Annotated in this window: 49 protein-coding genes (2 of these 49 cut by a window edge); 17 read left to right on the forward strand and 32 right to left on the reverse strand. The window is 65.4% G+C overall.

Annotation, left to right across the window (positions count from 1 at the left end):
* Both rhaI and NG697_RS09785 read right to left on the reverse strand, forming a co-directional pair.
* Window positions 1-628, reverse strand: partial view of an L-rhamnose isomerase gene (gene rhaI, locus NG697_RS09780; protein WP_252614078.1) — the 5' portion only. The gene continues 539 nt to the left of window position 1, outside the view; the window shows 628 of its 1,167 coding nt (coding positions 1-628); it begins with the start codon at window positions 626-628; the stop codon falls past the left edge of the window.
* 106 nt (window positions 629-734) lie between these two features.
* Window positions 735-1,082, reverse strand: coding sequence for an L-rhamnose mutarotase (locus NG697_RS09785; RefSeq protein WP_252614079.1), 348 nt, complete (start codon window positions 1,080-1,082; stop codon window positions 735-737).
* Between the two features lie 149 nt (window positions 1,083-1,231).
* Between NG697_RS09785 and NG697_RS09790 the strand changes: the two genes are divergently transcribed.
* The 3 genes from NG697_RS09790 (at window position 1,232) to NG697_RS09800 (ending at window position 4,337) form a co-directional block, all read left to right on the forward strand.
* The gene (locus tag NG697_RS09790) at window positions 1,232-2,263 is read left to right on the forward strand and encodes a LacI family DNA-binding transcriptional regulator (RefSeq protein ID WP_252614080.1); all 1,032 of its coding nucleotides are present in this window, start codon (window positions 1,232-1,234) and stop codon (window positions 2,261-2,263) included.
* Between the two features lie 107 nt (window positions 2,264-2,370).
* A complete protein-coding gene (locus tag NG697_RS09795; RefSeq protein WP_252614081.1) occupies window positions 2,371-2,835 on the forward strand; it encodes an iron chaperone in 465 nt (154 codons plus the stop codon).
* 107 nt (window positions 2,836-2,942) lie between these two features.
* On the forward strand, window positions 2,943-4,337 hold the full coding sequence (locus NG697_RS09800) for an FAD-binding oxidoreductase (RefSeq protein ID WP_252610652.1): 1,395 nt from the start codon (window positions 2,943-2,945) through the stop codon (window positions 4,335-4,337).
* Window positions 4,338-4,397: 60 nt separating this feature from the next.
* On the opposite strand, the gene NG697_RS09805 is transcribed toward NG697_RS09800, so the two are convergent.
* The 8 genes from NG697_RS09805 to NG697_RS09840 form a co-directional block, all read right to left on the reverse strand.
* A complete protein-coding gene (locus NG697_RS09805; RefSeq protein WP_252614082.1) occupies window positions 4,398-5,069 on the reverse strand; it encodes a DUF1961 family protein in 672 nt (223 codons plus the stop codon).
* A complete protein-coding gene (locus NG697_RS09810) occupies window positions 5,070-5,825 on the reverse strand; it encodes a rhamnogalacturonan acetylesterase (protein ID WP_252614083.1) in 756 nt (251 codons plus the stop codon).
* A 50-nt stretch (window positions 5,826-5,875) separates the two neighbouring features.
* The gene (locus NG697_RS09815; protein ID WP_252610659.1) at window positions 5,876-6,748 is read right to left on the reverse strand and encodes a carbohydrate ABC transporter permease; all 873 of its coding nucleotides are present in this window, start codon (window positions 6,746-6,748) and stop codon (window positions 5,876-5,878) included.
* The gene (locus NG697_RS09820; protein WP_252610661.1) at window positions 6,748-7,764 is read right to left on the reverse strand and encodes an ABC transporter permease; all 1,017 of its coding nucleotides are present in this window, start codon (window positions 7,762-7,764) and stop codon (window positions 6,748-6,750) included. The genes NG697_RS09815 and NG697_RS09820 overlap by 1 nt, the downstream gene beginning before the upstream one ends.
* 83 nt (window positions 7,765-7,847) lie before the next feature.
* A complete protein-coding gene (locus NG697_RS09825) occupies window positions 7,848-9,377 on the reverse strand; it encodes an extracellular solute-binding protein (RefSeq protein WP_252614084.1) in 1,530 nt (509 codons plus the stop codon).
* Between the two features lie 83 nt (window positions 9,378-9,460).
* Window positions 9,461-12,082 (reverse strand): exo-rhamnogalacturonan lyase family protein, encoded by a 2,622-nt coding sequence (locus NG697_RS09830; protein ID WP_252610665.1) that lies wholly within the window; start codon window positions 12,080-12,082, stop codon window positions 9,461-9,463.
* On the reverse strand, window positions 12,079-14,178 hold the full coding sequence (locus NG697_RS09835) for a beta-galactosidase (protein ID WP_252610667.1): 2,100 nt from the start codon (window positions 14,176-14,178) through the stop codon (window positions 12,079-12,081). Before NG697_RS09835 ends, NG697_RS09830 begins: the two co-directional genes overlap by 4 nt.
* A complete protein-coding gene (locus NG697_RS09840) occupies window positions 14,171-14,872 on the reverse strand; it encodes a YesL family protein (RefSeq protein WP_252610669.1) in 702 nt (233 codons plus the stop codon). Before NG697_RS09840 ends, NG697_RS09835 begins: the two co-directional genes overlap by 8 nt.
* A 343-nt stretch (window positions 14,873-15,215) precedes the next feature.
* Between NG697_RS09840 and NG697_RS09845 the strand changes: the two genes are divergently transcribed.
* Together NG697_RS09845 and NG697_RS09850 are read left to right on the forward strand one after the other, a co-directional pair.
* On the forward strand, window positions 15,216-16,490 hold the full coding sequence (locus NG697_RS09845) for a Gfo/Idh/MocA family protein (protein WP_252614085.1): 1,275 nt from the start codon (window positions 15,216-15,218) through the stop codon (window positions 16,488-16,490).
* On the forward strand, window positions 16,490-19,957 hold the full coding sequence (locus NG697_RS09850; RefSeq protein ID WP_252610671.1) for a family 78 glycoside hydrolase catalytic domain: 3,468 nt from the start codon (window positions 16,490-16,492) through the stop codon (window positions 19,955-19,957). Before NG697_RS09845 ends, NG697_RS09850 begins: the two co-directional genes overlap by 1 nt.
* A 183-nt stretch (window positions 19,958-20,140) precedes the next feature.
* Here NG697_RS09850 and NG697_RS09855 read toward each other — a convergent pair whose 3' ends face one another.
* The 6 genes from NG697_RS09855 to NG697_RS09880 form a co-directional block, all read right to left on the reverse strand.
* Complete coding sequence (locus NG697_RS09855; protein WP_252610673.1) at window positions 20,141-21,430, reverse strand: ABC transporter substrate-binding protein; 1,290 nt, start codon at window positions 21,428-21,430, stop codon at window positions 20,141-20,143.
* 106 nt (window positions 21,431-21,536) lie between these two features.
* Window positions 21,537-22,808, reverse strand: a complete 1,272-nt coding sequence (locus NG697_RS09860; RefSeq protein WP_252610681.1) for an MFS transporter — start codon at window positions 22,806-22,808, stop codon at window positions 21,537-21,539.
* Between the two features lie 42 nt (window positions 22,809-22,850).
* Window positions 22,851-23,471, reverse strand: coding sequence for a Poxvirus protein I5 (locus NG697_RS09865; protein ID WP_256472850.1), 621 nt, complete (start codon window positions 23,469-23,471; stop codon window positions 22,851-22,853).
* A 20-nt stretch (window positions 23,472-23,491) separates the two neighbouring features.
* Entirely contained in the window at window positions 23,492-24,409 is a 918-nt protein-coding gene (locus tag NG697_RS09870; RefSeq protein ID WP_252610685.1) for a carbohydrate ABC transporter permease, read from the reverse strand.
* Entirely contained in the window at window positions 24,406-25,359 is a 954-nt protein-coding gene (locus NG697_RS09875) for a carbohydrate ABC transporter permease (RefSeq protein WP_252614086.1), read from the reverse strand. Before NG697_RS09875 ends, NG697_RS09870 begins: the two co-directional genes overlap by 4 nt.
* Before the next feature lie 32 nt (window positions 25,360-25,391).
* Complete coding sequence (locus tag NG697_RS09880) at window positions 25,392-26,675, reverse strand: ABC transporter substrate-binding protein (protein ID WP_252614087.1); 1,284 nt, start codon at window positions 26,673-26,675, stop codon at window positions 25,392-25,394.
* A gap of 180 nt (window positions 26,676-26,855) precedes the next feature.
* Between NG697_RS09880 and NG697_RS09885 the strand changes: the two genes are divergently transcribed.
* Both NG697_RS09885 and NG697_RS09890 read left to right on the forward strand, forming a co-directional pair.
* On the forward strand, window positions 26,856-28,889 hold the full coding sequence (locus tag NG697_RS09885) for a beta-galactosidase (RefSeq protein WP_252614088.1): 2,034 nt from the start codon (window positions 26,856-26,858) through the stop codon (window positions 28,887-28,889).
* Window positions 28,890-29,120: 231 nt separating this feature from the next.
* Window positions 29,121-29,669, forward strand: a complete 549-nt coding sequence (locus NG697_RS09890; RefSeq protein WP_252610693.1) for a hypothetical protein — start codon at window positions 29,121-29,123, stop codon at window positions 29,667-29,669.
* Window positions 29,670-29,795: 126 nt separating this feature from the next.
* On the opposite strand, the gene NG697_RS09895 is transcribed toward NG697_RS09890, so the two are convergent.
* The 5 genes from NG697_RS09895 to NG697_RS09915 all read right to left on the reverse strand — a co-directional run bounded on the left by NG697_RS09895 (window position 29,796) and on the right by NG697_RS09915 (window position 35,421).
* Window positions 29,796-30,979, reverse strand: a protein-coding gene (locus tag NG697_RS09895) for an IS3 family transposase (RefSeq protein WP_252614089.1) whose coding sequence is annotated in 2 segments (ribosomal slippage) — window positions 29,796-30,718 and window positions 30,718-30,979 — 1,185 coding nt in all. Because the reading frame shifts where the segments join, the coding sequence is not laid out codon by codon here.
* 66 nt (window positions 30,980-31,045) lie between these two features.
* The gene (locus NG697_RS09900) at window positions 31,046-31,465 is read right to left on the reverse strand and encodes a hypothetical protein (RefSeq protein ID WP_252614090.1); all 420 of its coding nucleotides are present in this window, start codon (window positions 31,463-31,465) and stop codon (window positions 31,046-31,048) included.
* Between the two features lie 488 nt (window positions 31,466-31,953).
* Entirely contained in the window at window positions 31,954-33,312 is a 1,359-nt protein-coding gene (locus NG697_RS09905; protein WP_374209913.1) for an ABC transporter substrate-binding protein, read from the reverse strand.
* Window positions 33,313-33,536: 224 nt separating this feature from the next.
* Entirely contained in the window at window positions 33,537-34,487 is a 951-nt protein-coding gene (locus NG697_RS09910) for a carbohydrate ABC transporter permease (protein WP_252599855.1), read from the reverse strand.
* Window positions 34,477-35,421 (reverse strand): carbohydrate ABC transporter permease, encoded by a 945-nt coding sequence (locus NG697_RS09915; RefSeq protein ID WP_252599854.1) that lies wholly within the window; start codon window positions 35,419-35,421, stop codon window positions 34,477-34,479. The genes NG697_RS09910 and NG697_RS09915 overlap by 11 nt, the downstream gene beginning before the upstream one ends.
* A 384-nt stretch (window positions 35,422-35,805) precedes the next feature.
* Between NG697_RS09915 and NG697_RS09920 the strand changes: the two genes are divergently transcribed.
* The 4 genes from NG697_RS09920 to NG697_RS09935 all read left to right on the forward strand — a co-directional run bounded on the left by NG697_RS09920 (window position 35,806) and on the right by NG697_RS09935 (window position 40,826).
* Entirely contained in the window at window positions 35,806-36,975 is a 1,170-nt protein-coding gene (locus tag NG697_RS09920) for an acetylxylan esterase (protein ID WP_252614091.1), read from the forward strand.
* A 16-nt stretch (window positions 36,976-36,991) separates the two neighbouring features.
* Entirely contained in the window at window positions 36,992-39,100 is a 2,109-nt protein-coding gene (locus tag NG697_RS09925; protein WP_252614092.1) for a DUF6807 family protein, read from the forward strand.
* Window positions 39,101-39,222: 122 nt separating this feature from the next.
* On the forward strand, window positions 39,223-40,257 hold the full coding sequence (locus tag NG697_RS09930) for a M24 family metallopeptidase (protein ID WP_252612107.1): 1,035 nt from the start codon (window positions 39,223-39,225) through the stop codon (window positions 40,255-40,257).
* Between the two features lie 242 nt (window positions 40,258-40,499).
* A complete protein-coding gene (locus tag NG697_RS09935) occupies window positions 40,500-40,826 on the forward strand; it encodes a YegP family protein (RefSeq protein ID WP_252599851.1) in 327 nt (108 codons plus the stop codon).
* A 404-nt stretch (window positions 40,827-41,230) separates the two neighbouring features.
* Here NG697_RS09935 and NG697_RS09940 read toward each other — a convergent pair whose 3' ends face one another.
* Window positions 41,231-41,875, reverse strand: coding sequence for an SDR family NAD(P)-dependent oxidoreductase (locus NG697_RS09940; protein ID WP_308293084.1), 645 nt, complete (start codon window positions 41,873-41,875; stop codon window positions 41,231-41,233).
* A 103-nt stretch (window positions 41,876-41,978) separates the two neighbouring features.
* Between NG697_RS09940 and NG697_RS09945 the strand changes: the two genes are divergently transcribed.
* From NG697_RS09945 to NG697_RS09955, 3 genes are all read left to right on the forward strand, one after another.
* On the forward strand, window positions 41,979-42,416 hold the full coding sequence (locus NG697_RS09945; protein WP_252599849.1) for a VOC family protein: 438 nt from the start codon (window positions 41,979-41,981) through the stop codon (window positions 42,414-42,416).
* A 224-nt stretch (window positions 42,417-42,640) separates the two neighbouring features.
* Window positions 42,641-43,072: a DUF309 domain-containing protein gene (locus NG697_RS09950; RefSeq protein ID WP_141141551.1), complete on the forward strand. Its 432-nt coding sequence runs from the start codon at window positions 42,641-42,643 to the stop codon at window positions 43,070-43,072.
* A gap of 392 nt (window positions 43,073-43,464) precedes the next feature.
* The gene (locus NG697_RS09955; RefSeq protein WP_252612098.1) at window positions 43,465-43,908 is read left to right on the forward strand and encodes a hypothetical protein; all 444 of its coding nucleotides are present in this window, start codon (window positions 43,465-43,467) and stop codon (window positions 43,906-43,908) included.
* A 696-nt stretch (window positions 43,909-44,604) separates the two neighbouring features.
* Here NG697_RS09955 and NG697_RS09960 read toward each other — a convergent pair.
* Window positions 44,605-44,919: a COG4315 family predicted lipoprotein gene (locus NG697_RS09960; RefSeq protein ID WP_252599847.1), complete on the reverse strand. Its 315-nt coding sequence runs from the start codon at window positions 44,917-44,919 to the stop codon at window positions 44,605-44,607.
* Window positions 44,920-45,788: 869 nt separating this feature from the next.
* Here NG697_RS09960 and NG697_RS09965 point away from each other — a divergent pair.
* Complete coding sequence (locus NG697_RS09965) at window positions 45,789-46,307, forward strand: hypothetical protein (RefSeq protein WP_252599846.1); 519 nt, start codon at window positions 45,789-45,791, stop codon at window positions 46,305-46,307.
* Between the two features lie 656 nt (window positions 46,308-46,963).
* On the opposite strand, the gene NG697_RS09970 is transcribed toward NG697_RS09965, so the two are convergent.
* The 6 genes from NG697_RS09970 to NG697_RS09995 all read right to left on the reverse strand — a co-directional run bounded on the left by NG697_RS09970 (window position 46,964) and on the right by NG697_RS09995 (window position 53,291).
* The gene (locus NG697_RS09970; RefSeq protein WP_252599845.1) at window positions 46,964-47,164 is read right to left on the reverse strand and encodes a hypothetical protein; all 201 of its coding nucleotides are present in this window, start codon (window positions 47,162-47,164) and stop codon (window positions 46,964-46,966) included.
* A 195-nt stretch (window positions 47,165-47,359) separates the two neighbouring features.
* Complete coding sequence (locus NG697_RS09975) at window positions 47,360-48,811, reverse strand: aldehyde dehydrogenase (NADP(+)) (RefSeq protein ID WP_252599844.1); 1,452 nt, start codon at window positions 48,809-48,811, stop codon at window positions 47,360-47,362.
* Window positions 48,812-48,859: 48 nt separating this feature from the next.
* The gene (locus NG697_RS09980; RefSeq protein ID WP_252599843.1) at window positions 48,860-49,969 is read right to left on the reverse strand and encodes a mandelate racemase/muconate lactonizing enzyme family protein; all 1,110 of its coding nucleotides are present in this window, start codon (window positions 49,967-49,969) and stop codon (window positions 48,860-48,862) included.
* Window positions 49,969-50,874, reverse strand: coding sequence for a 5-dehydro-4-deoxyglucarate dehydratase (locus tag NG697_RS09985; protein ID WP_252599842.1), 906 nt, complete (start codon window positions 50,872-50,874; stop codon window positions 49,969-49,971). Before NG697_RS09985 ends, NG697_RS09980 begins: the two co-directional genes overlap by 1 nt.
* On the reverse strand, window positions 50,871-51,839 hold the full coding sequence (locus NG697_RS09990) for an NAD-dependent epimerase/dehydratase family protein (RefSeq protein WP_252599841.1): 969 nt from the start codon (window positions 51,837-51,839) through the stop codon (window positions 50,871-50,873). The genes NG697_RS09985 and NG697_RS09990 overlap by 4 nt, the downstream gene beginning before the upstream one ends.
* Before the next feature lie 27 nt (window positions 51,840-51,866).
* On the reverse strand, window positions 51,867-53,291 hold the full coding sequence (locus NG697_RS09995; protein WP_252614093.1) for a Gfo/Idh/MocA family oxidoreductase: 1,425 nt from the start codon (window positions 53,289-53,291) through the stop codon (window positions 51,867-51,869).
* Window positions 53,292-53,599: 308 nt separating this feature from the next.
* On the opposite strand from NG697_RS09995, the gene NG697_RS10000 reads away from it, so the two are divergent.
* A complete protein-coding gene (locus NG697_RS10000; protein WP_252612102.1) occupies window positions 53,600-54,634 on the forward strand; it encodes a LacI family DNA-binding transcriptional regulator in 1,035 nt (344 codons plus the stop codon).
* Between the two features lie 42 nt (window positions 54,635-54,676).
* On the opposite strand, the gene NG697_RS10005 is transcribed toward NG697_RS10000, so the two are convergent.
* The gene (locus NG697_RS10005) at window positions 54,677-55,384 is read right to left on the reverse strand and encodes a FadR/GntR family transcriptional regulator (protein ID WP_252614094.1); all 708 of its coding nucleotides are present in this window, start codon (window positions 55,382-55,384) and stop codon (window positions 54,677-54,679) included.
* Window positions 55,385-55,480: 96 nt separating this feature from the next.
* On the opposite strand from NG697_RS10005, the gene NG697_RS10010 reads away from it, so the two are divergent.
* On the forward strand, window positions 55,481-56,818 hold the full coding sequence (locus tag NG697_RS10010) for an alpha-hydroxy acid oxidase (protein WP_305884351.1): 1,338 nt from the start codon (window positions 55,481-55,483) through the stop codon (window positions 56,816-56,818).
* 83 nt (window positions 56,819-56,901) lie between these two features.
* Here NG697_RS10010 and NG697_RS10015 read toward each other — a convergent pair whose 3' ends face one another.
* Both NG697_RS10015 and NG697_RS10020 read right to left on the reverse strand, forming a co-directional pair.
* Window positions 56,902-57,444, reverse strand: a complete 543-nt coding sequence (locus tag NG697_RS10015) for an ArsR/SmtB family transcription factor (RefSeq protein ID WP_252603225.1) — start codon at window positions 57,442-57,444, stop codon at window positions 56,902-56,904.
* A 79-nt stretch (window positions 57,445-57,523) separates the two neighbouring features.
* Window positions 57,524-57,671, reverse strand: the 3' end of a protein-coding gene (locus NG697_RS10020) for an acetoin utilization protein AcuC (RefSeq protein ID WP_252614096.1). 1,064 nt of this gene lie beyond the right edge of the window; only the last 148 of its 1,212 coding nucleotides appear in the window; its start codon lies beyond the right edge, outside the window; its stop codon occupies window positions 57,524-57,526.

Genomic DNA, 57,671 nt, shown 5'->3' on the forward strand with positions numbered 1-57,671 from the left:
TCGCCTTATCGCCCAGCGCCAGGGTCTGCGCGTAGGAGGTACCCCAGTCCGGAACGTCGGTGTGATAGAAAGCCGGCTCGAAGAACTTGTACTCCAGGACCAGCCGCTGGTTCCCGCCCAGGCCCGCATAGATCTCCTGCAGCGACTCGGCCAACCGGTCCTGGCGTCCGCGAAGATCGTCCTGGCCCGGGTAGTTCGTGCCGTCCGCCAGCCAGACCTTCAGGTCCTGCGAGCCCGTGGCATGCATAATCTCGATGCACTCAAGGTGATGGGCGATGGCCCCGCGCCGCACCGACCCGTTCGACGACGTCAAGGAACCGAACTTGTACTCGTCATCCTGGAACGTGTTGGAATTGATGGTGCCCAGGCCTACGCCCAGGCCGGCCGCGTACTCCTTCAGGACGGCGTAGTCATCCACCTTGTCCCACGGAATATGCAGGGCCACAGTGGGGGCCAGGCCGGTCAGCTCGTGCACCTTCGCGGCGTCCGCGATCTTCTCCTGCACCGTCCGCGGCGTGCCCGGCGTGCCGAACACCTTAAAGCGCGTGCCTGAATTTCCATAGGCCCACGAGGGGACCTCGATGGCAAGCTCCCCGAGCCTGCCCAGCGCCGTTGCTACGTCATTCATGTTGGTTTCTTCCCGGTCCTTAGTGATGTGGTCTGTTGTGCTGTGGCCTGTTGTGCTGTGGTGTTTAGTGATGTGGTTCTTGCGGCCCGCCAACGGGGCCAATGCGTCAGCTGCGGGTGGACTCCGCCACCGCGAGCTGGTGGTCAAGATTGAAGACTTCGTCAAGAACCTGAAAACCTTCGTCGGGGGCCTGGCCCGGATTGTCGAACAATGTGGCCATCTCGGCCTGCCAGCGGGCATTGACCTCGGTCAGCGCCATCCGCGCCCGGACGGCGTCGAAATCGTCGCATTCGACATAGCCCACCAGGAGCCCGTCCGCGCCCAGGAACAGCGAGTAGTTGTTCCAGCCGGCGTCTTTCAACGCACGGAGCATCTCCGGCCAAACGGCAGCATGCCGGCGCCGGTATTCGTCGATCAGCCCTGGCTGGACCGAGGAGCGGAAACACACCCTCATCTGCAACTCTCCTGAACTTTCCAAGCTTTGAATCGTTTCATTATTACGATTCAAAGTACTCTTGAAGTCAAGTAGGTGTCAAGCAATTTCCAGACCACATCCGGAACTACGGGAAAAGTGCCGCACACGGCATATAAGCACGGAGAATCATGAATCGCTCAGCCAGCATCAAGGACGTCGCAAACCACGCCAGCGTTGCAGTGGGCACGGTCTCCAATGTCCTGAACTACCCGGACAGGGTTTCTCAGCGGACCAAGGAGCGGGTCCTGCGTGCCATCGACGAGCTGGGCTTCGTCCGCAATGACGCCGCCCGCCAGTTGCGCGCCGGTCACAGCAGGACCATCGGGCTGATCGTGCTCGACGTCGGCAACCCCTTCTTCACATCGGTGGTGCGGGCCGCCGAAGACGCCGCGGCACTCCAGGGCAGCGCCGTGCTCCTCGGCGACAGCGGCCACAACGCCAGCCGGGAATCCAACTACATCGACCTGTTCCAGGAACAGCGCGTCCAGGGGCTGCTCATCTCCCCCGTCGGCGACGTCACCGACCGCCTCGACCAGCTGCGTGAGCGCGGCGTGCCCACCGTCCTGGTGGACCGGCTCGCCGATGAGAGCAAGTACAGCTCCGTCTCAGTGGACGACGACGCCGGCGGGTACCTCGCTGCCCGGCACCTGCTGGACACCGGCCGCCGTCGGCTCGCCTTTGTGGGTGGCCCCGCCTCGATCCGCCAGGTGGCGGACCGCCTGCAGGGCGCGCAGCGCGCCGTGCAGGAGGAACCGGACGCCACCCTGGAGGTCCTGGATTCGGACGGCCAGACTGTGCTGGCCGGTCGGAGCGTGGGCAACATGCTCGTGGAGCGTGGGCTCGCGGACCTGCCGGATGGCATCTTCTGCGCCAACGACCTCCTGGCCCTGGGTGTGATGCAGTCGCTGACCATGACGCACAGGCTGAGGATTCCCGAGGACATTGCGCTGATCGGCTATGACGACATCGACTTTGCCGTCTCCGCGGTGGTACCCCTCTCCTCCATCCGGCAGCCCACCGAGGCGCTGGGGCGCACGGCTATCGAGCTGTTGGCCGAGGAACTCGACTCCAACACTCCAAAGCACCGGGCCGTCATCTTCACCCCCGAACTGGTGGTCCGGCAGAGCACCGCCCCGGCGAAGGGATCCTTCGCCGGCTAGGGATCTCCGCTTCGAGCAGTTATGGATTCGAGCAGTTCTGGAGAAGCCTCCTTGACGCCCGGACACTAGCGTGGACCCCAAGAGACCGCCAAGGAAGGAAACCCGCAATGACGGACACGAACAAGACCGGCACGAGCGCCAAGTCGTACGACGGCTTCGATGCAGACGAACGCGCCGCAATGAAGGAACGGGCCCAGGAGCTCAAGACGGCTACACGGCGCGGATCACGCGGCGCCAATGTTGATGGGGAGAGCGACGTGCTTGCGAAGATCGCCGAGATGCCGGAACCGGACCGCGTCATGGCGGAGCGGATTCATGCCATCATCAAGGCCAGCGCCCCGGAACTCACACCAAAGACCTGGTACGGAATGCCCGGGTATGCCAAGGACGGCAAGGTTGTCTGCTTCTTCCAAAGCTCGCACAAGTACAAGACCCGGTATTCAACCCTCGGCTTTAACGACGTGGCCGGCCTAGACGACGGCACCATGTGGCCAACCGCCTTCGCCCTCACGGAGCTCACGGCCGAGGACGAGACAAGGATCGTCGAGCTCGTGAAGAAGGCGGTCGGCTAGCGGCTCAGCTTGCCCCGGACGGGGACGCCCGAGCTCCCGCAATTTCCTCTTGCCAGTTCGTGCCAACGGTGGGACTCTGCTGGAAGAGCGAAAGGTCCGTGAGTCCCATGGCACAAAGCACGGAAATCGACGGCGTTGCTGTCGATGAATTACAAACAACCTTTCGGGGCGACCTCGTCCGTCCGGCTGACGCTGGTTACGATGAGCACCGCAAGGTGTGGAACGGATCGATTGATCGCCGTCCCGCACTCGTAGCCCGCTGCACCGGCGTCGCAGACGTGCGATCTGCCATCCGGTTCGCCCGCTCGCACAATCTGCTGGCCGCTGTGCGCGGAGGCGGACATAGCTTTCCCGGGCTGTCAGTGTGCGACGACGGAATGCTCATCGATCTCGGGCCCATGAAGGGCATCCGCGTGGACCCCGAGGCTCGGACGGTCCGCGTCCAGGCCGGCGTGCTGCTCGGCGAACTCGATCGCGAGACGCAGGAGTTCGGCCTCGCCGTCCCGTCGGGAATCGTCACGCATACCGGGGTTGCGGGCCTCACGCTGGGCGGCGGCATCGGCTGGGTCATGCGCAAGCACGGACTCACCATCGACCAGCTGCTGTCTGTGGACGTGGTCACCGCGGACGGCGAACTGGTCAGGGCCAGCGAGGATCAGAACGCCGATCTCTTCTGGGGCGTGCGGGGCGGCGGCGGGAACTTCGGCATCGTCACCGACTTCGAGTTCCGGCTGAACCCAGTGGGCCCCTACGTTATGGCTGGTCCGGTCTTCTGGCCGATGGAAGATGCCCCCGAAGTGCTCCGCTTTTACCGGGACTGGATCGCGGACTGTCCCGACGAGCTCATGACTATCGCCGTGCAGCGGAGGGCCCCGGCACTGCCGATCGTCCCGCCAGACCTGGTGGGCAAGCGCGTCCTTGCGGTCACGGCCTGCTTCGCGGGACCGGTCGAGGAGGGCGAACGGGTCCTGCGGCCGCTCAAGGAATTCGGTTCGCCCGTGCTCGATTTTTGCCGGCCCAAGCCATTCCTGGAGCATCAAAGGACGTTTGATCCGTCGTTCCCGCACGGCTGGCATTACTACGTCCGGTCGTGCGACGTCGCGGCCCTCAGCGACGACGTCATCGACGTCATGGCTGAGTACGGCAGCCGCATTACCTCGCCAGTCACCAGCGTCGCCCTGTGGCAGATGGGCGGTGCGGTGGGAAGGATCGACGACGGTGCTACCGCCTTCAACGGCCGCCAGGCCGGGTTCACGTTCAACATCAACGGCAACAGCAAGACCGCCGACGGCTTCGATGCCGAGCGCCAGTGGGCCCGGGACTATTGGTCTGCCCTGGCGCCCCACCACACCAGCGTCTACGTGAACTTCCTCATGGAAGAGGGCGAGGAACGCGTCAGGCATGCATACGGCGCCGCCAAGTACGACCGGCTCAAGGCACTCAAGCAAAAATACGACCCAACGAACTTCTTCAGGCTCAACCAGAACATCAGGCCTGACTGATGACCTTGCTATTGGATCGGAGAACGTCATGCTCAAAACCTTGGATGTGACGAGCCCCGGTCAGATTTTCTGCACTCTGAGGTTCCGGTAGGCGGCCTTCAGCGGTGCCATCTGGCGGAAGCCGATGCGGCCGCCGCCCAGCACTTTGTCCGACGGGTCCCACCATTCAAAGAGCGGCAATCCGTTGATGGCAAAGGCCACACGAGGTCCGTCCTTCACTACTCCCATCCGGTAGAAATCCACCGCATCCTCGGTAGGCGGCAGCGGATCCGCGCCCTGGGCCACCAGTTCAAAGCCGGCGCTTTTCCGGAGGTTGCAGGTACGGAAGGCCCGCTCGGACTCGTATTTGTGCCGGAAGTAGGACACGTGCAGGGCGTCGATATCGCCGGAGTGGTACTGCGGGTAGTAGCCCGTCCGCGCTTCGAGTCCGGCCGAAAACAGGTCTTGGCCGCCGTGGCCTGCGGCTGAGAAGAACAGTATGGCCAGGCCCGGCTCCGCGATGGGCAGGAACTCCCAGCTGATCCGGATGCCGTCAGGGAACTCCTCGGGGCACCAGAGTGTCCAGTGCGCGTGGTCGGCGAACTCTTCATCGTCCAGCGAGCCGGACAGCTCAAGCGCACCGTTGTGGCTTCCCGTGCTCAGCGGCCCTTCCGCCACCCAGCCGGACAGGTCCGCCGGGCCGGCGAGGGGGTTGCTGTAGAGCAGCCCGGTGCTGGCTTGCCGCGCGCCCACCTAGCCCCGCCTCGCCGTCGTGAGCACCGCCGTCGTGAGCACCGCCGTCGGAAGTACCGCCGTCGCGCTGTCCTGGGAGCCCGCCCCGCCCGGGCCGAAGCCGAGCCGCCCAAGCTGGGCGGCAACCTCCGCCGCCACGAGGGACGCACCGCGCTGGGAGAAGTGCGTATTGTCCGCCAGCCCTGCCGGCCAGAACGCGTGCTCGCCCGATCCGAAGTGGCAGAACAGGGACTGCGATTCCGCAACCCCCAGCTCCACATACAGCGCACGCGTCCAGGCGTTTAGGTCGACGGCTGGCAGCTGCAGCTCAAGCGCGAGCTCCCGGACCACGTCAGGGTAATCCTCCAGGCTGTCCTCCAGGACGCTGTCCACGCTGGAGTGTCCAGCCGGCCCGCCCAGGAAGTGCCGGCGCTCCACCGACGTGCAGAGCACCGGCACAGCGCCCAGGTCACGGACCTCCGCCACCATGGTGCGCAGGTTGGCGGCGTAACCCGTCCTGGCCGCGAGGTGGACCTTCTTCTGGTCGTTGTGCCCGAACTGGATCAGGACAAGGTCGCCCTCCGCCGCGGTTTCGAGCAGCTGCCCCCAGAGCCCTTCCTCGCGGAAGGACTCCGTGCTGGCACCGCCCTTGGCGAAGTTGTGCACCGCGGCCCAGGAGTACACGTGGCGGGGCAGGTGCGCTCCCCAGCCACTCATTGGGTACTCGTAAGTGGGGCAGTTTGCCACCGTGGAATCTCCGGCGAGCAGGATTTTCATGCTGTTGCTTTCTGTTGGTTACCAGACACCTCAGGGTGCGGCCAGGGCCGTCAGCCCTTGACCGAGCCGATGAGCATGCCCTTGGCGAAATGTTTTTGCAGGAAGGGGTAGAAGATGAGGATGGGCAGGGTGGCCACCACGATTACGGCGAACTTGATGCTTTGTTCGGGCGGGATGTAGTTGGGGTCCACGTTGCCGGTGCCGAGGAGGTCGGAGGAGGCGGTGACCTGGCGCAGGTACATCTGCAGCGTCCATTTGGAGTTGTCGCTCAGGTAGAGCAGCGGTGACATGAAGTCGTTCCAGATGCCCACGGCGTAGAACAGCGCGAACGTTGCGAGGACCGGTTTGGAGAGCGGCAGCAGGATCCGCCAGAGGATTCCTACTTCGGTGGCGCCGTCCATCTTCGCCGATTCCTCCAGCTCGGCGGGGAGTTCCTGGAAGAAGTTCTTGATGATGATCAGGCTGAACGGGTTGATGGCCGCGGGCAGGATCAGCGCCCAGTAGGAGTTGAGCAGGCCGAGGTCCTTGACGAGCAGGAAGGTGGGGATCATGCCGCCGGAGAAGACCATGGCGAAGACCACCAGGGACATGATGAGCTGGCGGCCGCGGAGGTTCCGTTTGGCCAGCGGGTAGGCCATGGTGACGGTCAGGACCAGCTGCACCACGGTGCCCACAACGGTGACCAGCACCGTGGTGACCAGGGCACGGATGAACGCGGGCGTGGAGAAGATGTATTCGTAGGCGCCCAGACTGAACTGCTCGGGCCAGACGAAGAAGGCCCGCCGGGTGATTTCCGCTTCGGTCGCGAAGGAGCCGGCGAACACGTAGACGAACGGCAGCAGCGTGATGATGCCGATCAGGCTCAGGAAGACGTAGTTGGCGGCGTCGAAGATCCGCCCGCCGGTGGTGTTGTGAATCTTCATTAGAACAGTCCGCTCTGGTTGAATCGCTTGGCCAGGGCGTTGGTGCCGAAGATCAGCACGATGCCCACCAGGGACTTGAACAGACCCACGGCGGTGGAGTAGCTGTAGGCGCCCTGGGTGATGCCCACGAAGTACACGTAGGTGTCAAAGACCTCAGCCACCCCGCGGTTCAAGGCGTTCGTCATGAGGTAGATCTGCTCGAAACCGGTGTTGAGCATCTGCCCGATCGCCAGGATCAGCATCACGATGATGGTGGAGCGGATCCCGGGCAGGGTGATGTGCCAGACCCGGCGGAACCGGCCGGCGCCGTCGATGATCGCGGCCTCGTACTGGTCCTGGTCCACGGTGGCCAGGGCGGCGAGGAAGATGATAGTCCCCCAGCCGGTGTTCTTCCAGATATCCTGCAGCACAATGAGCGGCCGGAACCAGGCCGGGTCGGAGAGGAAGTCGATGTCGGTGCCCAGGACGTTGTTGATGAACAGGAACAGCGGCCCGAAGTCCAGGGCGAAGAGCAGGAAGCTCAGCGACGCCACGATGGTCCAGGACAGGAAGTGCGGGATGTAGACGAGGGTCTGGACGGTTCGTTTGAGGATGGAGAGGCGGACCTCGTTCAGCAGCAGCGCCAGCACAATGGTCAGCGGGAACGCGATGCCCAGGCTCAGGAACGCCAGGATCAGGGTGTTGCCCAGCAGCCGGCCGAAGTCCGGGTTGGCGAAGAAATCCTGGAATTGCTGGAACCCCACCCACGGGCTGGCGTTCACACCCAGGAACGGAACGTAATCCTTGAACGCGATTGACACCCCGTACATCGGGGCGTAGCGGAACACCGCGAAATACAGCACGCCGGGCAGCAACAGCAGGTACAGCCATTTGTAATGCGCGAGATGGATCGAAAACTTGCCGCGCGGGACCTTCGGGGGCTTGGCGGGTTTCTTAGCTTTGCCTTGGCCGGACTCCGTGCCGGCTCCGTCGCCGGCGCCGATGTTCGAGGCCAGTGCGTCTGTCAGTTGCGACATTCAGGCCTCCTTTCTGGTGGTAAGGATCCGCCGCCGGCCGGCCCGCAGGGTGTGCGGACCGGCCGGGCGGCGCCGGAGGTCTGTTACTTGCTGTCCTGCCAGAGCTTGTTGATCTCTTCCTGGACCTTGTCGCCGCCGCTGGTCTTCCACAGTTTGATGGCGTCCTTCAGTCCTTGCTCATCGATTTGGCCGGCCAGGTACTTGATCCGGGCGTCCGCCACGATGTTGTCCAGCTGCGCGCCCTTCGCCACGTAAGTGGGTGACACGAAAGCCGCGGCCGGGTTGTAAACGGCGCTCTTCAGATCCTCGGCCATGACCTCAACGCGCTTGTCGAAGACTTTCTGCTCGTAATCCGACGCCTGCTTGACCGGGTAGAAGTTGTTGCCGGTGACGTTGGTGCCCAGCTGCGCGTAGCTCTTGATGTCCGTGTTGACGACCTTGCCCTCGGGGGTTTCGGGCTTGATGGTGGCTGCCTTGCCGTCCTCGACGGCGAAGTTCACGCCTTCGATGCCGTTGTTGAAAAGCGTGGCTACTTCCTTGCCGTTCATGGTGTTCAGGAACTCCAGCACCGTTTTCAGCTCAGCCTCGGTGCGGACGCTGGTCTTGGGAATGGCCAGGAAGCCTGAGTAACCATCGGTCGGGTGTGCGTTGAGTTCGCCGTCCGGTCCCTTGAGGTTGCCGACGAAACCCACTTTGTTTTCGAAGTCGTTGGGGTTGGCCTGCTTGAAGAGGTTGATGAGGACACTGACGCGGGAGTCGACGTCGACAATGATGCCGCCCTTGCCGTTGAAGAACGGCTCGTTCCACTTAGTGCCGTCGAACGTGGCGAAGTCGGGGTTGATGAGCTTCTCGTCCAACATCTTTTTGACGAAGCGGTTGGCTTCGAGGAACTCCTCGGTCTCGAAGCTCGGGATCAGCTTGCCGTCCTTTTTGGTCCACCGGTTACCGGCGCCGTACCATTCTTCGATGATGTCGTAGGGGCTGTTGGATCCCAGCGCACCCCATTTGGGGATGGTGATGCCCCAGGTGTCATCCTGCCCGTTGCCGTCCGGGTCCTGTTCGGTGAAGGCCTTGGCCACGTTGTAGAGATCCTCCGTGGTTTCCGGAGCTTTCAGGCCCAGCTTGTCCAGCCAGTCCTGGCGGAACATCACGGCCGCACGCATCGGTCCGCGTGCCCGAAAGATGCCGTAGACCTTGCCATTAACGCTGGCGTTGTTCTGCACCTCCGGGAAGGTGGTCTTGAGGTTGGGGTACTCGTCCAACTTGTCCGTGAGGTCCCAGAAGGCGCCGGCCTCAGCGTTCTTGACGAACCCGGGGGATTTGCTCTGGACCACCAGGACGTGCGGGATCTCAGATGAGGCAAGGGTGATGTTCATCTTGTCTTCGTAGGAGGCGTTCGGCGTCCAGGTGATGTTGACGTCCTTGCCGGTGAGTTCCTCCAATTTCTGCTGCACGGCTCCGTCAGGTGTGGGCGGCTGTGCTTCCAGGAACGGAGCCATCACGTTGATCGTTGAGAGGTCCGCCGACGGGGTCTCACCGCCCCCGCATGCAGTCAGAGTCAGTGCCGTGGCGGTCACGACGGCGGCGGCCAGGCTGAGTTTTCTGGTGATCATGTTGTTCCTTTGTCCACTTCTTCGGGGTTGGGTCCGGCAGTTCAGTTCACCGGGGTCGGTTGGTGCAGTTGTGTTGGTGCTGTTCAGTTGGTGATGCGGGTCAGGTCACGGGGGTGCCTGGCCCAGCGGGGCTCCCCCGGCGGGCCGATCAGTTCCAGGCAGAGCATGGCGTTGAGGCCCCACTGGGAGGCCCAGTTGGTGGAGATGTTGGGGTGTTCGACGACGGGACGCCAGGTCTGTGCCTGCTGCAGCGATGCGGCGAACGGGGTTGTCAGCCCGCCCCCGGCGTTCTCCAGCAGGATTTTCCAGGCAGTGGCAGCGAGTTCCTCGTCGCGGTAGCACCAGGCGCCGTAGGCCATCATTCCGGTGGCCATGGACGGCCAACTGAAGTGGGTGTCGTCCAGTGCGCCGCCGGTGAGACGCTGCTTTTCGGCTTCCGGCAGGGCGTAGAACCTGCCGAAGTCGGCGAGCATCCGGCGGAAGCCGCCATGGTCCAGCGCCTCGGCCACCTCCATCCACACCTGCGGGGCGCCGAAGGCGATGATCATGTGGAAGCCGCCCTCTGTCCCGGTGAACATGTGGTGCAGGTCCAGGGCCGAGGCGTCAAGCTCCAGGGTGGGTCCGGAGAGCAGCCCGTGGGGCATGGCCTCAAGCTGGCCGATGCCCTTGGTGATCCGGTCCTTCCACTGGGTGTCGCCGGTGCGTTCCCATTCGCTGAACCAGTTGGACACCAGGGCGGACCAGTCGGGCCCTATCCGGATGTGCGTCCGTTCCGGGGTCCGCTCGTAGAACTCACGCATGGGGTCCATCCGGTCCAGCGCGTGCTCGGCGTCGCGGACCTCGGAGAGAAGCTCGCCGATACGTTCGTCCCCGGTGAGGAAGTAGTAGTAGCGGTGAAGGCCGGCCATGCTGATCCGGACCTCCTTGCAACCGCAGCCCCAGTGGACCACGTTGTGGCGGGACCCCAGCTGGGAGTACTCGCCGAAGTGGTGCCGGTCCACTTCCGCGCTGTGCCAGGTCATGGCCTCGGCGAGGCGGAAGGCGCGTGCGTCGCCGCTGCGCAGGAACGACTGCCAGAGCCACATGTTGGGCGCCAGTTCGTTGTTGGCCCAGGCGAAGCCTCCGAGATCATAACGCCACTGGTGGCGGTACTGGTCGTAGCTGTGCATAAAGTCGCCGTAGTTCCAGTAGCCGTACCAGCCGCGCTGTTCCACTTCCTGGGTGTAGAACTCCACGAGTCCGTCGAGCCGCCGTTCCACGGCCGCGCCGGCGGGCACCGTCGCCGGCAGCCCCCATGTGGTTCCGGCGGCGCGGGAGGAGTAGTACAGCTCCGGTTCGCAGACGGGTAGGGCGGGCTGCTGGCGTTCGCAGGCCAGTTCCCACAGCCAGTCGCTGGACGGTGAAGAGTCCACGAAGTCAAAGGAGATGTGGGACGTGTTGGCCACACCTTCCGGGGTGGAGCGAAGTTCGTCGAAGCCCTCGTAGGCGCTGGGCACGTGGCATTCATCCGTGTAGTGACGCAGGTCCATGGGTTCCACTGACTCGGCCCAGGACCAGGCAGTGAACGCGGCGGAATCCCCGGCCATGCCGTCCACTTCCAGGGCCGCCGGGAATTTCTGCCAGAAGCCGCGCAGGGTGACGGCCACGCCGCCAGTGGCGTCCCCGGCGTACAACAGTCCCTGGCTGCGGTGGCCCTTGCCCATCCGGACGGGCAGCAGCCTGGCTTTGGTCTGCTTCTCCAGCCGGAAGTAGTCCTCGGATTCCTGCGTCAGCCGGAAGTTGGACCAGACAGCATTCTGCCGCCCGACGGCGAACACCGCCGCGGTTTCCGCCGTCTCACTGACGGCCTGGCCGGCGAGCTGGCGGGCGTAGTCAGGGTTGTCGCCGCTGAATGGCCTGCTGTAGAGGGACTGCACGGGTTCGGTGTAGACGGCCGTGTCCCCCGCGATGCTGACGCGGCGGTTCAGCAGGACCCCGTTGAGGCTGCGGTCCAGCCGCAACCCGACGCCCTTGATGATCCGGTCCTTGGCCGCGTCCTGGAACAGCAGTGTCTGCGTAACCTGAACGGTGGCCTGCCCGGCGAAGAACGTGAGGCGGATGATGAACCGGAGCAATTCGGTGCCTCGCGCGGCGACAGACCCCTCAAGCCGGACCACCGTCCGCACGGAGCCTGGCGTCTCGATGTCCGCGGACTCGACGCTGGCCTGGGCATCCGGTGTACTGACCACCAGCCGCAGGGCATCGCCGAGCTGCCGTCCGTCCGGCGCAGTGAACGGGCCGGTGAGCTCGCCAGCCGCCTTCCGGGGGCCGGCACCCGCCGCCTGGCTACCGGTGGCGATGGTCACCGTGAAGGCGCCGGTGTCCACGCGGATGGTGCCGCCGTCGAAGGAGGCCAACGGGCGGGTCGGCAAGGCGTCGGACAGTGCCCGCCCGGATCCCAAGGCTGGTGCCGGCTCCGAGGCGAACGCACCCGCCAGCACCGGCTCCAGGGCAGCAGCCTCACTGGCGGCCGGAACCACGGCGGCATGGGCGGTCCATTTAACACTGCCGTCCGGCCAGTAGGCCAGCGGCCTGGCCTCATGGGCCAACGCTGCGTCTGCCAGCCGAATGCCGGGGACGCCCGCTGCCTCCAATTCCCCCTGCGCCCACGGCCTGCCGAACTGCACAGCCGTGTCCACGCGTGGTGCCTGCTCAAGCCATTTCACAGTGAGTGCTCCTCTTTGATGTCTTCCAGAACCAGATAGTCGTAGGCGCCCAGGGTGTGGACGCCGGCGGGAAGGGTAAGCGCGGGGTGGCTGGTGTGGCTGCCGTTGTGGGCATGGACGGCCTGCTTGCCCAGCAGTTTGCGGGCGGGCCGCAGGAGAGTAAACGCTCCCGGCTCGCCGCCCATGTTGACCAGCCAGTGCTGCAACCGGCCGTTGCGCCAGCGCTGATATCCGGCCACCGTGCCACCCGCGGTGCGGACGCGCGGCAGCACCCCGGCGCACGCGTACTCGACGACGGCAGCCAGCGGCGCGCCGCCGCCGTCGTCCGGTCCGCCGGTTCCCGCGCCGGCCCCTGGATAGGAACCGAGCAGGATCATCCGGCCGGCGCCGATCCGGCGTTCGGTGGCGAATTCAAGGCCCTCGGCGGGACCGACGGTGACCGTGCCGAGCGCCGTGGCCGCACCAGGCGCGTCATTTTCTGGGAGCCTGAAGAACGTGCTCATCCGGGAGAGGTCGACGTCGTGGCCCAGGATGCTGCCCCGGGAACCTGACCCGGTGGCCGGGAACTGGAAGACGGATTCGACGCCGGCGGCGGCCTCCAGCCCGCCGAGGGCGGAGTCGGCATGCCATGTGTGGTGCTCCGTACGGCCTCCGGTGCCGGGCCCGCAGACCCACGTGCCGCCGTCGTGCACCCACTGCAGGATCCGCTCCCGGTCCTGCTCTGGGAGGTGGTGGACGAACGGGGTGAACAGCACGCGGAAGCCGGCGAGGGAGGCCTCCACCGGAAGCAGTGACCGCTGGATTCCGGCCCGGACCAGTCCTGCGTAGATCGCCGAGATCAGTCCGCGGTAGCCAACCCTGTCGCCCGCTTCGGTCTCCAGGAATCCCTTGGCGTGGTCCGAGTAGTGGACGGCGACGGCGGGCTGGGCCGGGCTGCTGTGGTCCAGCAGCGGCTTCACCGCCGGGAGCAGCCTGCCTATTGCGTCGGCGCTGGCGTGGCCGATGGTGGGCTGGCCCCAGGCGCTGACCACCGAACCGTGCGCCTGTTCGCTGCCGCCGCGGTGCTGGCGGAAGTGCCAGAACAGGAATCCGGCGGACCCTGAGGCGTAGTTGGCGAAGGCCTCCGCTTCCGCGAACCCGTGCGGGTGCGGCACGCCGTAGTGCCGCACCGAGCCGCCGTGGCTGGGACTGGTCTCCATCAGGACCGTGCGGCGGGACTTTGCCAGCCGCGGGAAGTAGTCCAGGTTCATCAGGAACGCGGAATGGTTGTTGGCCGAGGGGTAGGTGTCGAAGCTGGAGAAGTCCAGGTGCTCGAAGAGCGCGGCGTTGTCCAGGTCGAAGCCGAAGCCGCTGTTGTGGGTCACGGGAAGACTGCTGTGGACTCGGATGATGCCCGACTGTTCGCGGGCAAACCCGTTGATGCTCTCCTGGCTGAACAGCCTGAAATCGTTGACCAGCGAGGTGTTGTGGAGGAACGGCGTGGGGCCGGGAAGGGGCACCTGCGCAAAGCTTTGATACGTTTCACTCCAGACCGCGGAATGCCACGCCTGGTTGAGCAGATCAACCTCCTGGTAGCGCGCGGCCAGCCAGCCGGTCCAGAGGTCACGGCAAGTTGCGCAGTGGCAGCCGCCCACGTGGGACTTGAACTCGTTGTCCAACTGCCACGCGAGAACCCTCCGGTCATTCCCGACGGCGGCCGCCATGGACTTGGTTATCCGTGCGGCGCGGTCGCGGAAAACGGGATTGTTGGTGCAGATGTGCTGCCGGGAGCCGTGACCCAGGGCAACGCCGTCGGCCGTGTGGTGCAGGCGTTCCGGGTGGCCGTGGGTGAGCCAGACCGGCGGGGTGGCCGTGGGTGTGCAGACTATGGCGCTGAGCCCGCTGGCGCCGAGCACCTCGAGGGCGCGGTCCAGGACGTCCAGGCAAATCTCCCCATCCTCGGGTTCCAGGGCGGACCACATGAACTCTCCCAGCCTGGCCGTGTTCATGCCGAGCCGGCGCATGTGGGCAGCGTCGGCGGCGAAGGTAGCCACGTCCAGGACCTCGGGATAGACGGCCGCGCCATACAGGAGCCGGCCGTCAAAAAGGTCACCCAACAGGTGCCCCCTGCTGGCTGGGCAGGGCGACGGCGGGGTGCGCGTCGCCGTCGGCAGCCTCCTGCAGCGCGGCCAAGGCGGCGACGGACTCGTCATTGGCGGCAAAGAACCGGTCGCACAGCCAGCCGGTCACGTACAGCCAGGCGCCGATGCTGAAGAAGGGGATAAGTCCAGGCAGGGCGCGGCTCGCGTAGACGGCTGCGGCTGTGATGAACAGCAGGATGACGGTGCCCGCCAGGTGACGGACAGCAAAACGGGAGCAGATCATCAGGTACTGGCCCAGCGGCAGTTCGTAGCGGGCGTACATCGGGAAGAGGTAGCAGACCACCCCGGCGAGGAAGATGGCGGCAACAAACGTGCCGGCTGCGACCAGCTGGGACATCAGGCCCCGGGCGCCGGACGAGTAGTTCCAGTTCATCGCCAGGGCCACTGCCACCGCCATGACGGGCAACGCCAGAGCGTTGGCACCGACGAAGTTCGCGAAGTATTCACGGGTGAACGACTTGAGCAGCGGGGCGGCTTCTCCCCGCACCCGGCGCCGGACCAGGATCTGCGCCGCGGCCGTTGCAGGACCTGCACCCAGGACACCCAGGCCCAGCAGGGTGAAAAGGATCCACAGCACGTTGAGGCAGGCAATCCAGAGCAGGGTGTCAAAGAACGAGTAGGCGCGTGCACTGAAACTTCCAGCCAGCATGGCAAAGCTCCTTCGGTTCTCCATCGTTGCAGAAACGCGTCCATAAGTGGCGGGCGTCACCTGAGTAATCGGTTTCTCGAAATCTAGACCCCTCATGGCGGGTGGGTCAAGCTAATTTTTGAATCGTTACATTACTGGACTCGGCAGCCCGCCATAGTCCACACTGGACCTTGGAAAGCGCTTGCCGGATGATGTATCAGCGAGCGCCAAGGGCGAGCCAGCCCCGTATCCGCCTGCCAGCGCCGGTATCGCGGGAACGCCGCATCGTCCGCCCCGGCTCCGTCACGACGGCCGCCGGGGCCAAGATTTTGTGCCTGCGGGCAGAAACGGAGATCCATTGGGAATGCCAGCCGGCACCGCCGCCGAGTCACAGTCCCGGTCTGCAGATCCTGTCCAGACCGGCGATCTTGAGGCCCAGGATCCTGTCCGGACCGAATGTCCTAACCCGGCCCCGGCACCCGCGCCGGAGCAAGTCCGCCCGGCCCGCGTGGCGCTGGTAGGCATCCACGGCTTCGGCACGCACCACCTGGGCAACCTTCAACGGCTTCAGGAGTCCGGCGTCGTCGAACTCGTAGCGGTAGCCGATCCCCATCCGCCGGAACCGGGGTCCGTGCCGGCCACGGCCGCCGTGTTCCCGGGGCTGACCGAACTCCTGGCGGGCACCCCGGACCTGGACGTGATCATCGTGGCCACTCCCATCCAGACCCACGCCCCGCTGGGCCTCGCCGCCATGGCCACAACAGCGGATCTCTATCTGGAGAAGCCCCCGGTCGCGTCGCTGGCCGATTTCAACACGCTGTGCGACGCCGCCCAGGCATCCGGCCGGAGCGTGCAGATCGGCTTCCAAAGCCTGGGGTCACACGCGCTGCGGGCCATCGAGGAACTCGTCGCCAACGGCACCATCGGCACCCTCGAAGGCTTCTCGGCAACCGGCCGTTGGGTCCGCAACAGGGCCTACTACAAGCGCTCCCGCTGGGCCGGGAAGCGGAGCATTGACGGCGTCGACGTGGTTGACGGGGTCGCCACCAATCCCCTGGCCCACGCCGTGGCCACCGCATTGCGCATCGCCGGCGCCCGCACCATCGAAGATGTCGCCTCGGTGGAAACCGATCTCTACCGGGCCAATGACATCGAATCCGACGACACCTCCGTCATCCGGATCCGCACCGCCAAGGGACTTCCCGTCACCTGCGCACTCACCATCTGCGCCACCGAATCCGCGGAACCCTATGTCACACTGCAGGGCTCGCGGGGCCAGGCCGTGTTCCACTACACCGAAGACCGCCTCACCGTGACCACCCCTGCCGGGCAGACCGAGGAGGTCTTCGGCCGCGACGACCTCACGGAGAACCTGCTGGCCCACCGCTGCGAAGGCAGGGAACTCATCAGTCCGCTCCTGGACAGCGGAGCCTTCATGCTGGTGCTCGAAGCCATCCGGACCGCATCGCTGCCGGCCCTGATCGACGGCGCCTACGTCCATTGGGAAGGTGACGGCGACGCCGCGCACGCCGTCGTCGTCGGGATCGAGGAAGCCCTGGAGCGTGCCACGCAAGAGCATGCGACTTTCAGCGAGCTTGGACTGCCCTGGGCCCTCGCAGCACGCGGAACTGCTTCCTGATGGGCGTCTCCCCCACCCAGGAAGCAACCCCCACACTGACCCGCCAAGGCGAGTTGCGGGCTGGCGGCCTGCTGACCGACAGCCTCTCCCCCTGCCTCACCGCCTCGCTGCGCCCGGTGTTCGGGTGGACACTGAGCCAGCCGGACGACGCCAGCCGCGCCGCGGCCCGGCAGACGGGCTACGAAATCGCCGTCGAGGATTCGGCCGGGGCGGAGGTCTGGCACTCCGGACCCATGCCCTCCTTCCGCCAAGCAGGGATTCCCTACGGCGGGCCGGACCTGGCCGAGGACTCGGACTACAGCTGGCGGGTCCGGGTGAGTGACGCCGGAGGCTACGCCAGCCCCTGGTCCGAAGCCGCGTCGTTTAGCACTGGACTTTCGGACAGCGGATGGGGTGCCGACTGGATCCACCGGGCCCCGGGCGGCCGGGCTCCGCTGGACGTCCTCGAAGGCGCCCTTCGCGTCGCTGGCTCCCCTTTCCTGCCCATTCCCTGCCCTCCCGTCCGCTGTTTCTTGCTGGAGGCACGCCTCCGGCCGGTGATGGGATGGGCCGGGCTGCTCCTCCGCAGCAGCGGCTCGGGCACTGGATTGCTGCTGGAACTGAACACGGCGGGCAATGTGGTGCTCCGCCGCGCCCCGGAATGGGACATCCCGGCCCCTGCCACTCCGGACACCGACGTGCTGGCCAGCGCCCAGCTGGAACGCAACGCCGCTGCCAGCCAGGAACGACTGCCCGGCAAGGACCTAGTCCCCGGCACCTGGCAGGATCTCACGGTTTCCGACGACGGCACCACCATCACCGTGACCCTCGACGGCGTTGAACTGCTTACCGTCAACGAGCCGCTCCCCGCGGGGTTCGAGGGCCGGCTCGCCCTGCATCAGGGTCCCCGCAGCCAGGCCGAGTACGCCTCGCTGCGGATTACTGACGGCGCCCGTAGCGGTTCAGCTGCCGGTGCTTCCGTCGACACTGTTTCTGCTGACGCCACTCCCGGGGGCGCGGTACTCCTGGACCACCGATTCAGCGCCGGCCCGGAAGAGGCCCGTGCGTTCCTGGGGCACTGGGCAGGCACCACGGCGCACCGGCAGCCCGACGAATGGACACTTTTCCGCAGCACCGTCCTGATCACGGGAATTGTTGCCCGGGCACGCCTCTTTGTGGCTGCGAGCCATCACGCGCAGGTGGCGTTGGACGGAAACGCCTGCCTCAGCACAACCTCCTTCGGCTACCCCGGCGAGGGATATTACGACGCCGCCGACGTCACCGCGCTGCTCGCGGCCCACACCCCCGGAGTGCCGAAACAGTCGGGTCAGCAAGTCCAGCCAGCGCTGCCCGGCCAGCGGGCCCAGCAGCAGCCCGTCGAGATTCCCCTGACCGCCCTACTGCACTGGTACGGCCCCGGTCAGGGCAGGGCTGCCAGCGTACCGGCCCTGCTGGTCCGCCTCAGCGTGGACTACACGGACGGGCGCCGCGAGGTCTTCGGCTCCGGTTCGAACTGGACCGCTGCCGAGGCGCCGTACCGGCAAGCGGGCTACCGGAACGATGAGGGCGACCCTGTAGAGCACCTGGACGGGCAGGCAGCGGCCGCCCTGGATGCAAGCCAGGACATGCCACCGGCCCTGACCTACGGTCCCCATCCCGTCCCGGAGTTCCCTGCCCTGCACCCCCGCCGCACCTCCTTGTCCGAGGAGTTTGTTGCCCCGGAGTCTTTCCTAACCGCAGCCGACGGAACGCTGGTGGCGGATTTCGGCCGGGTCATCCCGGCACGTCCGGAGGTGGACTTCCGTACCGGCGTGGCCGGGCGGACCCTGATGATCCGGGCGGGCTACGTCCTGAACGCGGACGGCCGCGTGGACACCGGCAAAACGGCCAGCCAGAACACCGATATGTCCTTCCCCTACACCCAGGCCCAGGGCCCGCAGCGGTTCCGCGCCACCGTGCACCTGGGCTTCCGGTACCTGGAACTCCCCGGGACGGAGGCATCGGACGTGACCCGGGTGGGCGCCGTCGTGATCCACGGCCGGCACCCGCACGAAGGGAGCTTCAGCAGCTCCAACCCCACGCTGGACGCGGTGTTCCGGTTGCTGCGCGATTCCGCTCTGCACGGGGTCCAGGAACAGTTCGTCGACACCCCCACCCGGGAAAAAGGCCAGTTCCTCGCCGACGCCGTCAACATCTCCTACGCCACCATGGCCCTGTTCGGCGAGCACGCCTACACCGCGCAGGCGCTGCGTGAGTTCGGCTGGTCGGCCGGCCGCTACTGGACCGACGGCGCGGACCTGGGCCGCTACAACGCTGTTTACCCCAACGGCGACGGGAAACGGGACATCCCCGACTTTTCGCTCATGATGCCGGAATGGGCCGAGGAATACCACCTGCGGACCGGAGACCTCGCCCTAGTGACGGAACTGCTCCCGCGCCTCCGTGCCACTGCCGACTATGCACTGCGGTACCTCGCCACGGAAGGCCCGACGGCGGGACTGGTCGCCGAACTCGGCGGCGGCTCCGGCCCGTACCTGCACGGCATCGTGGACTGGCCCGTCCCCGGCCGGTTCGGCTACGACATGGACTGCGCCGCCAAAACCACCGTCAACGCGCAGGCGTACTCGGCCCTGATCTCCACCGCACGGCTCTGCAGCCTCGCCGGCCAGGAGGACGCGGCTGTCCGGTACGCCGGCCGTGCCGGGGCACTCGCGGAAAGCATCCGCACGCGCCTGCGCGTGGGCGGCGTGATGGTGGACGGCCTGCACGCCGACGGCACACCCAGCACCCACGCGTCCCAGCACGCCACGTCATTCCCGTTGTCCCTGGGCATCACAGACTCGGACTACGCAACGGCCGACGCCGAGCGGATCGCCGGGCAAGGCATGCGGCAGGGACCCATGACCGTGCACCGGCTGGTACGGGCGCTTCTGTCCGAGGGGCGGACAGAAGCCGTGCTTGATCTGCTCACATCGCCAGACCAGCCCGGCTGGGCCCGGCTCCTCGAGTCCGGCGCCAGCTTCACCTGGGAAGCCTGGGAGCTGGTGGACGGCACGGACTACAGCCAGTCCCACGCCTGGTCCGCGTCAGTGGTGAAGGAAATCCTGGAGTTCCTGCTCGGCGTCCGGGTAAGCGTCCCCGGAGGCACCGAAGTGATTATCGAGCCGCCTGTGTGCAGCCTGGAGCACGCCAAGGGAAATGTGCCGCTGCCCAACGGCGCCGTCGACGTCGCTTGGCGGCGGACTGCCACTGGAATACAGCTGGAGTGCACGATTCCCGCGGGCGTCACCGCCACCGTCAGGCTCCCCTCCGGCGGCACTTACGGAATCCAAGGGCCGACGGCGGGACCCGCCGTCGTGCATTCCGGTTCTGGCGGTGCCGCAAACAGTGGCGAGCGCGGCGGCGCCGGGACCATCAATGGCAAGACTTCGCGTGATTTCCGCATCCACACCGGCTCCTGGACCTTCACGCCATCCAACGAGCCCTAAAGGCGACGGACGCGCCCCACTCAAACCCCCAAGTAAGTAGCGCTTACTGTCGCTATGAGGCGTCAAAACGACAGTTAGCGCTACCTAGTTGGGGTGGGGGCAGCAAAGGAAACGACGCCGGATGCGGTTCGTATCCGGCGTCGTCCTCGTCTGGGTGACCCGAGCCTGGGGTGTCCCGCCCGTTTAGCTGAGGGAAATCTTGATTTCCTCGATCGACTTCTTCGCCGCTTCCTGCGGGGAAATCCTGCTGAAGTGCACCTCAGTGGCGTACCGGGTCAGGACTTCGGAAACCGCACTTGATCCGGCCGGAGGCACGGCCGGGGCCTCGCCTACTTCGTCGGCAATGTCATCGATGAATTTTGCCGTCAGCGCGTCGGTGGGCGACAGCTTCAGTGCCACGGCCTTGCGCACGTCCGAATTGCCCGGGATGCCGCGGTCTGCCAGCCCGATCTCGCCGGCTTCAACACTGTTGGCCAGGAAGTCGATGAACTTTTGGGTCTCCGCGGGATACTTGGTCCGGGAACTGGCCGACCAGAACTGCGAAGCCTTGTAGAACTGCTCGGCTTTCATGGCGTCGCCCTCGACACTCGGCGGACGGTGGATTTCCAGGGCCTGCCCTGAGGCTGTGCTCAGGGCAGCCAGCTGGTTGGACCACACCCACCCCATGGCAAAACGGTTCGTTGCCAGGCCCTGCTGGTCCAACGGTGCGCTGGCCTCTTCAGTCAGAACGGACGCACGCGGAACGGCTTTGGCGTCCCGCAGACCGGCTTGCATCTCGAAGTATTCGGTGGCATCGGCCTCGTCAAAGCCCAGGCCGCCGTCGTTGGTGAACAGGGACTTCCCGTGCTGCCGCATCCAGAGGTTGAAGGAGGCATCCCCGACGACGCCGCCGGAACCGTAGACGCCTTCCTTGCTCTTGCTGGTGATGTCGGCTGCCGTCTCCTTGTAGTCATCCCAGGTCCAGCTCGAATCATCAGGCAGTGACACCCCACTGGCGGACAGCAGCGCCGGATTGGCCAGGACCACCAGTGCGTTCATACCCGCCGTGACGGCGAACTGCCCCCCGTCCGTCTTGCCGGCATCCGCGGCGGCCTTATCGAACTTGGACAGATCCACGTCCTTGAGTTCCAGCAGGGCCCCGCGTTCAGCGTATTCGCCAAGGTACTGGGCATCCATCTGGATGATGTCCGGGGCGTCCTGCGAGGCAACCTGGGTGGCCAGCTTGTCCCAGTAGCCGGACCAGTCGCCGTATTCTCCCTTAATCTTGACGTTGGGGTTTTCCGCTTCGAAGGCAGCAATCAGCTTCTCAGTCATCTTGTGCCGCACATCGGAGCCCCACCAGCTGAAACGCAAGGTCACCGTTCCGTCGGAGGCAGCCGGCGTGCTAGCGCCGCACCCGGTGAGGGCCAGGGCCAGCACGGCTATAACAGCCGCGGCTTTGGGAATTCTGGATTTTCGGGCGCGTAAAAGCATTCGTTGTCCTTTGGTCTGGCAGTCGATAACGTCTCAGAAACCGCTTTCTCACAGAGTAGATGTGAGCCCCACCACGCGTCAAGAACGCACACAAACTTACTTTTCCTCACAGTGGCCGTGTGTTCCGCACACTCCGCGAATTCAGCCACAACAAAACTCCGACGACGGCCGCGGACAGCATGGCCAGCGCACCGGTGACCACCAGGCCTGTCCGCACGCCAAACTCCTCCGTCAGCCAGCCCGCCAGCAGGCCACCCAAAGCATGCCCGCCCAGCAGCAATGGCAGGTAAAGCGCCATCACCCTCCCCCGGACTTCGGGCCCCGCCTCCACCTGCACAGCTGTCGCGGCGCTCGTCAGGAACACCAGGGTCATCAGGCCCACCACGGCAAGCATCACGGTGAAAGCGACCAGGCTGGGCATCAGCGCGGCAACCAGCTGCGAAAGCCCAAAGAGTCCGGCTGCGGCCACGATTCCCTTGCGGCCCATGCCCCTCAGTCGCGCGGCGAGCAGCGCACCCGCCAGGGCGCCGACGGCACCCACGGTGTTGAACAGGCCGAACCCCGCCGCACCGTTGTGCCACACGCGCTCGGCGAACGCGGTCAGCACCACCGGACCGTTCATTCCAAAGGCCCCCAGCAGGCCGGCCAGGACAATGAGCAGCAGCAGCGATGGCCGTTCCCGGACGTACCGGAAGCCGGCCAGAAGCTGGCCGCGTCCCCGGGTTGCAGGGGCTGTGAGGTGCAGGAGCGCCGGCCGGACGGCGGCGATCATGACCAGCACGAGCACGGAAAGCAGGGCGTTCGCGGCGAAGGCGGCGGAGGATCCCGCGTGGGCGATCACCACCCCACCAAGGGCTGGTCCCACCATGGCGCCAAACTGGCCGATCGCGTTGTTGACTCCGATGGCGGGCCTCAGCCCGGCGTCGCCCACCACTTCGTTGATGAAAACCTGGCGCGCCGGACCGTCGACGGCGGACGTCACTCCCAGCGCAATGCAGCTTCCGTACACCGCCCACACGGTGATATTTCCACTGGCGTCCCACGCGGCCAGTCCCAGGGCCAGCAGTGCGATCACGGACTGGCACACCATCATGACGCTGCGCTTGGGAAACATGTCTACCAGCAGGCCGCTGAGCGGACCGATGACAAGCATCGGCAGGAACTGCAGCGCCACGGCGATCCCGACGGCGGCCGGGCTCCCCGTCAGTTGCAGCACCAGCCAGTCCTGGGCGAGCCTCTGCATCCACACGCCCATGCTTCCGGCGAAGGTCATGCCCATATACAGGCGGTAGTTGTGCTGCGTCAGCGGCTGGTACCAGCGGACCCGACTTTGGGACGTGTGAAGGGATTCTGCGGACTTTGGGCTGTCGGAAGACACGTCTGGCTCAACTCGGTAGTAAAGGTCAAATGCAGAGACTTGCTAGGCGCGGCCGGACCGTATCTTGACGGCGGCGGAGGCCAGGATCAGCATGCCGGGCACCACCACAAACAGGGCCACGAGCATCCAGACAAACACCACGGACGCGAACAGCGCCGCGGCAAGGAGGAGCGAGCCTGTCCAGTCGCGCAGCGAGAGGGCTTTGGCGGTGCCAAGGGCCGCGGACCAGGTTCCCGGCGCGGAGGATTCCTCGCCGGCAGCGTTGCGCCAGGCAGCGGCGGTACGCAGGAGCAGGACGGCTCCGGCCGCCGCCAGGATCAGCGTGGCCGGCAGGACAACCGCACTGCCCGGCAGCTGACCCACCGTTGCGAGCAACAGGTTAAGGGCAATCACGACGGCGGCTCCCGCCGTCGTGATTCCCAGTTTCCAGCTGCCCGGGAGGGCGGAGCGGAAGGTGCTCCAGAGGGCACGGAGCGAATCGTCCCGCCCGGAGAGGTGGCGTTCCAGGTGGGCGATACCGGCCGCGTAGGCGGCGGGGATGGTGACAAGCGGGATGGACAGCACCAGCACCAGCAGCCCGGCCAGGAGGGTCTCGGAAAACAGTGCGAAGCGGTTTACCGGGATCGGTTCGTTGCGGCCAGATGCCGGCGTGGCGCTGTCCATGATGCTGATTCCTGTCGCCGTCAGCCCTTCAGGCCCTGGGTGGAGACGCCCTCAACAATGTAGCGCTGGAACACCAGGAAGAACACCAGCACCGGCAGCAGGGCCAGGACGGACATGGCGATCATGGCGCCGTAGTCCGAGCTCTGGGTCTGGTCCACGAACAGGCGCAGGGCCAGCGGCAGCGGGTACTTTTCGGGCGTGTTCAGGTACAGCAGCGGGCCCAGGAAGTCGTTCCAGCTCCAGATAAAGGAGAAGATCGACGTCGAGATGAGCGCCGGTTTCATCAGCGGCAGCATGATGGAGCAGAAGATCCGCACGTGGCCTGCGCCGTCGATACGTGCCGCCTCGTCCAGTTCGGCCGGAAGGTTGCGCATGAACTGGACCATCAGGAACACGAAGAATGCATCCGCCGCCAGGAACTTGCCGATCAGCAGGGGAACGTACGTGTCCACCAGGCCCAGCTGCTGGAACACAATGTACTGCGGGATGATCACCACGTGGAACGGCAGGAGCAGGGTGGCGATCATCATGCCGAAGAGCACGCTCCGGCCCGGGAACTTGATCCGGGCGAAGGCATAGGCCGAGACGCTGGCCGAGAGGATGGTGCCCACTACGGCGCCGACTGCCAGGACCAGGGAGTTGGTGAAGAACTGCAGGGTGGACACCCCGCCGATCCCGTCCATGGCCGTGACGAAGTTGTCGAAGCTGAAGTTGTTCGACCACAGCGACGTGTTGGCGCCGCCGATTTCGGCATTGGGCTTGAAGGCCGAGGCCACCATCCACAGTGCCGGGTAGAGAACCACCGCTGTCAGGCCGAGCGCCACCATGTGGAAAACGAGGCTCTTGACCCTCTTGGCCGTCACGGACTCCGACTTCGGGTTGTAGTCCTGAGCCTGGAGCATCGGCGCAGACTGCTTGGGGGTTGCCATAGTTGTCATTTCGAATCACCGCTGTAGTGGACCCAGGACTTGGAGGTTTTGAAGAAGATCAGGGTAATGATGCCCACCACGATCACCAGAAGCCAGGCCATCGCCGAGGCGTAGCCCATCCGGAAGTCGCTGAAACCCCGCAGGTAAAGGTAGAGGGTGTAGAAGAGGGTGGAGCCGGCCGGGCCGCCTTCACCGTTGGAGATGATGTAGGCCGAGGCGAAGATCTGGAACGCGTGGATGGTTTCCATCAGCAGGTTGAAGAAGATCACCGGGGAGAGCATGGGCCAGGTGATGTTGACGAACCTCCGCACCGGGCCGGCACCGTCCATCGACGCTGCCTCGTAAAGATCCGCCGGGATCTGCTTGAGGCCGGCGAGGAAGATCACCATCGGGGCACCGAACTGCCACACGGTCAGCAGGATGAACATCGACATGGTCATGGACGGGTTGCCCACCCAGCCGCCCAGGTTGATCCCGAAGAACGACAGGCCCTGGTCCACCGGACCGGAATCGCCGAACATCGCCTTCCACACGATCGCGATGGACACGGACGCGCCGATCAGGGACGGGGCGTAGAACGCGGACCGGTAGAACCCCTGCCCCTTGCGCGCACTGTTCAGCAGCATCGCCACGGCCAGTGCGGCGGCGAGCTTGAGCGGGGTACCGAAGACCACATAGCCCACGGTCACGCCCACCGACTGCAGGAACCGCTCGTCCTGGAACATGGTGGTGTAGTTGTCCAGGCCGATCCACTTGGGCGGATCGAAGAGGTTGTAGTTGGTGAAGGACAGGTACAGCGAGGAGATCATCGGGCCCACGGTCAGGGCGATGAACCCCAGCAGCCAGGGCAACAGGAAGGTGTAGCCGGCGCGGGCGTCCGCCCCGCTCCGCTTTGATTTGCGCGGAGCGGGAGCGGACGGCGACGTCGAACGCCTGCTCAGGGTTGGGCTTTGAGTCACGAATTCATTCCGTCAGTTGTGAAGGCCTGGGATCAGGCGTTCTGCTTGATGAGGTCTTCGGCTTCCTTGAACCACGCGTCAGCCGCGCCGTCAATGGTGAGCTTGCCGTAGTTCAGGTCAGAGCTGATGCGCTTGAAGGAGGCTTCCAGCGTGCCGAAACCGACGATGGGCGGTTCCGGAGCGTCCTTGAGGTACTTTTCGATGGACTTCTCGTAATCAACTACCAGCTTGTCGGTGCCTTCGAAGGTGGTGCCGTCGCGCTGGGTCTTGGAGGCCGGAACGCCGCGGGAGGTCTTGAAGATCTGGCCCACCTCGGGATCGTTGACCATAAAGTCGATGAACCGGGCGGCGGCATCCTTGTATTTGGTCTTGGCGCTGGCCACCATCAGCATGGACGGCTTGAGGAACAGGCCCAGGTTATCCTTGTCATCGGAGGGAACCGGAACGAGCTTGAGCTCCTTGGCGCCGCTGTCTCCAAGGTAGGCGGCCATGAAGTTGTCCCAGGTGACCTCTGTGACTGAGACGTTTGAGCCGAACGGCGACTTGGGGGCGAGCTGGGTGACGCGTTCTTCGGAAACGATGGCAGGGGTGCCGCGGAGAGCCGCTGTCTGGTTCCACCACTTCTTGAGGTGGTCCTTGGTGAAGCCGAGCTTGCCGTCCTCGGTGAAGGCTTCGGTGTTGTTCTGGCGCAGCCAGATGTTGAACATCCACCAGACGCCGGTGTAGTCCGTGCCGCCGAAGAGAGCGCCGTTGCCCTTGGCTCCGACCTCCGTCAGGAAGTCGTTGTATTCCTTGTAGGTCCAGGTGCCGTCCGGCTCTGCGATGCCAAGTGAGGCGAGCTTTGCGGGGTCGTAGTAAACGGCGAAGGCGTTGGTGCTGGTGGGGATGCCGTAGGTCTTGCCCCGGATCTGGCCGGACGGCAGGAGGGACTTGTCGAAGGCGTCCGTGTTGATCTTGACCGTGCCCAGGTCCAGGAGCTGGTTACGCTGGCCGTAATCCCGCATGTAGGACAGGTCCCACTGCATCACGTCGGGGAGGCCGCCGCCAGCAGCTTCCGTGGCCCGCTTCTGCCAGTAGCCGGCGAAGTCCGTGAAGTTGCCGTTGACCTTGATGTCCTTGTTCTTCGCTTCGAACAGCGCGATGGCCTTGCGGGTCCGCTCTGCGCGGTCATCGTTGCCCCACCAGGTGTAGTTGATGGTGACGGGATTCTCCGCCGAACCCGTCTGGCTGGGGGCCGGTGAGCCACACGCAGCCAGTGCTGCAGCGGATGCCGTGCCGATGGCTACGGTGGTGAGGAAATTCCTTCTGTTGATCATAAGAGCCTCCTTGCTCGAGTTGTGCAGGCCCGTGGCTTCTGTGTTTACAACGTGAGTTGTGAGCTGGCTTACACGCTTTCTGAAACGATACAATACCGGCATTCCGAAATTTGGGCAAGCGTTTTCCCAAACCTCGGGATTCAGGTACGTTTAGTCCATTCCCGTAGACGAAGGAGTCCCATGAGCATGCAGCGTAATTCCGGTCCGGCCAGCGTCTGGAGCAACGTGGAAGGGATCGCCTACGGCGGCGATTACAACCCTGAACAGTGGCCCGTGGACGTCCGGCTGGAAGACCTGGAGCTCATGAAGGAAGCCGGCGTCAGTTTCCTGAGCGTGGGCATTTTCTCGTGGGCCCTGCTTGAACCGGCTGAGGGCGAATACAACTTCGGCTGGCTGGATGACGTGCTGGATAATCTCGCCGCCAACGGGATCAAGGTTGCCCTGGCGACTGCCACCGCTGCTCCCCCGGCCTGGCTGGTCCGCAAACACCCGGAAATCCTGCCGGTCACGGCTGATGGAACGGTGCTGGGACCGGGCTCCCGGCGGCACTACACACCGTCGTCGGCCGTGTACCGCCGGTATGCCACCGGCATCACGCGGGTGATCGCCGAGCGGTACAAGGACCACCCCGCGCTGGCCTTGTGGCACGTGGACAACGAGCTCGGCTGCCACGTCTCCGAGTTCCATGGCGCGGAGGACGCCGCTGCCTTCCGCACCTGGCTGGAGCGCCGGTACGGCAGCATCGAGGCGCTCAATGCGGCCTGGGGCGCGGCGTTCTGGTCCCAGAACTACGGTTCCTTCGAGGAGATCCTGCCGCCCGGCGTCGCGCCTTCCACGCTGAATCCGGGCCAGCAGCTGGACTTCCAGCGGTTCAATTCGTGGGCGCTGATGGACTACTACCGCGAGCTCGTGGCGGTCCTGCGGGAGGTCACCCCTGGGGTCCCCTGCACCACCAACCTGATGGCGTCCAGCGCCACCAAAGCCATGGACTACTTCGAGTGGGCCAAGGACCTGGACGTCATCGCCAACGACCACTACCTGGTTGCCGCCGATCCCGAGCGTCAGATCGAACTCGCGTTCAGCGCTGATCTGACCCGGGGAATTGCGGGCGGGCACCCGTGGATCCTGATGGAACATTCGACGTCGGCCGTCAACTGGCAGCCGCGCAACCAGCCCAAGATGCCCGGCGAAATGCTGCGCAACTCACTGGCCCATGTGGCCCGCGGGGCGGACGCGGTGATGTTCTTCCAGTGGCGGCAGAGCTTTGCCGGGTCCGAGAAATTCCACTCCGCGATGGTCCCGCACGGTGGCCGTGACACGCGCGTGTGGCGCGAGGTGGTGGAGCTCGGGTCTGTGCTGAAACAGCTAGCGCCGGTGCGCGGCTCGAGGGTGGAATCCCGCGTGGCGATCGTGTTCGACTACGAAGCCTGGTGGGCCAGCGAAATCGACTCCAAACCGAGCCAGGACGTGAAGTATCTCGACGTGTTGCGGGCTTTCCACCGGTCGCTGTTCCTGCGCGGGATCGCAGTGGATTTGGTCCATTCTTCTTCGCCTCTAGAGGGCTACGACCTGGTCCTGGTGTGCACGCTCTATTCGGTGACAGACGCAGCCGCTGCCAACATCACCGCTGCCGCGCGGGCCGGAGCCACGGTGCTGGTGACGTATTTCAGCGGGATTGTGGACGAGCAGGACCACGTCCGGCTGGGCGGCTATCCCGGCGCTTTCTGGGAGCTGCTGGGGATCCGGGTGGAGGAGTTCCATCCGGTGCTTGCCGGCGGGCAGTTGAAGTTGAGCGACGGCGGGGTCTCGTCCGTGTGGAGTGAGCACGTGCACCTCGCGGGGGCCGAAGCGGTGCAGACCTTCACCGAGTATCCGTTGGATGGCGTGCCGTCGCTGACGCGGCACGCGGTTCGTGCTGGTGATGGTGCGCGCGCCGGTGCGGCCTGGTATCTCGCCACATTCCCGGACCGCGACGGTATCGAGGCGGTCGTGGACCGGCTGCTGGCCGAATCGGGAGTGGCCCCTGTTGCCAGGGCCGATCGCGGCGTGGAGCTCGTGCGCCGCCGTTCCGACGACGGCGGCAGCTTCCTGTTCGCGATCAACCACTCACGCTCGGCCGCCGCGGTGGAGACGGCCGGCATTGACCTGCTGACCGGCGCGCCGTTCACCGGGACTGTTGAGGCCGGCGGGGTTGCCGTGATCGCGGAGGACTGACGCTCTGCTGGTGGTCCCGGCTTCCGGCTTTGCCCACGGCCGGGACCGCCTCGGTTGAATGTCGTACCCCCTTGGCAGAGTATTCCCATGAAAGCTCTCGGGGATCGGCTTGCGGACGACGGCGGTAGCACCGCCGTGCTGACGCTCGCCTGTTCGGCTGTTGGGGGCGCTTCCAACCCTGGCCAAGGTGACGGCGGCAATAATGTCGTACCCCCACGGCAGAGTATTCCTATGGAAGCTTTCGGGGATCGGCTTGCTCGGAACGGCGGCGGCACCGCCGTGCTGACGGCCGACGCCGGGCTGGCTTCGGTGATCGTCTCGGTGAACGCCGCCGCCGCGTCTGCTCCCGGGACCCTGGCGATGGCCGGCTACGTCGAGGCCGCCGATTTCGCCGGATTGGTTGAGGAGCTCTCCCGGACCGTGGACTACCTCCAGATCCTCGCCGCGGGCGCCGTGGACCGCACCCGCACCAAGGCCATCACCGCCGCGGCAGCCACCCGGACCACCCGGGACTGGGTCACCGGGTGGGACAACGGCGTCGAAACCCTGAACGAAACCGACGCCGCCTGGCCCGCCGGGACCACCGCCGGAAACCCCGGACCGCCACCGGGAGCACCCGGGCCGTTCCGGGGTCACCGGCCGATGACGGCTGCAAAAACACCGCCGAATTCCTGCGCCTCCGGCTCCGGATCGGGCGCAGCGAAGCCCAGCGCCGCATCCACCTCGCCCACACCATCCTGCCCGCCACCACCCTCACCGGAGACCCCGTCCCACCAATGAGGGAACACCTCGCCGCAGCCCTCACCCCCGCCTCCACTACCGGCAGCCCGGCAGAGACCAGCGCCGACGACGACGCCGTAACTGAGCTGCTGCGGGGATTTCGGACAGCGGAATTAGTGAATTCTTCTACGCTGCCAAGGCTGGCTGTTGATAACCATAGTGGACTTCGTTAGGCCGACGGTAACCGAGTGCGGAGTGACGGCGCCGGCTGTTGTAAAACCCCTCGATGTAGCGGATGACGTCGCTCCGGGCTTGTGATTTAGTCGCGTAAACGGTCCGATAGACGCGCTCGTTTTTCAGGGCAGAGAAGAACGATTCGGCCATGCTGTTGTCCCAGCACACGCCGGTGCGCCCCATCGAGGAGCGCATGCCCAGGCCGGTCACCAAGGCCCTGAACTCGGTCGAGGTGTAGACGCTTCCCCGATCGCTGTGCCATATCGCGAGAGGCTCGATCAGGGTCGTGGCGGCGGCGTTCCTGAGCGCATCGGCGACGAGCTCGGTGCGCATGTGGTCGGCGATGGACCAACCGACGACTTTCTTCGAGTAACAGTCGATGACGGTGGCAAGATAGACAAACCCTTGCCAGGTGTGGATGTAAGTGATGTCGCCGACGAACTTCACCCCGGGGCGGTCGGCGGTGAATTCGCGCTTAACGAGGTCGGGCATGCCCGCAGCTGCCTCAGCATCAGCCTCGGTGGTGATGCGGAACGGGCGTGGCTGGCAGGCCACCAGGCCCTGGCAGCGCATGATCTGCCGCACCAGCTCTGGAGAGCATTCGGTCTTTTCCGCTGCGAGATCAGCGTGGATGCGCCGGTACCCGTAGGTGCCCTCGGCCTCCTCGAAGAAGTGCTGGATCCGCGCCGTCAGGGCCTGACGGCGGGCCGCCGTGGCCGATTGCGGACGCGTGGCCCAGTGATAAAAACCGGACGTCGAGACGGCCAACCACAGGCACATTTTCACCACCGAATTCAGATTGACGGGCTCGGCTTTTTGGGAATCGATGAATTCATACTTGCTCACTACCGCTGCTCCCGCGCGAAGTAAGCGCTGGCTTTTTTCAAGAAGGCAGTCTCCGCCCGCAGCTCTTGAACTTCACGCTCAAGCTCCTTCAACCGGGCCCGTTCCGTCACCGTCAGATCCGTCTCCGTGCCGCCGTTGGCCTCACGGTACTTGATGAGCCAGTTGCGGAGCGTCTCGGGGCCGCCACCGTACGCGGTGGCAACGTCCTTGATGGGCCTGGACGTGTTGATCACCTCGCGGCACAGCTCGTCCTTGAACTCCTGGGTGAATCGTCTGCGTGATGCGGTCATGCTGATCTCTACTTTCGATAGACCCTCATTTTAAGAGGGCCCACTGTCCGAGATCTTCACGGCAGCTCACATAGCGCCGCCGGCTGTGAAGCCAATGACCTCTATCAGGACTTCTTCTTGGTGGTGCACATCTGTGACGTTCACGGAGCGGACCGATCCCTCACGCATGCCGGCCGGGATACCGTCAACAGCCACTCCCCATCTGTAAACCGCAGGGTCACTGGATTCCCAAGTGACTCTGACCTCACTGATCGTCCCCACCGTAGAGAGAACCTCGATACGAACGTTTGAGGCCGCTGCCAGATACAGGGGCGTTGTGTTGATGCGAACGGGGGTCTCCAACACGTCGGTGCCGCCGGCAATCCCTGTCACCCGCAGGGTCATGACTCCTTCAAACTCTGCCTCGTAAGTGTGTTTGAGGACAGGATCAATGGTGGTCCGGTCGTAGCTTCCGTCGCCGTCCAAATCCCATTCATACTTGACCACGACGCCTGCGGACTCTGAGGCATCGTAAGTAACTTGCGAACCCGGAGGCCCGGAAAAGCCGCTGATGGTCAGCCATGCCTCGACACCAGTCTGCTTCTGCTTGCCCAGCGGGATAGTGATCGCTTGAACCGGCGCCCCTGAGGCCTGAGCGGATGAAGTCGGACCGACAGTGGGGACGGCACTGGGCGGACTAACTTCCAGTGTGTTCGGCGTCGGATGCCCGCTGGGCACACCATCTGCGCAACCGGTCAATATCAGTAGTATTGCCGCAGCGGCGGTCCAACCGAATGCCTTCATGTTCTCCCCCATGAATTAAAGTGCTCGTGGACCACGAGGACCGGAACCCGTCTAGCACTCATGGCTGCCGGGAATAGCAGGACCCAGTACACGGACCTTAAAACACCACAGTGACCACTCGCCGTCGTACGCTTCCTGCTGAAGCTTCCTTCAGAAGCTGCATCCGGAAGAGCCCGACGGCGGCGCGGGACTTAGCTGATGGCGGACTTCATCTCGTCCACGGCCTTCTTGCCGGCTTCTTCAGTGGACAGGCGGTTGAAGAGGACCTCGGAGGTGTAGCGCTTGACGATTTCCTGGATGGCGCCGGCGCCCTTCGGCGGCGGGGCCGGAGCCTCGCCGAGTTCGCCCTTGATCTGGTCGATGAACTTGATCACCTTGATATCGGCGGGGGTCAGCTTTGGCTCGATGGCTGCGCGGACGTCGGAGTTGGGGTAGACGCCGCGGTCGGCAAGCAGGGCCTCGCCTGCCTTGGTGTTGTTGGCCAGGAAGTTGATGAATTTGGCCGTTTCCTCAGGGTGCTTGGTGCGCGATGAGGCGGACCAGAACTGGGATGCCTTGTACCAGAGCTTGGCGTCGGCAGCCTTGCCGGTGGTGGACGGGAAGCGCAGGATCTGCAGGTCGGTTCCGGCAGCCTTCTCCAGCGCCGGCAGCTGGTTGGACCACCAGAAGGCGAGCCCGTTCTTGCCCGTGGCCAGGCCACTCTGGTCCAGCGCTGCGGCCTCAGCTTCCACAACTTCTGATGCCGACGGCACAGCCTTCTTCTCGCTGAGCTGCTTCAGGAAAGCCCACCAGTCGGCGATGTCCGAGGGCTCGAAGCCCAGCTTGCCGTCGGACGTGTACAGGGACTTGCCGTTCTGCCGGAGCCAGACTCCCAGCGAGGCCTCGTCCGTGCCGTAGGCGGCAGAGCCGTAAGTACCCTTCGGAGACTTCTCGGTGACTTCGGCGGAGATGCGGCCGAAGTCTTCCCAAGTCCAAGTCTTGTCGTCGGGAAGTTCAACGCCTGCAGCCTTGAAGACGGACGGGTTGGCCAGGATGGTGGCCGCGTTGATGCCGGCGGCGATGCCGGTCAGGCCGTCTTCGCTCTTGCCGGCATTGAGGGCTGCTTCGTCCAGCTTTGACGTGTCGATCTCGTACTTGGAGAGGTCCAGCAGCGCACCGCGGGTTGAGTACTCCGTGATGTATTTCTCGTCCATCTGGATGATGTCCGGGGCGTCGTTGGCGGCGACCTGGGTGGCCAGCTTGTCCCAGTATCCGCTCCAGTCGCCATACTCCGGCTTGATCTTGATGTTGGGATTCTCGGCCTCGAAGGCGGCGATGGCGGCCTGCGTCAGCTGGGCACGCTTGTCGCTGCCCCACCAGGAGAAGCGCAGCTCAACGGGTCCGCCATCGCTCTGCGGGGAGGCTCCCCCGCCGCAGGCACTCAGGGCAAGCACGACGGCGGCTACCGCGGCAACGACGCCCGTCTTGCGGAAACGGCGCGGTTCGCCGGTGGATGGCGTCTCTGCCGTACGGTTCTTGGCATCTGACTCAGTGCGGTGAAAAAGCGCCACTGGGTACTCCGATCTTCATTGATCTGGTTATTGGGGAAAGTAAACGAGAAAGCGTTTTCTTAAGTCTCATGCTACAAGTACATGACTTGTATTACAAGATGTTTTCGTGTCCTGTTCCCTTGGGCCTTGGCGGACGTTCCACGCCAGCCCCGACACAGCGGGATACGCCATTGGCTCGCCCTTGGAGGACGGGCCATCGGCTGGAGCAAGGCGTTTCGCTGGATCTACTTGATGCCTGTGGTGGCGATGCCCTTGATGAGGAACCGCTGGCCGAAGAGGAACACCAGGAACACCGGCAGGAGGGACACGATGGACATCGCGAACAGCGATCCCCAACTCGTGGCGGACTGCGAATCCACGAAGGCGCGCAGCGCCACGGGAACGGTGAACATGTCCGGATCCGTCAGGTAGATCAGGGCCCCGAAGAAGTCGTTCCACGTCCAGATGAAGGTGAAGATGGTGGTGGTGGCCAGGGCCGGCACCATCAGTGGCAGGATGACCCGCAGGAAGATGCGCGGGTGCCCGGCGCCGTCGATCCTTGCCGCTTCATCCAGGTCCTTCGGGATGCCGCGGATGAACTGGACCATCAGGAACACGAAGAACGCATCGGTGGCCAGCAGCTTGGGCACAATGAGCGGCCAGAACGTGTTTACCCAGCCGATCTGGGAGAACAGGATGTACTGCGGCACGATCACCACGTGGAACGGGAGCATGATGGTCAGCAGCATGATGCCGAAGAACAGCTTCTTGCCCGTGAACTGGAGCCGCGCGAACGCGTAGGCGGCCATGGAGCAGGAGATCAGGTTTCCCAGGATGGAGCCGATCACCACGATGGCCGAGTTGAGCATATAGTGCCCGAAGGGGTGCGTCAGCGCGGACCAGCCGTCCGTGTAGTTGCCCATCTCCAGGCTGTTGAGCCACAGGCCAGGCTCTCGGAAGATCAGTTCATTGGCACGGAGCGAAGAGACCACCATCCACAGCAGCGGGTAGATCATAAGGCCGCCGGCGAGGATCAGGATGCCATGCTTGATCAAGGCCCTGGTGCGGGCAGCCCTGCTGAAGGCGAGCGTGCCGCGGGATTCGCGGCGCTTCGCGGGCTTGCGGTAATTCGTAGGCTTACCGGCGCCGGCGGTGTTCTTGTCCGGGGCGGGCAGCGTCTCAAGCTTAGTCGTCATAGAAAACCCAATACTTTGCAGCGATGAAGTTGATGGCGGTGAACACACCGATGATGACCAGCAGGAACCACGCCATTGCGGAGGCGTAGCCCATGTCGAACTGGCCAAAGCCCTTCTGGTACAGGTACAGCGTGAAGAACATCGTCGAATCCGAAGGGCCGCCATTGCCGCCGGAAACGATGAACGCCTGCGTGAAGGACTGGAAGGATCCAATGATCTGGAGCACCAGGTTGAAGAAAATGATGGGGCTGAGCATGGGAAGCGTGATCCGCCAGAACTGCTGGAGGGTGCTGGCGCCGTCCACCTTTGCTGCTTCGTAGTACATCACCGGAATCTGGCGGAGGCCGGCCAGGAAAATGATCATCGGGGCGCCGAAGGTCCACACGTGCAGCAGGACGATGGAGCCCAGCGCGGTGCTCGGATCGGAAATCCAGCCGGGACCCTGGATGCCAAACATGGCCAGGGCCTGGTTGACCAGGCCGGTGGTGCCGAAGATCTGCTTCCACAGGATGGCAACGGCCACGGAACCGCCTAGCAGGGACGGCAGGTAGAAGACGGAACGGTAGAACGGCAGCCCGCGCAGGCCCTTGTCCAGCACCAGCGCGATCAGCAGCGCAACACCGAGCTGCAGCGGGACGCCTACAAAGACGTAGGTGAACGTCACGCCCAGCGAGTTGTGCAGCCGGGCGTCGGCGAACATGCGGATGAAGTTGTCCAGCCCGACCCATTCCGGCGGCTGGAGCAGGTTGTAATCCGTGAAGGACAGGTACAGGGACATCAGCATCGGGCCGACGGTGATGGCAACAAGGCCCGCCAGCCACGGCAGCAAGAAGATGTAGGCGGCCTTGTTGTCCCGGCCGTTCGCTTTTTTCTCCGCTGCCGTCATGGGGCCGTTGCGGCGCTTGAGGGTGCTCAGTTCACTGATGGCACTCATTGCGGCAACTCCGTTTCACGCAGCAGGCCCGCTGCAGCCGGCATTCCTGCCGGGCACGGCGTCCTGGGTATGTGTCTAGCGGCCATGTGGCCTCCTTTGGTCATCGTGGCCCTCCACGTCTGGGTTGATCGCACTGGGCGATCCATATTTGCACCGTCTCCGGCGGCGGACTCACTTGGTGTGCAGCTGTCGGGATCCGGCCTCCGTCACGCGGGACGTTGAAAGCGGCTCCGTACCAAAGTAAACGGTTTCTTGACTCCTGTATAGCTCTTTGTTAGTTTTTGAGAAAGCGTTTTCTGCAACCGGATCACTTTACCCACAGACATCCGTCCCGATCCGCCGCGCCTTCAACCCTCCCCGTCCACCCGAACAACAGGCAGGTCAGTGAGCAAGGATTCCCGGCCGGTCCGGCCCAGCGCAATTGCAGGCTATGAGAACTGGCCTGCCTACGTCCGTGACCGGCCGCGCTACCAAGCAGCCACCCCGGCGGCGCAGGACCTGTCGGACGCCCTGGGCGTTCCGGCAGGTGTTCCCCCGGCGGGAGTCACCGTTCACTGGGAGGAAACGTACGACGGCGTCACCACCTCCCAGCTCAGCTGGCAGTTGGGTTTCGGCCCCCGCACCACCGGCTGGCTGGTCCGGCCGGCCGGGAGTTCCGGGCCGCTGCCCGGCGTGCTGGCCCTGCACTGCCACGGGGGAAACAAGTTCAGCGGAGCGGACCGGCTGGTCGCGCTTCCTGATCCCCACCCGTCCGCAGCGGAAGCCCGTGCCGGGCACTACGGAGGGCGAGCCCTGGCCACGGAGGTCGCCCGCCGGGGCTTCGCCGTCCTGGCCCACGACGCCTTCGCATGGGGCAGCCGGCGCTTCGATCTGTCCACCCCGCCGTGGCGGACGGAATCCGCGCTGGAGGCGAGGAAGTCGCAATGGCGGGAGGCCGGCGTCGTATCTTCCGATGCCGAACTGTACAACGCCGCTGCGGGAATCCATGAAGACACCGTGGCCAAGGCCGCCGGCCTGCTGGGCACCAGCCTGGCGGGGATGGTGGCCCACGATGACATTGCTGCCCTGGAGATCCTGGCCGGCCTGCCCGGGGTGGATGCGGAGCGGCTGGGCTGCATCGGGTTCTCCGGTGGCGGCGGCCGGGCACTGGCCCTGGCAGTCCTCAGCCCGCGGATCCGGAACTACGTGGTCACGTGCATGATGACCACCTTCCAGTCGCTGCTGCCCGCCTACCTGGATGCGCATTCCTGGCTGCTCCAGACTCCAGGCCTCTGGAAGCTGGGCGACTGGCCGGAACTGACCGGCAGATCCGGGGCCGACGGATTCCTGGTGCAGTACGCGCTGGCCGATGGGCTGTTCCCGGAAGAGGGGATGCGGCACGCCCACCGGATTCTGGAGTCCGTGCACCCAGCTGGCTCCTACACTGGGAGTTTCTGGCCAGGCGGGCACGTCTTCACGGTCGAGATGCAGAATGAAGCCATCAGCTACCTGTCCAGGACCCTCGGCGCACCGGGTCCCGCCACCACAGCCTTTTCGCCCCTGCCAACCCCTTAGCCACCGAGGACCCCAGATGATTCAGCAATCCGCCCCCGCGGCACCCGCCAGCTCTGCAGCGGCAGGTGACGTTCCGGCAGTCCTCCCGCGCGTAGCCCTCGTGGGTGTGCACGGCTTTGGCGAATCGCACCTGGCCAACCTCGCCAGGCTCGACGATGCCGGGGCCCTGCACCTGGTAGCAGTGGCGGACCCCACCCCCCCGGAAAAGGGCACGCTGGCCGGGTCCGTGGCCGTCTTCAACACCCTGGACCAGCTGCTGGCGGCCGGGCCGGTCCCGGACGTGGTCATCCTGGCCACCCCCATCCAGACGCACGCTCCCCTGGTCCTGGCAGCGTTGGCCGCCGGTGCCGACGTGTACGTGGAGAAGCCGCCGGTGGCATCCATGGCCCAGTTCCAGGAGGTGCTGGCCGCCGCCGAGTCCGCCGGCAGGCTCGTGCAGGTGGGGTTCCAGAGCCTGGGCTCGCTGGCCCTGCCGGAAATCCGGAACACCATCGAATCCGGTGATATCGGAGAGGTGCTGGGACTCAGCGCCACCGGCATGTGGCTGCGGACCAGGAGCTACTTTAAGCGTTCCCGGTGGGCCGGAAAGCGCAGCCTGGACGGCATCGACGTGGTGGACGGCGTGGCCACCAATGCCTTGGCGCACGCCGTGGCCACCGCCCTGAACATGGCTGGCGCCCACACGGTTGCCGACGTCGCCTCCGTGGAGACGGACCTCTACCGCGCCAACGACACTCAGAGCGATGACACCTCGGTGATCCGCGTCCGCACAGCTGCCGGCACCACACTGTTGTGTGCGCTCACGCTGTGCGCCCCCGAACAGCAGCGGCCTTCCGTCACGGTCCATGGGACTCGGGGAGACATCACATTCTTCTACACCGAGGACGAACTGGTCACCACCACGGCGGACGGCGAGCGCCGAGAGACGTTCGGCCGAACCGACCTGCTGGAGAACCTTCTCGCTGCGCGGACCGCCGGCACTCCCCTGCCCGGCACCCCCCTTCTCAGTGCACTGCCGGATGCCGGCGCATTCATGTGTGTGCTGGAAGCCATCCGCACCGCCCCCGCGCCCCGCGAAATCGACACGGGCCATGTCAGCTGGGAGGGCGACGGCGACGACGCCCACCCGGTGGTCCACGGCATTGCCGCGCTCATCGAACGCGCCACCAAGGCGCAGGCCACCTTTGCCGAGCTGGGCGTCCCCTGGGCCCGCACTTTGCCGCCGGTCCGGACCTTCGATCTTGCCGGGCATCCCCTGGCGGAGTATCAGGACGGCAGCCGCATCCGCGCCGTGTCCTCGCCCCGCCCGTACCTGCACCCCGTCCGTACCCTGGCCGGGACCGTTGTGACGGACCACCAGCCGCTGGACCACGTGTGGCATCTGGGCGTGGGGGTTGCACTCCAGGATGTGGACGGCGTCAACTTCTGGGGCGGGCGCACGTATACCCGGGCGGCCGGCGAGTACGTCTGGCGCCCCGACCACGGCAGCATCGTCCGGGCTGGCGGACCGTCTCCCGGCGAACCGTCCGCCGCCGAGGGCGAGCTGACCGAGAACCTCGCCTGGAACGGCCCCGACGGCGCACCCATCCTGACCGAGCAGCGCACCTGGACGTGGGCCGCCGTCGGGCCTTCCGCCTGGCGCCTCACCCTCGACTTCGCGCTCTCCCCCTCCGGCAACCAGCCCGTGAGCCTGGGAAGTCCGGGTTCCAACGGCCGTGTTGGGGGCGGTTACGGCGGGTTCTTCTGGCGCCTTCCCGAATGTTCCGGGGCGAGCGTCTGGACGCCTGCGGGGGTGGGTGAGTCCGCCGTGCACGGGAGTGTAACGCCGTGGCTCGCCTGGTCGGGCGGTTTCACGGGTGGAACGCTCGACGGCGGCACTCGCACTGGCGCCGTTCGCGACGGCGCGGCCACGCTCGTGTTCGTCGCCGCGGCGGGTTCAACGGACCCGTGGTTCGTCCGGGTGGACGGATACGCGGGAGTTGGCCAGTCGCTGGCCTGGGACGCGCCGGTCATCGCCGAACCCGGTGTGCCGGTTCGCCGCAGCGTGACCGTGCTTATCGCCGACGGAATTTTGGGTACCGAAGACATCGAGACATTGATCAACACACAGGGGGACAGCTCGTGAGCCAGACAACCACCGCTGCTACACCGCCGTCGCAGCTGACTGCAGCCGCAACGTTTGCGGACCAGGGCCGCCGTGCGGCGCCCGCCTCCACTGCGGACCGTGCCATCAAGCGGCGCCGCGTAATGGACATTCTCGATGCCAAGGGGCAGGACTCGTTGCTTCTGACCACGCACACGGCGCTGGCCTGGTACCTGGACGGCAGCCGTGTCCACATCAGCCTGGCCGGCGACCCCATCGCCGCGCTGCTGGTGGACCGGGATGGCGACCACCTGGTGACGTTCAACAACGAGGCCGGGCGGATTGCGGCCGAGGAGCTCCCCGCCGGGGTGGCCCTCCACACCGTGCCTTGGTACGGGAACCTGCACGAGGGCGCCGCCGCCGTCGGACGTTCTTCCGGAGGGGGCGCCGGGACACCGCTGGCCGAGGCCTCCGTGGCCACTGAACTGAGAGCTGCCCGGCAGCAACTGCTGCCCGGCGAGTCCACCCGCTACGCCCATCTCAGCGCGGAGCTGGCCCGCATCATGACCGATGTACTGTCCACCGCCCGGCCGGACACCACCGAATTCGAACTGGCCTCCGCCCTGGCCGCCCGCGTGGTTGGAGCGGGCGCGGAGCCGCTGGTACTCCTGTGCAACGGCAGCTCCCGGAGCGACTTCCGCCACCCGCTGGCCACGCACGCGCCCCTCGGACGCCGCGCCATGGCCGTGGTCTGCGCCCGCCGGGACGGCCTGGTCGCGAACATCACCCGCTGGGTAAGGTTCGACGCCGGCACCCCTGAAGAGCTCGACGCAGAGTCCCGGATCGCGGCCGTTGAGGCGGACATCTTCGATGCAACGGTCCCCGGAGCACGGCTGGACCACGTCTTCAGCGAGATAAAAGCGGCCTACGTCCGCCACGGTTTCGGCGCGGAGCAGTGGGAGCAGCACCACCAGGGCGGACCGGCAGGCTATGCCGGACGGGATCCGCGCGTCACCACCGCCGCCACCGACACCGTGGTGCTCAACCAGCCGTTCACCTGGAACCCGTCGGGACCCGGAGTAAAGATCGAGGACACCGTCCAGCTCACCGAGTCCGGCATGCAAGTCCTGACTATGGATGACCGCTGGCCCGCCACCACCGTGAACGGCCTCAAGCGGCCTGTGACGCTGCAGCTGTAGGCCCTGCCGTTAGACGGATAGGGAAGCCCCGGGACGGTCGTCCCGGGGCTTCCCTAGGGTCGGTGATCGAACGGGGGGTCTTGTGGCACAGGCTGTCTTGAGCGAGACTCATTGAGCACGCGATGAACTCATCATTTGGATTGCAGGACAAAACCAGCGGGAAGGGGACGCAACGGCGCGTCCGTTTCTGCTCCGTGGCAACGACGCCGCGGGGCGGATCCCGCAGACCGGGAGGATTTGCTATGGCCGGAATGTTCGAACTGTTCATTGACGCGGAGTCGTATTTCAGGTTCCGCCTAACCGCGCCGGATGGCACCGTGATGGCAGTGTCCAAGGCCTTTGACAACAAGACCGCAGCTGTTGCCGGGATCGCCGCCGTGCGTGAGTACGCCGGCATGGGACTGATTGCCGATGTTTCCCCGACGGAGAGGCGGGCCACGCCGCCGGAGGCACGTGACGTCACTGTCCAGGTTCGTGAAGTCCGGCGCATTCCGGCTGCTGACCTTCACGCACGTTCCCGGGAAATCCATCGCGCCACCAGCGGAAGTCGATGGGCCGGCGCAGTTTAACGCACTCGACTCCAACAACGCGGCCCGGGCCCTGCGCGAAGACCCGGATCCTTTCAGGCCCGCGCCACACGCGCGCATGGTTAGAGGATGAGTGACGACTCTGTGCAGCGACCAGGCAGCTGTGTCCTGGCAGCGTCAGGACACAGCTGCCTGGTTAGTGCGCGCTCCAGCCATCGGGCTGCAAACCATCTATGTCGGTGAATCCGTACTCTCTGGCAAGTTGAGCGGAGCTGACCGACTGCTGATTCCATTTCGCGCGGTCAGGGTCCGCTGCCAGCGCAGCTACGGCCCGACCGACATAGCGGGGTGACTCCGAGAAAGCGAAACCTGCGGGGGCGCGTGGGGTTCCGCCGACCAGGCCTGGGTCCAAAGCGTCGCGCCAGTTGGTTTCGGTGACTCCGAAGCTATCGAGCATCATCTCCGACCGTAGCCATCCAGGCGTGATGGCGATCGCCGTGACTCCGTGCGGTGACCTCAATGAGAAGACCCCCACGCTTGGTAATTAGCAGCGGAAGCAGATGGTGCGAGGTGATCAGATGAGTGTCAATGGCTAGTCGCAGGATGCGCAGCCCTTTGTCTAGGTCGTGCTCCCAGATAGGGGTATTCCACTCGGCTGGGCCACCTTTCAGGACCTCAGCACCCCAGATGTCGTTGACCAGCACATCGAGACCGCCATATTCAGTTCGGATCCGCTGGGCCAAGCTTCGGACCTCTTCGGAGTCGAGATGATCGACCTGGATGGCGACTCCGGCGCCGCCAAGCTGCGTGACCAGATCGGCTGTCTCCTCAATGGTCTCGGGCCGGTCGTAGTCCGACCTACTTCTGCCGGCCGCGCTGCTGCGTCCAGTGCAGATTACCGTCGCCCCGGCTTCACCCAGAGCAGCGGCTATGCCGCGTCCAGCGCCTCGGGTCGCTCCTGCGACAACTGCAACTCGGCCTCGCAGGGCATCAGGATCCGGGGACCAGTGCATGGTTTCAGTGTGGCGACAGGATGCAGGGCAAGCAAGACCGCCTCGCTCATTGACGTTTCGGCGGCTGAGCGTCTTCATCGTTCCGTAAGCCCATCGGCTTGGGGCAATCGTCCCGGAACTTGTTGAGTCGAATCCCGGCTCGCCACTGGAGCTAATCGGTCCGCCTTGGTAGCTTCAACGCATGGCCATCAAATTTGTGAACGTCGGTATCGCCGTTCGCGACCTCGAAGCAACAATCGCCTTTTTCACCGACCTCGGGCTCACGGTCGTCGGCCGTGACACCGTCAGCGGCGAGTGGGCCGACACTGCCGTCGGGCTTGATGGCAACCACGCGAAAATTGCGATGCTCCAAACCCCGGATGGTCAGGGTCAACTGGAACTCTTCGAATACATCCACCCCAAAGCGATCGAGTCGAATCCAACTCGTCCCAACGACATCGGAATGCACCGCGTGGCCTTCTCGGTCGACGACATCGACAAAGCCCTTGAGATAGCTGCGAAGCACGGATGCCATCCGCTACGCGGCGTAGCGACCTACGGTGACGTCTACAAACTCACGTACCTCCGCGGTCCCAGCGGAATCCTCGTAATGCTCGCCGAGAAACTGCAGAAGGACTGACACCGCCCGTAAGCCGATCCTTGAACGCACACCAAGAATTCAAAGCACGCGGCCCGAGCGAAGTGCATGGCTCGAGGGCAGGATATGGAGGTGATCATTTCTTCTCTCGCGGCCGCCGTCCCCACGGCATCCTTTGCAGTGGAACGGATGTTCGAAGGGCCGAGCCGTAGCATTGGGCAGATGAAGGTTAGTAAGGTCCACGGACGCTCAGAGCGGAAACTGCAATGACCGGCGACAGGGATCGCGATGCTTCAAGGCGCCCGCGGCAGGCCCGGCCACGTGACGCTCTTGGACGGCCGCTGCCGTACGGAAGCGCTGGCGTGGAGCCGGTCTCCGAGGAGCCGCTGCCGCCGGCAGAGACGTTGGTCTCGGCCCGGAGCTTGGTGGAAGCGGGCCGGCCCTTCGCCGCGCATGAGGTACTTGAGGCCCGATGGAAAGCTGGGCCGGCCCAAGAACGCAACCTTTGGCAAGGTCTTGCCCAGATCTGCGTCGGGCTCACCCACGCCGCCCGGGGGAACAGCGTTGGCGCGCTCCGGCTCTTCGAGCGCGGTGCGGCCCGACTCGAGGAGTACGGTTCAGGCGACGGGCCGACCTACGGGCTCGATTTGTCCGCCGTTGTGAGTTGCGCGCGTGACCGGATGGACACCGCCCGCTGAGCTCACGACCAGCATCCTCGCGGCAGGCGGCGGAGGCACTATCTCCGGGAGACTGCTGAGAGTTTGCTTGACCATTAACTTGTCCCATAAGGGGAACCCTCGGCGGGACAGCTTCAGCGTTTTCGCGGATAAGAGTTGGTATGGCGCGTCGTAGCCGGTCCAATTAGGGTCGGCATACAGCCGGCTGCGCAGCTTCAATTGGCACGTGCACTTAATGTTCCGAAAGCCGAACCCTCTAGGGAATGGTCCGCTGGCGAATCATCGCTGCCCTGACTGAGGAGACCGCCGAATCCGCGACAAAACTGCCGCCTGAGCGGACTTGTTGACCAGGAACAGCAGGCGTGGAGCATTGGCTTATTGGCACACATAGTTCAGGATTTGAGGATCTGAACATGACGCATCAGCAGGTTTTCATTGGCGTCTTGTCGGCGTTTTGTGCTTTGGGGAAGAAGACGATGAGCGGGATAGACGATCTCATGGCTGAGTCGAACGACCGCTGGGCACATGCCATAAGAAGAGCCCAGGGCATAGAAGACAACGGCCTGGGTGAAGCCGTGAAGACCTATTTCACGCGCTACTTTCCGGCGGGACTGTTCATGGTGGCGGTCGGGACCGCAGTCGGGATCTTAGGTCTCCGTGGCACGCTGTCGGACTGGCCGACATATCTGGCGTTCGCGTTCCTCCTTGCGGTGCTGGGTGTCGTGGTTGGTGGGCTGGTCTATAACGCGAAGAAGGTGGTACCCGCGGCCAAGCCGGGGAGGGTCAACGTGCTGCTTTCCCTGGAAAGCGAGGAACAAAGCAGGTCCGGCGTCAGATTGCAGGGAAGGCACCTATAAATTCGGAGCATCTCTCGGTTATCCGGGCCGCGGCGGTGCAACTTCGAAAGGGTCTTGCCACCCAACTGGTCCTTGCACCGTTCTTTCCGCTCACGTTCATTCCTCAAGCCATCAACTTTGCCCTGCGCGGTGACACACTTGCCGCATGGCTGATGGCACTTGGCGTTGGAGTGACAGTGATCGCATTTGGGCTCCTCGTCGTGACTTCCGCCGGGCGGGACGGTTCCTGACACGGACAGCGGAGCAGACAGCGCCAGGCAACGCGCCGCTTTAATGTTCCGAAAGCCGAACCCTCTGCGGCACGGTCCGCTAGGGGATCGGTCTACGGTGCGCCTCAGTCAGACGCCAGCGGCTCTGTCCATTCATTTGCTGGCAGCCTTTCTCGCAGCAATGCGGGTTGACCTGATCCAAGAATCATCTCGGTGTCGAGATGGGCTGGGTCGACTTGTCTGATGAGCTCGCGACAGCGTCCGCAAGGAGGTAAAACGCAGCGCAAGCCGTCACCGTCTCGCCAAACGGCGACGATCTTTGGCGACCTGGTACTCGCCGCCGTGAGCTGGCCAAGTCTCACCCCCACCTCAACATCCCTGGTGGCTGCACCATTGAGTTTCACGAGGCGCAGCCAGTCCCCGGATGGTGAGCCCACGCCACGTAGCTGCAGGATGCGCCGCCGATTCGGCTCCGCCTGCACTGCAGCTACGGGGCTCGGATCCCGTCCGGATCTACGACCCACCAGAGCCCCCCGTGGGTCGAGACGTTGTGGCACTTCACCTCGCCAGGCCCCTCGTGCGCGTAGAAGTAGAGCGGATGCCCGTTGTAGGTGACCTGGGTCGTGCCGTCCCGCCGCTTCGTCGTCCCCAGCAGCGCTGAGTCGACCTCGCCGCTAGCGGTCGGCGCTCCGTCGGTCAGCACGGGTGGCCACGCTTCAGCGCAGTCGTCGTAACACTCCGGCCTGATGCTCTCCTCACTCTCCCAGATATAGATGGCCTGCTTTTTGGCATCGAAGAGCATCTGGCCGAAGTCGCTCGCGGCTGTGGTGATCGTGGTGCCCGGCTCTCGCGCGCTGGATGGCTGACTCGGCGGGGGTTGCGGACTCTCCGGTGTCGTAGTGCTCGCCCTCGGAGGCGGGGTAAAGTCCGGGGCCTCGCTCGAGGTGCTGCTTGCGCAAGACGACGCGACGAGTGCGAGGACCACCGCAGCCGCCGCTCGCAGTCCGGGTCTGGACACGCTGTGCTCCTATCGGCAGGAGCGGGCGCCCCCGGCCAGGTCTTTGGGGGTTGGTGATGATCAGACAGTGGGGCAGTTCGGTTCCCATCATCTCAGCCTTTGTCGAAAATCGGCGGGCGGAAGGCGGCGAGTCCGGTGGCGGGGGACTGCCACCCGACTCGCCTGGGTCAGTGAGCGGCTGTGGCCGTCAGGGTGCGGGGCGACGGCGCCCGGCAAGCAGGACGGTGCCGAGCAGCAGCTTCAGGACGACGAGGCCGAAAATCGCGCCGTACAAGGGGTCGCTTCAGAAAAAGGAAAAAATCGTACGCTAAGGCCGCGTGGAGAAAAGTAACGGCTGGACCGCAGCTTGTCTATGGAAGCGGGCCAAAGTCCGTCCGTAGGGGAAACCTTGAGCGGAACGGGTTTTCATTCGCTCGCTTGGCATTGAGATCATAAGCGCCAAAGGACGCCTACCGGTTGATCAGTATACCCAGTCCATGGCCTTGTGCGAGTGGGCATGCCTCAACTGTTGGAGGCTCTGATTATTGAAGCCCAATTGCAGTCTGAATTCCCCAGGGCGGTGCACCACACAGTAACTCCTTGGCGGGTACTCAGTTGAACCTGTTATGTCGCAGGACATCGGTGACATAACAGATTTAGAAAAGAGATGTTCCATGAAAAAGCTTGTAGCCATCCTCGCAGCCATCGGCACGGCATTCTGTATCGTGTTCTCGGCCGCCGCGGCCAATGCGGCCGTCGAAGGACCATGTATTGGCGAAGTCCTCACGTCCACGAACTTGCAATGGGGCACCTGTGGCGTGACTCGGCCGGCTCATGCGTCGGCAACCATCAGCAGCGACGGTTTGACCGTCACCCTGAAGAAGGTCAATTCGGGACAAGTTGCTTCATTCTGGTCAAACAGCGAGGTGATGGAAGAGGGGTCCACCTCGGTGTGCGTCACCGTTTCGGTGGATATAACCGGCCGGGCCAGCGGGGAGCATCTGCTCACCTTGTCAGCCTATGAGTCGGTGACGTCCCAGACATTCCCCCTTTCGAGCGGGCTGCATGAGTACTGCGTCAATTCTGGCCCGGACGTAACCAATGTCCAGTGGCAGCTGCTCACCTATGTCGGCGACAAGCCGTTCGGTCGGGCAGTGGTAACTGTGACGCTGATTGGTGTCACCATCACATAATTTCTCTGCTGCACCACCCAAGGGTCCGCGTTCCTGGAACGCGGACCCTGTAAGGACTTATCCATGGGGCCAGGATGACGCCGAAGACGGCGGTTCAGGACACCAGCTGCGAGGATTCCGACGACAACGACACCCACCAGGATGGCGGCAAAGTCGAACGCTGCCTGGCCCAATGGAGCTAAACTGGCTGACCTGATACTTCGTGTCTGGTGCCGCGACTTGTGGGAACAGCGCCTTCCGCAGCTGGCGCGGCAGAGCTTACGGGGAGCTGCAGCTATGACACGGACTCATCCGGTCGCACCGCCGCCGAACTGCTGTGGGGGTTCGTAAGCCGGTCCCCCACCGGAGCAAACACTTCTCAAATTTCCGGATCGCGATCGCCACGTTTCCGCGGCCGGTCCATTCCCGTAAGACCCGCCCGCAAAAATGCCCGGTGAGGGAACCCTATACGGGACACATGAAGAAGGATGCTCGGGTGATGGCGATGTCCGGTCCCTGAATCGCTCTCCAGAGCATGCTGTGGCTCGGACTCGGCACGCGTCGCAGGAGGAAACCTAGGCAGCGTCGTATGGGGTGTCGAACAGAGTGACTCCCCATTCCGGGTTCTGCAGGACGATACCGGTCTCCCGTTGCACGAACTGGAGCGGGTCCTGGAGTTACATTGCCATCCGCTCCTGCTCCTCGTCCCACGGGAAGCCGCAGGCGCCCACAAAACTCTCCAGCGTTCCCGGATCAGGCGTGATGGCTTGGCCGACAATGGTGACTCTAAGCGCATATGAAGCGCAGGGGATCCGCACGGACATCCATGGACTGCCGCCCACGCTGGCGAACCTGATGGCGTAGTCGCCCGAGTCCACCCCCGACCGGAGGGTACGTCTGCCGGGACCATGGAGCCGGAAGTGAAGTACTGGCACACCAGCACTCCGTTGGTGAGAGCATCTTTCGGACCTTGACCTTAGCAGTCGCCGGCGCAGGCCAATGGCAGTGGCATGCCCCATCAAGGCAGAGATCAACCCTTCTAGTTGACCCCTGCCTTGATGGCCCGCGACCAGTTACGGAAGAAGCAGCTCACCGTCCACGCGGCGCGGGATGCCCAGCGGGTTGCTTTCGCGCAGCGCCGGGTGCAGCACCGTTTCCGGAGCATCCTGGTAGGCGACAGGCCGCTGGAAGCGGCGGACCGCCGTCGCGCCTACTGACGTGAACAGGGACGTGGTGGCCGGGTACGGGCCGCCGTGCTGCTGCGCCCAGTTCACTGCGACGCCGGTGGGCCAGCCGTCGAACAGGACCCTGCCGGCAAGGCCGGACAGTTGCTCCACGAGGCCGGCGACGTCCTCGCCCGGCCGGGCGAGGACAGTGGCGGTCAGGCTGCCGGGAACCTTGGCCAGGACCGCGGAGAGCTCTTCCTGGTCAGAGTATTCGATCAGCATCGTGGTGGGCCCGAAGCACTCCTCCAGCAGCTCGTCCGGGCGCTCCAGGACATTGGCGGCAGAGGTAGAGAACACCACGGGCGCGGCGCCGTCGCGGGTGGCGTCCTGGTCCGCGGTGCCGCTGACGATGGTCACGTCAGGCAGCGCGGCCACGTTGCGCAGGCCCTCCGGGTACGCGTCGGAGATCCGGGTGGTGAGCATGGCCGCCGTCGGCTTGTCCTTGCTGGCCTCAGCCAGTTCCGCAGCGAAGCCGGTGCCCGCCGGGATGAAGACCAGGCCGGGCTTGGTGCAGAACTGGCCGGCGCCCATAGTGAACGATGCTGCAAGTCCCGCCGCGAGCTGGCCGGAACGTTCGGCCAGCGCGGCCGCGGTGATGACCACCGGGTTCAGGCTGCCCAGCTCGCCGTAGAACGGGATGGGATCGGGCCGCGAAACCGCGAGGTCAAAGAGCGCCCGGCCGCCCGGGATGGACCCGGTGAAGCCCACGGCCTTGATGGCGGGATCCTGCACCAACGCGGTACCCACCTCACGGCCTGCCACAAGCGCAAACAGCCCCTCCGGCGCTCCGGCGGAACGCAGGGCTTCGGTGACCACTTCGGCCGTCCGCTCGGACAGCTTCAGGTGGCCCGAGTGGGCCTTGACGATCACCGATGAGCCCACCGCCAGGGCCGACGCGGTGTCGCCGCCGGCCACCGAGAACGCGAACGGGAAGTTGGAGGCCGAGAAGACGGCCACTGGTCCGATGGGACGCAGGATGCGGCGCAGGTCCGGCTTCGGCGGGGTGGCGGAGGGATCCGCGTGGTCAATCACGGCTTCGAGGTAGGAGCCTTCGGTGATCACGCGTGCGAACAACCGCAGCTGGCCGGAGGTGCGGGCCACCTCGCCGGTCAGCCGGACGGTGCCGAGGCTGGTCTCCGAATCGGCGATCTCCACCAGCTCGGCCACTTTGGCGTCCAAGGCGTCGGCGACGGCATTGAGCCAGCCTGCGCGCTCGGCGTCCGACGCGGCAGCCGCGATGGAGGCCGCCCGGGTGGCGGCGGCCGTGAGCTCGGAGAGGGAAAGGGTTGCAGTTGTCACTGGAAAGTCCTGTTCGTCATGTCTGCGGTCAGTCGTGATTGCGAGCTGTCAGGTCTGCGGGTTGTCCGTGAACCGGAAGCCGAGTCCCGGCTGGTCCGTAAGCGTGAGGCGGCTGTTGCTGAAGCGGACCGGTGCGGGCCCGGCCAGGATGCCCAGCTGTTCGAACGACGCGTCCTCCACGTCCTCCACCAGGGTGGGCTCCGCCAGGGTAAGGGCAAGCTGTCCGGACAGTTCCGGCAGCAGGTGCGGCATCACGCGGATGCTGTTGGTCCGGGCCAGCTCCACGATCCGCCGGAACGGCGTGATGCCGCCTACCCGGATGATGTTCGGCTGGATGATGTCCACCGCCTCCGCCTCAATGAAATCGCGGAAACGGTAGATCGTGTGCAGGTTTTCGCCCAAGGCGATGGGCACGGGTGAATGCTTCCGCAGCCTGCGGTAGGCCCAGAGGTCGTCCGCGCGGAGGGGCTCCTCGAGCCACTCCAGCCCGTACTCCGCGAGCACGTCCAGGGCCTTGAACGTGGTGGGCAGGTCCCACCGCTGGTTGGCATCGATCATAAGCTTCCGGTCCGGTCCGAGGACGGAGCGGACCGCGGCGACGCGCTCGGCGTCCTCGCGGATATCGGGCTTGCCCACCTTGATCTTGACGGCCCGGTGGCCCGCGGCAATCCAGCGCTCGGTCTGGGCCACCAGCTCCTCCAGCGTGTAGTGGAGGTTCACCCCTGAGCCGTACACCTCGGCGGACTCCTGCCGCTGGCCCAGCAGGCCCGTGACTGAAGTACCGGCACCGCGTGCCTGGAGGTCCCAGAGGGCAAGGTCGACGCCGGCCATGGCTATGGTGGTCAGTCCCCCGCCGCCGGCCTCATGCAGCCGCTTCCACAACGCGTCCCATACCGTCTCGGGATTGGCGGGCAGCCCCTCAACGAAGGGCGCGATGTCGTAGTCGAGGAGCGCTTTGACGGCCTGCGGGCCGATGGTGGGCGTCCACGAAAAACCGTGCCCCGCGCCGCCGTCGTCCGTCTGGATCTCCGTAACGATCACGTGGTTTTCCGGTGCCTCCACTCCCCAGCTGCGGCGCAGCGGGACAGTCAGGAGGCGGGTGGTCAGACCGGTAATGCGCGGAGCGGTCCGGACGGTTTCGACGGCGGGCGCACTCATCAGCGGCCGGCCAGCTCGTAGCCCTTGGCCAGGATGGACTTCAGCTGGAGCAGCTGGTCCTCGGTGGGGTCCACCAGCGGCGGCCGGACCGGGCCGACGGGAAGTCCGCCGAGCCGCAGGCCGGCCTTGACCAGCGAGACGCCGAAGCCGGGGGTCTGGTCCCGGAGCCGCACCAGCGGGGCGTAGAAACCCTCCAGCAGGGCGTTGCGGCGGTGCTCATCGCCAGAGACAAAGGCGTCGTAGTACGCCTTGGCGATCTCCGGTGCCATGGCGAACGCCGCCGAGGAGTAGAGCGGAATGCCCAGGCCCCGGTAGGCGCCCTGGGTCAGTTCGGCCGTCAGGAGCCCGTTGAAGAACGCGAAGTCCTCGCGCCCCGTGGCGCGGACCGCGGACACAATCTCCTGGGCCAGGCCCACATCGCCCAGCCCGTCCTTGAAGCCGATCACCTTGGGGTTGGCGGCGAGGCGGACCATGGAGGCGGCTGTGAACTTGGCGTTGCCGCGGTGGTACACGATCACCGGGAGGCTGCTGGCGTCCGCCACTGCCTCGATGTACGCCACCAAACCGTCGGTGGGGCCGGTGACCAGGTACGGCGGCAGGACCAGGAGTGCATCGGCTCCGGCTTCCTCGGCAACACGGGCGGCGGCGATGGCGTGCCCCAGCGGCCCGCCGGCTCCGGCCACCACTGGCACTTTACCTGCCACAACCTCGACGGCGGCGGTCACCACGGTGCGCACCTCGTCGATGCTCAGGGCGTGGAATTCGCCGGTGCCGCAGGCAGGAAACACGCCGCCGGGTCCGAACGGCAGCCTCGAACCGATGTGCTCCTTGAGGAGCTCCACATCCACGGTGCCTTCCGGCGTGAACGGGGTGACGGGAAAGAACAAAACGCCGTCGAATTTCATGATGTCTCCTTGGCATCGCTGCCGGCGCTTACCAGCGCGGCGGATGTCTCGTCGTTGAGGGTGGAATCGGTCTTCAGTTCGGTCCGCCAGCTGCGCTTGGGTTCCCAGCCGAGCAGTTGACGGGCCTTCGCGATGGAGAAGGCCGGGCTGGTGCCGGTCAGGCCGGCGGCGAGGGCCTCGCTTCCCGGCAGGAAGCGGGGCATCAGTTCGGCCAGCGATGCGGTGGCGAGGGCATCCGCGGCGCCCACAAAAAAGGTTTCGCCGTTCGGAATGGAGTCCATCTTCTGCAGGAGCACGTCCAGGAAATCGGCCACATCGCGAGCGTCCACGTAGTTGAACAGAGCGGGCGCGGACAGGGCAGGATCGGCCAGCCGTTCGGCCAGGGTATGGCCCTGCTGCGTGGGCGCGCCTTCCCATTCTTCCGGCGAGATGACGTAGCAGGGCCGGAAGGCGGCGTAGCGGATCTTCTCCCCCTGCGCCGCGGCAAACATCTGAACGGTCTGCTCGGCGATAAGTTTGGACAGCGCGTACGCGTTCCAGGGCTTTGGCGCCGTTTGCTCATCCAGCGGGAAGCTCGCGGGCAGCCAGCCCGCCGGGCAGCCGTAGCCCAGCACCGTGGGGCTGCTCGCCGTGACGATCTTGCCGATCCCCAGTTCCGTGGCCGCGCTGATGACAGCGTAGGCAAGGCGGGTGTTGGTGGCGAAGATGACGTCCTCCGGCGCGCTGAACGGAACGGCGATCGCTGCAAGGTGGATGACGGCGTCGGGCCTGGCCTCCCGGAGGAGGCGCAAAGCCTCGCCCGGGGCCAGCAGATCGCCGGTTTCCTGCACAACGCCGGCCAGCAACTGGTCCGCCGGGATGGCGTCGCGGTCCACCGAGATGACCTCGTGGCCCGCTGCCGAGAGCCCCGCCACGACGCTGCGCCCCAGACGGCCGGAGCCGCCGGTGACAAAGATCCTGCTCATGTTGGTTCCTTTAGGATTTCGGGCGGACTAGGCGTCGCGGCGAAGGTCTGCGCCGAGGTGGAGATCCTCGATGCGGACGGGAAGGGAGGACTCCAAGGAAAGGTTGCCGGCAATGCCCACGGACACGGAGCGGAGGCCGTCGAGGTATCCGGACGGACGGCCCAGCGGGTCCTCGCCGGGGCCGTTGAAGAGGTCGGAGAGGAGCAGGTCGTCGCCGCCGCCGTGGCCTCCTTCGCCGTTGACGATGGGCACCTCGTAGGCTGCTTCCCAGTGGCGCTGGACCACCAGGCGTTCACCGTTGCGGCGGACGGCGTCTTCCTCCTCGATGGGGGTGGCGCTGGGGTCCACCACGGTCTTCTTGTCCGTGCTGTTGAGGACGGCGGCACGTTCCACCACTTCAAGTTCGGCCCGGCCTTCGGTGCCGTTGACGGCCACGCGGTAGCCTTCCCACGGGCTGTGGGCGTTCAGGGAGTAGCTCAGGCGCGGGCCGCCCTGGTACTCCACCACGAGTGCCAGGTTGTCCTCGATGGTGATGCCGCCGGTGAAGACGTCCTGGTCGCGGCGGTAGCCGTCGTAGTGCTCGTTGTCCAGGAAGAGGGCCTTCAGGCGCTCATCCTCACGCAGGTCCAGCGCAAACGGATCCTTTTCGGCACTCGCCGGAGTGCCGGCGTCGGGCGTTCCACGTTCCGGACGGGGACCCAGGCCGCGCTCGGCGGCATTCTTGTCGCCGTAGAACTTGAGGCCACCGGAGGCGAACACGCGCTCCGGGACGTCGTTGATCCACCAGTTGACCAGGTCGAAGTGGTGCGATGCCTTGTGGATCAGCAGGCCGCCGGAGTTCTTCTTCTCGCGGTGCCAGCGGCGGAAGTAGTCGGCGCCGTGGACGGAGTCCAGGACCCAGCTGAAGTCGATGGAGGTGACCTTGCCGATTACACCGCTCTGGATGATTTCCTTGAGGGCGCTGTTGCGGGGTGAGTAGCGGTAGTTGAAGGTGACCACCACGTCGCGGCCGGTTTCTGCCACGGCCTTGGTGATGCGGCGGCAGCCTTCGGCGTCGATGGTGAGGGGTTTTTCGACGACGACGTCGGCGCCCGCCTCGAGCGCCTCCACGATGTAGTCCGCGTGCGTGTAGTCCGGAGTGGTCACCACAACACGGTCGATGTTGTTGGCCTGGATGTAGGCGGTGAGGTCTGCGGGGTCAAAGGAAGCGACGGGTCCGGGCGCACCGAGTTCCTGGATGAGCTTCTGGTAGAACTCCACGCGGCCGGGGTTGACGTCGGAGAAGGCCACCAGTTCCGCGGTATCAGCGTGCTTGCCGAAGATGGCCCGGATGTACATCTCGGAGCGGCCACCGGTGCCGATGAGGGCGATGCGGGCCCTGGTACTTGTGCCTGGCTCCGGCGCTGAAGTGAAGTCAGCGGTAGCAGAACTCGATTCGGCTGTGTTGACCATGAGGGTCCCTTTCGGAGGCTTCAATACTCGGCCGGACTGCGGCCGCTGGTGGTGCGCTGGGCTGTGGTACTGGCAAGCGAGAAAGCGTTTTCTCAGTGCTGCTACATGATTTCTATCAATAGACTCGCGGTCCCGTCAACCCTTATCCTCTCTAAGAGAAAGCGCTTTCTGACGGAAAGGCCTGTTTCTGCGGCGGCACAGCCCTCATCCGGCGCGCCGAACGAATGGAAACCGGTTTCCGAGAGCGTTGTATGCTGTCCCACGGGCGCCGGTAATCACGGGGACCGGGACTTACGAAAGGCAGGGCCATGGCCAGGAAATCGGCAACCGGCAGGATCGGCATTGCGGACGTTGCCGTGAAGGCAGGGGTTTCGCACGCCACTGTTTCGCGCGTCATGAACGGCAACTTCACCGTGGACCCGGACATCGCGGCGCGGGTGCGGGCGGCCGCCGTCGAGCTCAAATACCAACCCAATCCCGTGGGTCGCAGCCTCGCGCTGGGCAAGACGGACACCATCGGCATTGTGGTGCCCGACCTCGCCAACCCCACCTTCCAGGCGATCCTGCGCGGATTGAGCCGGGCCGCGGCGGAAGATGGCTACCGCGTGCTGATTGCCGATTCCTTCGAAGTCTCCAGCGAAGAAGCCATCCTGGCCGGCGAGGCCCGCCGGCGCTGCGACGGCCTGGTGCTCTGCGCCCCGCGTATGAGCGATGCCGAGCTCGAGGAAATCGCCCCGTCGCTGCACCCGCTCGTCCTGATCAACCGGACGACGGCGGCGGCCGGGATTCCGAGCCTCGTGGTGGACTACGGGCAGGGAGTCCAGGACCTCGCCGAGCACTTGGTGGGCCTCGGCCATACGCGCCTGGCCTTCCTGGCCGGCCCGGCAGGCAGCGCCTCCAACGGGCTCCGGCTCGAGGGCCTGGAGGCGTTCAAAACCCGGCACCCGCAGGTGGCCGTCACCATGCTCGACGGCGGCTCGGACTTCGATACCGGCCACGGGGCGGTGGACTCGGTCCTGGCCAGCGGCGCCACCGGCATCCTGGCCTTCAACGACCTCGTGGCCATGGGCCTGATGAGCGGCCTGCACGAACGCGGCGTGGACGTTCCGGGCGACATCTCCGTCACCGGCTTCGACGACATCCCGTTCGCCCGCTACACCACACCCACCCTGACCACCGCGGCGGTTCCGATTGCCGAGCTTGGCGGCCAGGCCTGGCGTGAACTGCGGGCACTCATCCGCAAGGAAGACCACGACGCCCCGGGCAGCCGGTACCAGCCGCGCCTGGAAATCCGGGCCAGCAGCGGGCCCGCCAAGGCGCCACGTACTGCGGCCCACGGCTGAGTTGCCCCGATTCCCTCCGCGAACTGCCATGTCGACGCCGGGTCAGCCCTCCGCCGGGCGCCCGACCCCGCCCTCGCGGTAGTACCCCTCGATGTGGGCAGCCACCAGTGTGGCCGCGCGCGCGCCGTCGTCGTTCCTGATGGCGGCCAGAATCTCCCGGTGCTCCGCCTGCAGGCGCGACGCTGTGGCATCCCAGTCCGGGAGATTGGCCGTAAACCGGGCGGTGTAGCCCTGGATGGATTCGCGCAGCGAGCCCATCATGGAACTGACCACGGCATTGCCGGCGGCGTCCGCGAGGGCCAGATGGAACCGGATATCCAGCGCCAGGAAGTCATCCGCCGTCCGGGCAACGCGTTCGACGGCGTCCATCTCGCCCAGGAGCGTGGCGGCCAGGTCCAGCTCCGGAGCGTCGGGCTTGGCCCGGGCAGCCGCCCAGGTCTCCAGCAGGATGCGTGTTTCCACGACGTCGGACACGGGCAGATGCTGCGTGGCAACGTGGAGCCGCAGCGCGGAGCCGAGCGCCGCCGTCGGATCCGAAATCACCACCGTTCCCGCTCCGGGGCCGGAGCCAACCCCGGCCCGGACCACGCCCATGGCCTCCAGGATCCGGATGGCCTCGCGCACCGAAGTCCTGGAAACTGCCAGCTGCTCGGCGAGCGTCCGTTCCGAGGGTAGGCGTCCGCCTACACTGAGCTGTCCGTCGGAGAGCTGCTTTTCGATCCAGGTCAGGACAAGCTGGTGCGTACGCATATCGCTATCGTAGTTGATGTGGTTGGACCACATAGCCTAGAGTGTGGTTAGACCACAGCCCGATCCCCTGCGCCAGGCCCACCAACGGAGGCAGCCATGACCCACACCATCCAGCCGAACAACCCCGAGGTCACGCCGGCCCCGGATGCCACGGACGTCCCGGCCTCCACCGCCACCGCGCCGAGTCCGGCCGCTTCAGCGGTGCCGGCTGCGCTGAAGCGCCGCATCCCCAAGTACTCGGACTTGGCCCCGCTGATGCAGTTCAAGAAGCCCGAGTTCAGCAAGGAAGCGCGGCTCAAGCGCGCCAGCACCATCTGGGACCTGCGGGACATGGCCAAGCGACGCACCCCGCAGGCCCCATTCGACTACACGGACGGCGCCGCCGAGGGCGAGATCACCCTGCGCCGCGCCCGCGAGGCCTTTTTGGACATCGAGTTCCGGCCCGGCATCCTGCGCAACGTCTCCAGCATCGACCTCAGCACCAACATCCTGGGCAAGCCGTCACGGCTCCCCGTGGGCATCGCCCCCACCGGCTTCACCCGCATGATGCAGTCCGAAGGCGAATACGCCGGCTCGCAGGCAGCAGAGGCCGCCGGCATTCCGTACACCCTTTCCACCATGGGCACGGCGTCCATCGAGGACGTGGCCGCCGCCGCCCCGAACGGCCGCAACTGGTTCCAGCTGTACCTGTGGACGGACCGCGACCGTTCGCTCGAACTGATCGAGCGCGCCGCCAAGGCCGGCAACGACACCCTGATGGTCACCGTGGACACCGCCGTCGCCGGCGCCCGCCTCCGCGACGTCCGCAACGGCATGACCATCCCACCGGCGCTGACCATCAAGACCGTCCTGGATGCGTCCTACCGCCCGGCCTGGTGGTTCAACTTCCTCACGCACGAGCCGCTGACCTTTGCCTCGCTATCCCGGTACACCGGGACCGTCGCCGACCTCATCAACTCGATGTTCGACCCCACGCTGACGTTCGAGGACCTGGACTGGCTGCGCGAAACCTGGAAGGGCAAACTCGTGGTCAAGGGCATCCAGACCGTTGAGGACGCCCGCAAGGTGGTGGACCACGGCACCGACGGCGTGGTGCTCTCCAACCACGGCGGCCGCCAGCTGGACCGCGCGCCCATCCCGTTCCACCTGCTGCCGGGCGTCAAGGAGGCCTTCACCAAGGACAACTCGGACGCGGCCATCATGCTGGACACCGGCATCATGAGCGGCGCCGACATCATCGCGGCACTGGCCCTGGGCGCCGACTTCACGCTGATCGGCCGCGCGTACCTGTACGGCCTGATGGCAGGCGGCCGGGCGGGCGTGGACCGCACCCTGCAGATCCTCGAGAAGGACATGGCCCGCACCATGGCGCTGCTGGGCGTAAGCAAGATCTCCGAGCTGACCCCGGACCACGTGCACCTGCTCAACAAGTAACGCTGCTCGCCCAACTAGGTAGCAGTAAGTGTCGTTTTGAGCCCTCAAAACGACACTTACTGCTACCTACTTTGGGTTAGGGGCTACTTTTTGCGGCCGAACTTGGGCAGATTCGGGAGGTTGGCCAGCAGGTCCGCGGCCTTTGTGGCGGCTCGGCCCACGGTGCGGCCGATCTGCTGCGGGACGGTGTCGTCGCTGAGCGGGGCCACGGTGCCGCCGGGAATCACGACGGCGGGGCTCAGTTCGGCGCCCGTGCGCTCGAGGACGGCGGCAGCGGCCACGTTGTCCGACAGCGGGGTAGCCACGGGCCGCTCGGTGCCGGCGTCCGCCTCCGCGCGAGGTGACTTGGCGACGGCGGCCGCCGGGCCGACGTCGAACGTCTCCAGCCAGCTGACGATCCCCTCAAGCGGTTTGGGGTTCAGCGCGTAGTAGCGCTTCTGGCCCTGCGCCCGCATGCTCACCAGCTGCGCCTCGCGGAGGACTTTCAGGTGCTTGGAAATGGTGGGCTGGCTCGCGGAGAGTTCTTCCACCAGCTCGCCCACTGCCTTGTCCCCGGCGCGCAGGGATACCAAAATGTCGCGCCGGGTTGCTTCCGCAATGACGGCAAATACGTCGTCTGTCACCATGCCTCCCACCCTAGCGACATATACGCCGCCAGGCATCAACTATTTCGCCCGTGACCGCCCCGCGTGGGTTGAAGAAGGATCAGTCGAACCAGGGATCAAGGCCGTGCAGCGGGAAAACGGCTTTGCGGGTGGCCATGACGGTGCGGTCCACGGCGTCGTTGGGGTCGAACCCCACTTCCCAGGACCGCCACCAGTGCTCCACGTCATCGCCCATGAGACCCGGGGTG

Source organism: Pseudarthrobacter raffinosi, from assembly GCF_023913835.1.
GTDB lineage: Bacteria > Actinomycetota > Actinomycetes > Actinomycetales > Micrococcaceae > Arthrobacter > Arthrobacter raffinosi.

What these genes read in the sequence shown, in the direction of transcription:
- NG697_RS09890 (WP_252610693.1), top strand. Translation starts at nt 29,121, where the DNA reads ATGGAAGCTTTCGGGGATCGGCTTGCTCGGAACGGCGGCGGCACCGCC.
- NG697_RS09865 (WP_256472850.1), bottom strand. Translation starts at nt 23,471, where the DNA reads ATGGACAGCGCCACGCCGGCATCTGGCCGCAACGAACCGATCCCGGTA.
- NG697_RS09845 (WP_252614085.1), top strand. Translation starts at nt 15,216, where the DNA reads ATGCCAGCCGGCACCGCCGCCGAGTCACAGTCCCGGTCTGCAGATCCT.
- NG697_RS09815 (WP_252610659.1), bottom strand. Translation starts at nt 6,748, where the DNA reads ATGAAGATTCACAACACCACCGGCGGGCGGATCTTCGACGCCGCCAAC.
- NG697_RS09910 (WP_252599855.1), bottom strand. Translation starts at nt 34,487, where the DNA reads ATGACGACTAAGCTTGAGACGCTGCCCGCCCCGGACAAGAACACCGCC.
- NG697_RS09870 (WP_252610685.1), bottom strand. Translation starts at nt 24,409, where the DNA reads ATGACAACTATGGCAACCCCCAAGCAGTCTGCGCCGATGCTCCAGGCT.
- NG697_RS09960 (WP_252599847.1), bottom strand. Translation starts at nt 44,919, where the DNA reads ATGCTCTTCGATGCCAAAAAGCAGGCCATCTATATCTGGGAGAGTGAG.
- NG697_RS10010 (WP_305884351.1), top strand. Translation starts at nt 55,481, where the DNA reads ATGACCCACACCATCCAGCCGAACAACCCCGAGGTCACGCCGGCCCCG.
- NG697_RS10005 (WP_252614094.1), bottom strand. Translation starts at nt 55,384, where the DNA reads ATGCGTACGCACCAGCTTGTCCTGACCTGGATCGAAAAGCAGCTCTCC.
- NG697_RS09935 (WP_252599851.1), top strand. Translation starts at nt 40,500, where the DNA reads ATGGCCGGAATGTTCGAACTGTTCATTGACGCGGAGTCGTATTTCAGG.
- NG697_RS09965 (WP_252599846.1), top strand. Translation starts at nt 45,789, where the DNA reads ATGAAAAAGCTTGTAGCCATCCTCGCAGCCATCGGCACGGCATTCTGT.
- NG697_RS09840 (WP_252610669.1), bottom strand. Translation starts at nt 14,872, where the DNA reads ATGCTGGCTGGAAGTTTCAGTGCACGCGCCTACTCGTTCTTTGACACC.
- NG697_RS09930 (WP_252612107.1), top strand. Translation starts at nt 39,223, where the DNA reads ATGGACATTCTCGATGCCAAGGGGCAGGACTCGTTGCTTCTGACCACG.
- NG697_RS10000 (WP_252612102.1), top strand. Translation starts at nt 53,600, where the DNA reads ATGGCCAGGAAATCGGCAACCGGCAGGATCGGCATTGCGGACGTTGCC.
- NG697_RS09810 (WP_252614083.1), bottom strand. Translation starts at nt 5,825, where the DNA reads ATGAAAATCCTGCTCGCCGGAGATTCCACGGTGGCAAACTGCCCCACT.
- NG697_RS09940 (WP_308293084.1), bottom strand. Translation starts at nt 41,875, where the DNA reads ATGAAGACGCTCAGCCGCCGAAACGTCAATGAGCGAGGCGGTCTTGCT.
- NG697_RS09950 (WP_141141551.1), top strand. Translation starts at nt 42,641, where the DNA reads ATGACCGGCGACAGGGATCGCGATGCTTCAAGGCGCCCGCGGCAGGCC.
- NG697_RS09925 (WP_252614092.1), top strand. Translation starts at nt 36,992, where the DNA reads ATGATTCAGCAATCCGCCCCCGCGGCACCCGCCAGCTCTGCAGCGGCA.
- NG697_RS09915 (WP_252599854.1), bottom strand. Translation starts at nt 35,421, where the DNA reads ATGAGTGCCATCAGTGAACTGAGCACCCTCAAGCGCCGCAACGGCCCC.
- NG697_RS09885 (WP_252614088.1), top strand. Translation starts at nt 26,856, where the DNA reads ATGAGCATGCAGCGTAATTCCGGTCCGGCCAGCGTCTGGAGCAACGTG.
- NG697_RS09985 (WP_252599842.1), bottom strand. Translation starts at nt 50,874, where the DNA reads ATGAAATTCGACGGCGTTTTGTTCTTTCCCGTCACCCCGTTCACGCCG.
- NG697_RS09880 (WP_252614087.1), bottom strand. Translation starts at nt 26,675, where the DNA reads ATGATCAACAGAAGGAATTTCCTCACCACCGTAGCCATCGGCACGGCA.
- NG697_RS09945 (WP_252599849.1), top strand. Translation starts at nt 41,979, where the DNA reads ATGGCCATCAAATTTGTGAACGTCGGTATCGCCGTTCGCGACCTCGAA.
- NG697_RS09800 (WP_252610652.1), top strand. Translation starts at nt 2,943, where the DNA reads ATGGCACAAAGCACGGAAATCGACGGCGTTGCTGTCGATGAATTACAA.
- NG697_RS09820 (WP_252610661.1), bottom strand. Translation starts at nt 7,764, where the DNA reads ATGTCGCAACTGACAGACGCACTGGCCTCGAACATCGGCGCCGGCGAC.
- NG697_RS09795 (WP_252614081.1), top strand. Translation starts at nt 2,371, where the DNA reads ATGACGGACACGAACAAGACCGGCACGAGCGCCAAGTCGTACGACGGC.
- NG697_RS09955 (WP_252612098.1), top strand. Translation starts at nt 43,465, where the DNA reads ATGACGCATCAGCAGGTTTTCATTGGCGTCTTGTCGGCGTTTTGTGCT.
- NG697_RS09785 (WP_252614079.1), bottom strand. Translation starts at nt 1,082, where the DNA reads ATGAGGGTGTGTTTCCGCTCCTCGGTCCAGCCAGGGCTGATCGACGAA.
- NG697_RS09990 (WP_252599841.1), bottom strand. Translation starts at nt 51,839, where the DNA reads ATGAGCAGGATCTTTGTCACCGGCGGCTCCGGCCGTCTGGGGCGCAGC.
- NG697_RS09825 (WP_252614084.1), bottom strand. Translation starts at nt 9,377, where the DNA reads ATGATCACCAGAAAACTCAGCCTGGCCGCCGCCGTCGTGACCGCCACG.
- NG697_RS09790 (WP_252614080.1), top strand. Translation starts at nt 1,232, where the DNA reads ATGAATCGCTCAGCCAGCATCAAGGACGTCGCAAACCACGCCAGCGTT.
- NG697_RS09980 (WP_252599843.1), bottom strand. Translation starts at nt 49,969, where the DNA reads ATGAGTGCGCCCGCCGTCGAAACCGTCCGGACCGCTCCGCGCATTACC.
- NG697_RS09855 (WP_252610673.1), bottom strand. Translation starts at nt 21,430, where the DNA reads ATGCTTTTACGCGCCCGAAAATCCAGAATTCCCAAAGCCGCGGCTGTT.
- NG697_RS09995 (WP_252614093.1), bottom strand. Translation starts at nt 53,291, where the DNA reads ATGGTCAACACAGCCGAATCGAGTTCTGCTACCGCTGACTTCACTTCA.
- NG697_RS10015 (WP_252603225.1), bottom strand. Translation starts at nt 57,444, where the DNA reads ATGGTGACAGACGACGTATTTGCCGTCATTGCGGAAGCAACCCGGCGC.
- NG697_RS09850 (WP_252610671.1), top strand. Translation starts at nt 16,490, where the DNA reads ATGGGCGTCTCCCCCACCCAGGAAGCAACCCCCACACTGACCCGCCAA.